This is a genomic window from Cellvibrio mixtus subsp. mixtus J3-8, from assembly GCF_000766945.1.
Lineage (GTDB): Bacteria > Pseudomonadota > Gammaproteobacteria > Pseudomonadales > Cellvibrionaceae > Cellvibrio > Cellvibrio mixtus_A.
Genome location: NZ_KN266213.1, coordinates 107041 through 164711, shown reverse-complemented (window position 1 = coordinate 164711; position 57671 = coordinate 107041). Strand labels below are relative to the sequence as shown.

At 45.3% G+C, this 57671-nt stretch carries 49 protein-coding genes (1 of these 49 running past the window's edge); 29 read left to right on the top strand and 20 right to left on the bottom strand.

Annotation, left to right across the window (positions count from 1 at the left end):
- Positions 1-72 precede the first annotated feature (72 nt).
- The 3 genes from A596_RS19065 to A596_RS19055 all read left to right on the top strand — a co-directional run bounded on the left by A596_RS19065 (position 73) and on the right by A596_RS19055 (position 4516).
- Complete coding sequence (locus A596_RS19065; protein ID WP_039917813.1) at positions 73-1278, top strand: helix-turn-helix transcriptional regulator; 1206 nt, start codon at positions 73-75, stop codon at positions 1276-1278.
- Positions 1279-1333: 55 nt separating this feature from the next.
- Positions 1334-2497: a helix-turn-helix transcriptional regulator gene (locus tag A596_RS19060; protein ID WP_039917811.1), complete on the top strand. Its 1164-nt coding sequence runs from the start codon at positions 1334-1336 to the stop codon at positions 2495-2497.
- 285 nt (positions 2498-2782) lie between these two features.
- The gene (locus A596_RS19055; RefSeq protein WP_039917809.1) at positions 2783-4516 is read left to right on the top strand and encodes a pentapeptide repeat-containing protein; all 1734 of its coding nucleotides are present in this window, start codon (positions 2783-2785) and stop codon (positions 4514-4516) included.
- A gap of 88 nt (positions 4517-4604) precedes the next feature.
- On the opposite strand, the gene corA is transcribed toward A596_RS19055, so the two are convergent.
- On the bottom strand, positions 4605-5570 hold the full coding sequence (gene corA, locus A596_RS19050) for a magnesium/cobalt transporter CorA (RefSeq protein ID WP_039917808.1): 966 nt from the start codon (positions 5568-5570) through the stop codon (positions 4605-4607).
- 154 nt (positions 5571-5724) lie between these two features.
- Here corA and A596_RS19045 point away from each other — a divergent pair, with 154 nt between their 5' ends.
- Positions 5725-5994 carry a helix-turn-helix domain-containing protein gene (locus A596_RS19045; RefSeq protein WP_039917805.1) on the top strand — a complete coding sequence of 90 codons (270 nt, stop codon included), beginning with the start codon at positions 5725-5727 and terminating at the stop codon, positions 5992-5994.
- Between the two features lie 201 nt (positions 5995-6195).
- Entirely contained in the window at positions 6196-7032 is an 837-nt protein-coding gene (locus A596_RS19040) for a substrate-binding periplasmic protein (protein ID WP_052417685.1), read from the top strand.
- Between the two features lie 20 nt (positions 7033-7052).
- On the opposite strand, the gene A596_RS19035 is transcribed toward A596_RS19040, so the two are convergent.
- Both A596_RS19035 and A596_RS19030 read right to left on the bottom strand, forming a co-directional pair.
- A complete protein-coding gene (locus A596_RS19035) occupies positions 7053-9239 on the bottom strand; it encodes a putative bifunctional diguanylate cyclase/phosphodiesterase (RefSeq protein WP_039917802.1) in 2187 nt (728 codons plus the stop codon).
- Between the two features lie 257 nt (positions 9240-9496).
- The gene (locus A596_RS19030) at positions 9497-10435 is read right to left on the bottom strand and encodes an alpha/beta hydrolase (protein WP_052417684.1); all 939 of its coding nucleotides are present in this window, start codon (positions 10433-10435) and stop codon (positions 9497-9499) included.
- 211 nt (positions 10436-10646) lie between these two features.
- Between A596_RS19030 and A596_RS19025 the strand changes: the two genes are divergently transcribed.
- The 4 genes from A596_RS19025 (at position 10647) to A596_RS19010 (ending at position 18583) form a co-directional block, all read left to right on the top strand.
- Positions 10647-12224, top strand: coding sequence for a winged helix-turn-helix domain-containing protein (locus tag A596_RS19025; protein ID WP_039917799.1), 1578 nt, complete (start codon positions 10647-10649; stop codon positions 12222-12224).
- Positions 12225-12381: 157 nt separating this feature from the next.
- A complete protein-coding gene (locus A596_RS19020) occupies positions 12382-13665 on the top strand; it encodes an outer membrane protein assembly factor BamB family protein (RefSeq protein ID WP_039917796.1) in 1284 nt (427 codons plus the stop codon).
- Positions 13666-13805: 140 nt separating this feature from the next.
- Entirely contained in the window at positions 13806-16967 is a 3162-nt protein-coding gene (locus A596_RS19015) for a TonB-dependent receptor (protein WP_039917794.1), read from the top strand.
- Between the two features lie 98 nt (positions 16968-17065).
- The gene (locus A596_RS19010) at positions 17066-18583 is read left to right on the top strand and encodes a tryptophan halogenase family protein (RefSeq protein ID WP_039917791.1); all 1518 of its coding nucleotides are present in this window, start codon (positions 17066-17068) and stop codon (positions 18581-18583) included.
- 6 nt (positions 18584-18589) lie between these two features.
- Here the strand turns inward: A596_RS19010 and A596_RS19005 are convergent, their stop codons facing one another.
- From A596_RS19005 to A596_RS18980, 6 genes are all read right to left on the bottom strand, one after another.
- Positions 18590-19540, bottom strand: coding sequence for a DNA-3-methyladenine glycosylase family protein (locus A596_RS19005; protein WP_039917789.1), 951 nt, complete (start codon positions 19538-19540; stop codon positions 18590-18592).
- A gap of 53 nt (positions 19541-19593) precedes the next feature.
- On the bottom strand, positions 19594-21144 hold the full coding sequence (gene lnt / locus A596_RS19000) for an apolipoprotein N-acyltransferase (RefSeq protein WP_039917787.1): 1551 nt from the start codon (positions 21142-21144) through the stop codon (positions 19594-19596).
- Positions 21145-21291: 147 nt separating this feature from the next.
- A complete protein-coding gene (locus tag A596_RS18995) occupies positions 21292-22149 on the bottom strand; it encodes an HlyC/CorC family transporter (protein ID WP_200882971.1) in 858 nt (285 codons plus the stop codon).
- Positions 22150-22169: 20 nt separating this feature from the next.
- A complete protein-coding gene (ybeY, locus tag A596_RS18990; RefSeq protein ID WP_235425785.1) occupies positions 22170-22679 on the bottom strand; it encodes an rRNA maturation RNase YbeY in 510 nt (169 codons plus the stop codon).
- Positions 22642-23703 (bottom strand): PhoH family protein, encoded by a 1062-nt coding sequence (locus A596_RS18985; RefSeq protein ID WP_039917786.1) that lies wholly within the window; start codon positions 23701-23703, stop codon positions 22642-22644. The genes ybeY and A596_RS18985 overlap by 38 nt, the downstream gene beginning before the upstream one ends.
- 210 nt (positions 23704-23913) lie before the next feature.
- The gene (locus A596_RS18980; protein ID WP_039917784.1) at positions 23914-24591 is read right to left on the bottom strand and encodes a BON domain-containing protein; all 678 of its coding nucleotides are present in this window, start codon (positions 24589-24591) and stop codon (positions 23914-23916) included.
- A 288-nt stretch (positions 24592-24879) separates the two neighbouring features.
- On the opposite strand from A596_RS18980, the gene A596_RS18970 reads away from it, so the two are divergent.
- The 9 genes from A596_RS18970 to A596_RS18930 all read left to right on the top strand — a co-directional run bounded on the left by A596_RS18970 (position 24880) and on the right by A596_RS18930 (position 33069).
- Positions 24880-25962, top strand: a complete 1083-nt coding sequence (locus A596_RS18970) for an AI-2E family transporter (protein ID WP_039917781.1) — start codon at positions 24880-24882, stop codon at positions 25960-25962.
- A 244-nt stretch (positions 25963-26206) separates the two neighbouring features.
- The gene (locus A596_RS22775; RefSeq protein ID WP_039917778.1) at positions 26207-26368 is read left to right on the top strand and encodes a DUF1328 family protein; all 162 of its coding nucleotides are present in this window, start codon (positions 26207-26209) and stop codon (positions 26366-26368) included.
- Positions 26369-26412: 44 nt separating this feature from the next.
- Positions 26413-26700: a hypothetical protein gene (locus A596_RS18960; RefSeq protein ID WP_052417683.1), complete on the top strand. Its 288-nt coding sequence runs from the start codon at positions 26413-26415 to the stop codon at positions 26698-26700.
- A 16-nt stretch (positions 26701-26716) separates the two neighbouring features.
- Complete coding sequence (locus tag A596_RS18955) at positions 26717-27175, top strand: hypothetical protein (RefSeq protein WP_039917775.1); 459 nt, start codon at positions 26717-26719, stop codon at positions 27173-27175.
- A gap of 393 nt (positions 27176-27568) precedes the next feature.
- Entirely contained in the window at positions 27569-28888 is a 1320-nt protein-coding gene (locus A596_RS18950; protein ID WP_039917772.1) for a sigma-54-dependent transcriptional regulator, read from the top strand.
- A 15-nt stretch (positions 28889-28903) separates the two neighbouring features.
- Entirely contained in the window at positions 28904-29119 is a 216-nt protein-coding gene (locus tag A596_RS18945) for a histidine kinase dimerization/phospho-acceptor domain-containing protein (protein WP_039917769.1), read from the top strand.
- A gap of 5 nt (positions 29120-29124) precedes the next feature.
- Entirely contained in the window at positions 29125-30621 is a 1497-nt protein-coding gene (locus tag A596_RS18940) for a sensor histidine kinase (protein WP_039917765.1), read from the top strand.
- Between the two features lie 47 nt (positions 30622-30668).
- On the top strand, positions 30669-31112 hold the full coding sequence (locus tag A596_RS18935) for a response regulator (protein ID WP_039917762.1): 444 nt from the start codon (positions 30669-30671) through the stop codon (positions 31110-31112).
- 22 nt (positions 31113-31134) lie between these two features.
- A complete protein-coding gene (locus tag A596_RS18930) occupies positions 31135-33069 on the top strand; it encodes a response regulator (protein WP_039917759.1) in 1935 nt (644 codons plus the stop codon).
- A gap of 85 nt (positions 33070-33154) precedes the next feature.
- Here the strand turns inward: A596_RS18930 and miaB are convergent, their stop codons facing one another.
- Positions 33155-34531, bottom strand: coding sequence for a tRNA (N6-isopentenyl adenosine(37)-C2)-methylthiotransferase MiaB (gene miaB / locus A596_RS18925; RefSeq protein WP_039917756.1), 1377 nt, complete (start codon positions 34529-34531; stop codon positions 33155-33157).
- 203 nt (positions 34532-34734) lie between these two features.
- Here miaB and A596_RS18920 point away from each other — a divergent pair, with 203 nt between their 5' ends.
- Both A596_RS18920 and A596_RS18915 read left to right on the top strand, forming a co-directional pair.
- Complete coding sequence (locus A596_RS18920; protein WP_039917753.1) at positions 34735-35160, top strand: hypothetical protein; 426 nt, start codon at positions 34735-34737, stop codon at positions 35158-35160.
- A 47-nt stretch (positions 35161-35207) separates the two neighbouring features.
- Entirely contained in the window at positions 35208-35534 is a 327-nt protein-coding gene (locus tag A596_RS18915) for a DUF6172 family protein (RefSeq protein ID WP_039917750.1), read from the top strand.
- A gap of 78 nt (positions 35535-35612) precedes the next feature.
- Here A596_RS18915 and A596_RS18910 read toward each other — a convergent pair whose 3' ends face one another.
- On the bottom strand, positions 35613-36965 hold the full coding sequence (locus A596_RS18910; protein ID WP_039917748.1) for a DEAD/DEAH box helicase: 1353 nt from the start codon (positions 36963-36965) through the stop codon (positions 35613-35615).
- Between the two features lie 192 nt (positions 36966-37157).
- On the opposite strand from A596_RS18910, the gene A596_RS18905 reads away from it, so the two are divergent.
- The 5 genes from A596_RS18905 to A596_RS18885 all read left to right on the top strand — a co-directional run bounded on the left by A596_RS18905 (position 37158) and on the right by A596_RS18885 (position 42477).
- A complete protein-coding gene (locus A596_RS18905; RefSeq protein ID WP_200882970.1) occupies positions 37158-37667 on the top strand; it encodes a MarR family winged helix-turn-helix transcriptional regulator in 510 nt (169 codons plus the stop codon).
- Positions 37664-38695, top strand: a complete 1032-nt coding sequence (locus tag A596_RS18900) for an HlyD family secretion protein (RefSeq protein ID WP_039917746.1) — start codon at positions 37664-37666, stop codon at positions 38693-38695. Before A596_RS18905 ends, A596_RS18900 begins: the two co-directional genes overlap by 4 nt.
- Before the next feature lie 36 nt (positions 38696-38731).
- Complete coding sequence (locus tag A596_RS18895; protein WP_235425784.1) at positions 38732-40294, top strand: DHA2 family efflux MFS transporter permease subunit; 1563 nt, start codon at positions 38732-38734, stop codon at positions 40292-40294.
- A 165-nt stretch (positions 40295-40459) separates the two neighbouring features.
- Complete coding sequence (locus A596_RS18890) at positions 40460-40801, top strand: DUF1820 family protein (RefSeq protein WP_039917744.1); 342 nt, start codon at positions 40460-40462, stop codon at positions 40799-40801.
- Positions 40802-40980: 179 nt separating this feature from the next.
- Positions 40981-42477: an FGGY family carbohydrate kinase gene (locus A596_RS18885; protein WP_039917742.1), complete on the top strand. Its 1497-nt coding sequence runs from the start codon at positions 40981-40983 to the stop codon at positions 42475-42477.
- Positions 42478-42578: 101 nt separating this feature from the next.
- On the opposite strand, the gene A596_RS18880 is transcribed toward A596_RS18885, so the two are convergent.
- Together A596_RS18880 and A596_RS18875 are read right to left on the bottom strand one after the other, a co-directional pair.
- Entirely contained in the window at positions 42579-43430 is an 852-nt protein-coding gene (locus A596_RS18880; RefSeq protein WP_039917741.1) for a pirin family protein, read from the bottom strand.
- Positions 43431-43499: 69 nt separating this feature from the next.
- Positions 43500-44099, bottom strand: a complete 600-nt coding sequence (locus tag A596_RS18875; protein ID WP_039917740.1) for an FMN-dependent NADH-azoreductase — start codon at positions 44097-44099, stop codon at positions 43500-43502.
- A 155-nt stretch (positions 44100-44254) separates the two neighbouring features.
- On the opposite strand from A596_RS18875, the gene A596_RS18870 reads away from it, so the two are divergent.
- Positions 44255-45193, top strand: coding sequence for a LysR family transcriptional regulator (locus A596_RS18870; RefSeq protein WP_052417682.1), 939 nt, complete (start codon positions 44255-44257; stop codon positions 45191-45193).
- Positions 45194-45238: 45 nt separating this feature from the next.
- Here A596_RS18870 and xthA read toward each other — a convergent pair whose 3' ends face one another.
- The 5 genes from xthA to A596_RS18845 form a co-directional block, all read right to left on the bottom strand.
- Positions 45239-46051 carry an exodeoxyribonuclease III gene (gene xthA, locus A596_RS18865; protein WP_039917738.1) on the bottom strand — a complete coding sequence of 271 codons (813 nt, stop codon included), beginning with the start codon at positions 46049-46051 and terminating at the stop codon, positions 45239-45241.
- A 76-nt stretch (positions 46052-46127) separates the two neighbouring features.
- A complete protein-coding gene (locus A596_RS18860) occupies positions 46128-48239 on the bottom strand; it encodes a carboxy terminal-processing peptidase (protein WP_052417681.1) in 2112 nt (703 codons plus the stop codon).
- A gap of 205 nt (positions 48240-48444) precedes the next feature.
- Positions 48445-49356 carry a type 2 periplasmic-binding domain-containing protein gene (locus A596_RS18855; RefSeq protein ID WP_052417680.1) on the bottom strand — a complete coding sequence of 304 codons (912 nt, stop codon included), beginning with the start codon at positions 49354-49356 and terminating at the stop codon, positions 48445-48447.
- A gap of 138 nt (positions 49357-49494) precedes the next feature.
- Complete coding sequence (locus A596_RS18850; protein ID WP_039917736.1) at positions 49495-49911, bottom strand: hypothetical protein; 417 nt, start codon at positions 49909-49911, stop codon at positions 49495-49497.
- A gap of 250 nt (positions 49912-50161) precedes the next feature.
- Entirely contained in the window at positions 50162-51238 is a 1077-nt protein-coding gene (locus A596_RS18845) for a 3-deoxy-7-phosphoheptulonate synthase (protein ID WP_039917734.1), read from the bottom strand.
- 373 nt (positions 51239-51611) lie between these two features.
- On the opposite strand from A596_RS18845, the gene A596_RS18840 reads away from it, so the two are divergent.
- Positions 51612-53801: a patatin-like phospholipase family protein gene (locus A596_RS18840; protein WP_039917732.1), complete on the top strand. Its 2190-nt coding sequence runs from the start codon at positions 51612-51614 to the stop codon at positions 53799-53801.
- Between the two features lie 41 nt (positions 53802-53842).
- Here A596_RS18840 and A596_RS18835 read toward each other — a convergent pair whose 3' ends face one another.
- Both A596_RS18835 and A596_RS18830 read right to left on the bottom strand, forming a co-directional pair.
- The gene (locus A596_RS18835) at positions 53843-54595 is read right to left on the bottom strand and encodes a TIGR04219 family outer membrane beta-barrel protein (protein ID WP_039917729.1); all 753 of its coding nucleotides are present in this window, start codon (positions 54593-54595) and stop codon (positions 53843-53845) included.
- Positions 54596-54649: 54 nt separating this feature from the next.
- Entirely contained in the window at positions 54650-55564 is a 915-nt protein-coding gene (locus A596_RS18830) for a LysR family transcriptional regulator (RefSeq protein WP_039917726.1), read from the bottom strand.
- A 155-nt stretch (positions 55565-55719) separates the two neighbouring features.
- On the opposite strand from A596_RS18830, the gene leuC reads away from it, so the two are divergent.
- Complete coding sequence (leuC, locus tag A596_RS18825) at positions 55720-57138, top strand: 3-isopropylmalate dehydratase large subunit (RefSeq protein WP_039917722.1); 1419 nt, start codon at positions 55720-55722, stop codon at positions 57136-57138.
- 12 nt (positions 57139-57150) lie between these two features.
- A protein-coding gene (gene leuD, locus A596_RS18820) for a 3-isopropylmalate dehydratase small subunit (protein WP_039917719.1) crosses the window boundary here: on the top strand, positions 57151-57671 show its 5' portion. It continues 127 nt past the right edge of the window; 521 of the gene's 648 nt are visible here — the first part of the coding sequence; the start codon lies at positions 57151-57153; its stop codon lies beyond the right edge, outside the window.

The following is a 57671-nucleotide window of genomic DNA, read 5'->3' as shown; positions in this document are numbered from 1 at the left end:
GTGGCATTGGCATATTATTTGGATTAATCTCCAGTAGCTTGCTTCTTCAACAGGGCACGGACGGTTTGCTTGATGACTGAATTTCAATTGGGCGAAAAAGAAAACCAGTTGCTGCATAATATCTATGCTGCGGCGTTGGCTCCGGAAAAGTGGCGAGCAGTTATCGAAGCCATAGTGGTTCACATAGGTGCAGATAGCGGGCAACTTATTTTTTTTGATCCCAGCTACCCTGAACGCAATTTAATGGAAATTGCCAGCAGTGGTGAGTGCACCGCAAACGGTGCCGGGGTAACACTTTTCAACCCCGCTCATTTGGACGTGAATGAAATCAAAGAGTTATTTAACGGTTGGCAAGAAGGTGCCGTTATTCTTTCGCAACATTTCCCCTCAACCGCGTACTCCTTAACTTCCTCTGTTAATAAAGACCGAATCACCTTTGAAAAGATGAGTGCTGTTATTCCTCTTATCAATAGCAACAATATTGCTTCTTCCCTTGGCTTCTATTCTGCAGATGCTCAATATTTTTTGCCGGCCGGGGCGTTGTTATTTTTACAGCGTTTGGCCCCACACATTGCGCGTGCGTTGCATATTTATAATCAATCCAGTGCAGTTAAAAGTACAAATATTTCACTGATTGAATCACTTAAATGCTCCAACCTTGGGGTATTGCTGCTGGATGGCCATTTGCAAGTGGTTTATTCCACCGCAGAGGCCGGACATATTCTCGCTAAGAATCCTGCGTTACAAATCAATCGTTACCATCAATTGGAAATAAACGACAGCAGGCAACAAATTCATGAGCGCTTGCATCAATTGCTAAAGGGAAATTGCGCTGGTGAGGGTCTTTGTGCAAGTGAATTTACCATGCCGTTACGGATACCCGAGAAGGCTCACCCGCTAAAACTAACCGCCGTGGTTTTGGATAAGCAGGCAGTTATAGGTACAAATAAAGTGCGAATTGCTATTTTTTTAAATGATCCCGAGCGACAACGATTAGTGCCTTTGGATTATTTGCAGCAGGCTTTCGGGCTTACCCGTACGGAAGGGGCCATCGTCCAATTGCTACTGGGTGGGTATAGCATTGGCGATGTTGCACGAAAAAGAAAAACAACATTGGAAACTGCCCGTTGGCAACTTAAATCGATTCTGCATAAAACCAACACTGCTAATCAGGCTGAATTGACTCGTTTGTTAATGTTGTTGAGCCATGATGTTGCAAATACATCGTTGATAATTGACCGGCCGGCTGTCCATGCCACCCATTTGGTGGATGATTGAGGTCCGGCGCTTTCTTACCATGTATTCATCGCTAGCCTGCCGGAAGGATCGGATGATGTCTCACTATGAACCGGGTGATTACGAAAGCCAACTCATTAGCCGAATTTATGAAGCCGCACTGGACCCTGGCTTATGGAGTGATGTTCTCCAGTCAATTACCGATGCTTGTGGAGCCCATCAAAGCACATTGTTTTTTTACAATGCGCAATGCCGGGCGCGGAATTTTGCGGTAGCAGCAAAAACATGTGGTGGAATTATTGAAAAGTATTTGCGTGAATTTATCGATGTGGAAGCAGCGCGGATGCATATACAACTATCCCGGTTAAAAGAAGGGGAATTGGCTACACCGACAGGTTTATTCCGCGTTACAGGCGGCACTTATGAAGATCTGGTGGGTGCTGAATACATGGAAACCTTCATGCCTGAATTGCAATTCTGCGCCGGAATTATTTTGCTGCATGACAACATGACTTGCTCGGGATTGGGTATTAGAAAACATACCGGCTCATCTGGCCTGGATAGCAGTGCCGAGGAATTCTTGCGGCGTATTACGCCCCATATGGTACAGGCAATAAAAATCCATGATCACTTGAGTAGCATCAAGCAGGTGAACCAGGCGATTAAAGAAGTATTGAAACGGATTAACCAGGGCGTTTTTTTATTAGACCGTAATTTGCGGGTTATTTTTTCTAACGCAGAAGCTGCGCGCGTGCTGGAGTCACATGCTGTACTTGAAATCGGCAGGCAGGGAAAACTCTACCTGACGGGCGATAAAGAGAATCAGCAGCTGCAATCTGTATTTCAACGTTTGATCCGGCCACCGCAAGGCACATTACGTAAGTCCAGGAAAGCAGTTTCCCTGGCTGCCGGGACCGATTTTCAATCGAAACCACTGAGGTTGACCATCACACCGGTAGATACCCGGGCAGAGAATGAATTAAGCAAAGAAGGGATTGCGATAGCCGTATTTGTTAGTGATCCTGATCGCCCTGGCAATTTTTCGGATGCTTATATGCAGCAGGCCTACGCGCTGACACCCACTGAATGCAATATTATGAAAGCCCTGTTAAAAAACAAAAATATTGGCGATATTGCCGAAATGCGCGGTACAACCCTGGAAACGGCGCGCAGCCAACTCAAGATAATCCTGCAAAAAACCGGTACCCACTCCCAGGTGGAATTATCCAGGTTGCTGGTAGCGCTGGATAATGACGTTTAGCCCCCGCAATATCCACACAGGAATCGGTAATTACCGCTGCCAGCTACAATTGTCAAAAATTGTAATATCCCGTTAAATGGCGTGCTAAATCGCCAAAAAACCCATTAACTGCTCGAAAAGCGCCACCCTGTGGCGTTATATTAGCGCCCTCAATAAATGCCCTTCCCGGCGATCACGCATAACAATTCAATTGGGCAATCCAGGTCAAACTATCCGGCAATTGGAGTCACCTGCCTGGCAGGTGCGAGAGAATTTTTACCACGAATTTTAGAGAGCAGTACCAGCATGGATAAAGAGCGTATTCTTCAAGAACTCGACAGGGGGGCGAAGTCCTGGAACCTGTGGCGCAAGCGCCGGGCGGTGGGTGAAATTGATCTGGATGGTATAGAGCTGGTTGGTGTTAACCTGGATGAGTATGACTTGTCCAAAGTGTCCCTGCGTAATTCCCACATTACCCAATGCAGTTTTAAAGGCGCCGATCTGATTCAAACCAATTTGCAATATTCATTTTTGCAGAACAATGATTTCAGCCATGCAAAATTAATCGCAGCCAACCTCGGCAACACTGATATGAGTGGCTCGATTTTATTTATGACTAATATGCTGACGGCGAATACCCGCAATGCGCGCCTGGAGAATATTGATTTTCGTGGCCATGATATCAGCGGTTTAATGCTGCGCGAGGTATCCTTGGCGGGAAGTAACCTGGAAGGCCAACAATTGGCGCGGGTGGATTTATCCAACTCCAATCTTGAGGGCGTCAATTTACAAGGTGCGGATTTATCGAACACTTTATTTAATAACGCTAACCTCACCAACGCAGACGTGCGCGGTGCAAACCTCAATGGTGCATTATTTAAAGCAGCCAATCTCAGTGGTGTGGATTTAAGTAATCTCGATTTAACTAAAACCGATTTCAGTGGAGCCAATCTTTCCCATTGCGATTTGCGCGCTGCCAACCTCAGTAAATCAAAATTAATTGGGGCCAATATTACCGGAGCAAAATTGTGGAAGCTGGTGACTACCGGTTGGAGTATCGCCAGCGTCGAATGCAGTTATGCCTATTGGGATAAATCCGGAAAGGAAAAAACACTTTATCGCGCCCATGAATTTGAACGCATTTTTGCGGAAGCTATCACTATTGAGTTGCGTTATCCCTATCGCCTTGTTGATCATGAGTTGGCAACACTGCCAATTTTTATTGAGCATCTGACGGCAGTGCATTGGGGGACAATTATTCGCTTGAAATCCATTAGTGATGTAGCGGGCGGTGCCCTGGTTAAATTTGTGGTTGAAGAAGTGGGTGTGCACAATCCCACGGAATTAAAAAGCCAATTGCAAGCTGAGGCCGAGCGGATTCAACTAGCGCAATTAATGTTGCGTACCAATACCCAATTGCATACCCAGCTTAAGGAAAAAATTGGCGCGATTCGCGAAGAGTTCTGGCCACGCTTATTGGAATTGGCGGTTGACCATGAAAAAGACCAGGTACGCAACCTCACCATTTTATTTATGGATTTGAAAGGTTTCTCCAAATGGTCGGAAGGCGAGCTTTCAGAAAAGTTGTCATTGTTCCGTGGTTTGGTAAAACCTATCCTGAAAAAGTTCGCGGCCGGGCATCCCAATATGGAAGGGGATTCATTGCGCGTTACTTTTAAAAATGCATCTGCCGGTGTTTCCTGCGCATGCATGATTCGCAATGTACTGCGTGCTGCGGGTTTTGAATTGCGCATCGGGATGGAATTGGGTGAAGTAGCGGTGGTGCATAACGAAGTGACGGACATTCTGGATTTGGAAGGCGTTGCAGTAAGTATGGCAGCACGGATGGAGGCGGCGGCAGAACCGGGTGAGGTATTGGTTAGCCATAAAGTTCGACACTATGCCCAGCGCAGTGATTTATTCCACTTTACCCCGCGTCGTGTTCCACTGAAAAAAGCGATAGGTTCAATCGAGCAGGGCGATTACATTGAATGTTTTGCGGTAGAAGCTGCTAAAAATCTACAGGATGCATTTGCCTGATAATAATTAATTATTAGCCTTGTTGTTATGCGCAATAACAACAAGGTTTTATCTCCAGGCATCCTCAATAATGCAATGTTAAATAGTTTTACAACCAGCCCGATTTTTTAAAGCGATAATACAAATAACTGCAGATAATGCCGACCACTACCAGTGATACCGGATAACCGTATTTCCATTTCAGCTCCGGCATGTGTTCAAAGTTCATTCCCCACACACCGACAAATGCAGTCGCAACCGCAAAAATAGCTGCCCAGGCAGCGAGGCGTTTATTCACTTCGCTTTCATCAATACTCACCATGGATAAATTCACTTGAATCGCGGTGCTAATGGTATCGCGAATAGAATCGATGGAAGTATTAATGCGATAGAGATGGTCGTGCACATCGCGAAAGTAATCTTTGGTGTTGGAAACAATTGGCGGAACACGGCCACCATCAAGTTTACTGACCGCTTCCATTAATGGTGCAACGGCATGTTTTAATGTGGTGACTTTGCGTTTCAGTTCGTAAAGACGTTCGATATTGGCGCGTTGCGAACCTTTGGTAAAAATCTGCTCTTCGATAATTTCCAATTCCGTTTCCAGCGCGACCACGACGGGAAAGTAACGATCCACTACTGCATCCATCAATGCGTAAAACACAAATGCAGGGCCTTGTTTTAAATGGTGTGGCTCGCGTTCGCAACGTGCGCGGACACCTAAAAATCCTTGCTGGGTGCGATTGCGTGTGGAGAGCACATAATTTTCACCGACAAATACATCAACTTCCCCGATATTGATTTCACCATCCACCATTTCGATGGTGTGCATTACCGCAAATAATGAATCGCCATACTCTTCAATTTTGGGGCGCTGATGGCCTACCTGGGCATCTTCTACTGCCAGCTCATGCAAACCAAATTCATGTTGCATCTGGGCGAGTTCTTCCAGGTTTGAATCCTTTAACGCAACCCATACAAAGCAGTCGCTAATTTTCAGGTATTCGCTGATGTCTTCGGCGGGAATACTGCAGAGCTTTTTCCCTTCCTGATAAGCAACGCAATTGATCAGCATGTAAATTCTCCGCGCGGTATGGGTATTGGCTAACGAGGTGAGGCCCGGCTCGTTATATAATCAATGGATGTCTTAACGGAGCCAGGCGTTGTGTGTAGCTTAGCCTGTGGTGGATTATCCGTCTGTAACTATATATCAAGGGTGAATGAACATAATGAGTCATAGTAAAACCAAAACCAGTTTTTATCGCCGCATTTATGTTGCCTGGTTGATTGCCCGGGGGATAAATACCGTGCCCAAAATTATCAGCGCTACCGGCATGCCCCGGCGCACTGCGCAGGATACTCTGGCGGCAATCCACGAGTTGGCAATTGAGCTGGCAAATGATAATGGCAATTACGCGCTTATTAAGTGGGGCGCGGTGGATGCACATTGGGTCGAGACGAATATTGATCACTTGAAAGACGTATTGGAATACCCTTAAGGCGTGAGGCTTGGCTATACTCATGGGCATTACAACAAAAACAGGTGAGGGTATTTGATGTTGCGATGGGGGCGATACTCAGGGCCTTGCCTGCGGCAAACCTTAATTTCTATTTTTAGGCCTTTCTGCATTTTCAGATCTTTAGTGTTGGGATCGCTATTCTTGCTGGTACCCCCGGTTGCTCTAGCCGGGGAACACCAGGTGCTCTTGTATTCCCAGAAAGAATTCCGTTACCAATATTACCTTGCATTGCTGCGTCAGGCGCTCGATGTGACCGAAGGTGATTACGGCAAAACCGATGTTCAAATTTACCAGCCCCATACCACAGAAATTACCGAGGCGCGGGGTATGGTGTTGTTACAGCAACGACGCATTCATATAGCCTTTGTGCCAACCAGCCGCGAGCGGGAAGAATCGTTTCGGGCTGTGCCTATTCCATTGGATCAAGGATTGTTGGGGTTGCGCTTGTTGCTGATTAAAGAATCCTCGCAGCCCCGCTTTGATCGCATCCAAAACGCTAAAGAACTGCGCGAAAAAATGCTTGGTGGATTCAATACCAATTGGTTTGATTACGACATTTATAAAAGTAATGGCTTTCGAGTGCTCCCGGCAACCAAATACGAAACCTTGTTTAAAATGCTGGAAAGCGGCCGTTTTGATTATTTTTCGCGAGGTTTAATTGAAGTCTGGCCCGAACTGGATAATTTTAAAAACCAGTATCCGGATTTGCGCGTGGAAAACCGTTTTGCGTTTTACTACAACATTCCGGTGTATTTTTTTGTCCATAAAGATAATGAACAACTTGCGCAACGAATTGAAGAGGGGCTTAAACGCATACAGGCCAGTGGTGCATTTTCCAAATTATTCCAGGCTTATTATGGCGAGGACATCGCACGTGCCCAACTCGATAAGCGCCACATTATTATTCTGGATAACCCGCAAGCCCGCCAGGGAATCCCGGTAATAAAACCTTTCTGGTGGCCTGCGAAAACAGCATTTCCCACGGATGCAACCATCCCTGGTGATCAACCCCAATGAAGCTGGCCGCACAATTAATATTAGCTCGCCACTGCACGCGTGCGGGTTATACCTAACAGTTTTTCAAATTGCAGGGCAGGCATGGGTTTGCCATATAAATAACCTTGGCCTTCATCGCATTTATCATTCAGTAATGCAATGTGCAATTCATTAGTTTCAATACCTTCGGCAATCGTTTCCAGGTTGAAGCTGTGCGCCATGTCAAGAATAGCGCCTACTACGGCTGCATCCCGTTTTGATGTCAGCATGTTTTGTACAAAAGACCGATCTATTTTAATGCGTGTTAGCGGATAGGTTTTTAATAAACTGAGCGAGGCGTAACCCGTACCAAAATCATCGAAGGCAATTGCCAATCCGTAATTTCTTAAGCGTTCCAGTATCGTAAAAATAATTTCGTCATTATCCAATACAATATTTTCAGTAACTTCCAGCTCCAATGCTTGTGGCGGCAAGCCATGTCGATCCAATGCTTCAATGATTTCTGCAAACAAATCACCGGTGCGAAATTGTGCGCTAAATAAATTAATGCCCATGCGAAAATCAGCAGCACCATTGCGGCGCCAATAGGCTGTTTGTGCGCAGGCTTCATTAATCACCCAGGAGCCAACCGTTGCAGCTAAGGGTCCGGCTTCCAGCGCCGGTAAAAACGCCGCGGGGGCAAGCAAGCCGCGCTTGGGGTGATTCCAGCGGATCAATGCTTCGGCGCCGGTAACTTTTCCTGTTGCCAGGTTAATTTGCGGTTGATAGAACAATAGGAATTCACCTTCATCAACAGCGCGATGCAGTTCCAGCCCATAGCGACGCCGTGCTACCGCTTCTGCACGTAAATCGGCGGTGAATAAAAAATATTGTCCGCGTCCTGCTCTTTTGGCTTTGAATAATGCAAGGTCTGCATCGCCCACTAACTCCATTGCTTCTTGTGCTTGTGCGGGTGCAGAAGCAATGCCGCAACTTGCAGTGATTCGCAGTAACTGGCCATATACATTTAACGGCTGGGCGACCTGGCGCAATATGTCCGCTGTTAATTGGATTATTTTTTGTGCATCACTAAGGTTGGGAATTAGCATGGCAAATTCATCGCCACCCATACGCGCGAGTGTGGAATTTTCATCAACCAATGCATTTAATCGTCGTGCAATTTCGCGGAGGATTTCATCGCCCACCCTATGGCCCAGCGTATCATTGATGTCTTTGAATCCATCGAGGTCAATAATAAAAACGGTGGCGGGTAGCGGGGCAATCACAGTATCTTCCACTGCGCGATAAAAACGCGCACGATTAGCAAGGCCGGTTAGCGCATCCTGATTGGCCTGTTGTTGCAACAATTCTTTTTCGCGTTGATGTTCAGTCAAATCTTTCAGGATGGCTTCAAATTTTATTTGTCCTGCTTGTTTCCAGCAAAATAATGAAAAACCAAAATGCAATTCATGGGCATCCTGGCGCCGGCCATTAATTTCCGTAGGAATCTGCAATCCATTTAATGAGCCAATAGCAATAGCCTGGTTAATGAGTTGATTAAGGGCAGGGCGATCTGCCGGTGCGATTAATTTATCAAACAGTAAAATATTCTTATCGTAACGCTCGTAGCCGAAACTTTTAATGGCCGCTTCATTCCATTCGATGATGCGCCGTTTTTCATCGAACCAGATCACCGGGGTTGAAGAGCTTGCCGCATAGTTTTCAAAATCGGGACGCTCGCGTTCGCTATTGAATTTAATTCGTTGCAGCTCCAAACGGTCCGATACCATTTTGGATAATTCTTTCAATCGCGTGCGATCTTCATCAGAAAAATCATAGTGGGGTTTATCATCAATAATGCACAGTGCGCCTAACGCTAATCCTTCCGGGGAATGCAGCGGAACGCCAGCGTAAAAACGCAAATTGGTTGCCCCTGTCACTAATGGATTATCGTGAAAACGGTCATCAATCCGCGCATCGGGAACCACCATCACATCATTTTGATTGATGGCGTGAGCACAGAACGAAACATCGCGGTCCATATCCACTTCACCAACACCGGTGCTGGCTGCAAAAAAAACATGGTCATTACCAATCATGTTGACAGCGGAAACTGGCATATCAAACATTCGTGAAGCAATTTTTACGACAGGTTCGAGGCTTTGCAATCCCTGTTTTTCGTCCAGGCCGTAATTGGCAAGTGCTGCCAAGCGCGCAGGCTCATTAGGGAAAATTGCCGGACATTTCATCGACGCTTCCTCATATACGGGTGCCACATTTAATGGAGTATAGAGAAGGAAAATAATTTCAGCGCTGATATAAGGTTAGATGCGCCAAATTTTATGCACGCATCTTTTTGTTATTCTATTTTTTATAATTTTACTATTACATGGAATTACAACCGTTTAACCTGGGAGATAATGTCCTGATTTACTAATTGATAAAAATTTTAATGTATATTTCCTTCCTCTATATAAGTTCATATAAATCAATTTTTAGTCCATAACTAATAAAACCTAAAATAATTCTCAGTATTTTCATTCCAGTAAACCGCGCTGTGTGCACCGGCATTATTGTGCCATTGCACACGGATGCCCTGTTTTAGCAGATGTTGATAGAAACGCTGGTTTACCCCGAGTAATGGATCCCTGGTACCTACATCCAGATAAATATCGATATTGCGTAAATCCTGTGATTGCGCCAGCAAAAAGGGATCGCGCCGGGCGCGCAACTCGGCATTGCTATAAAGCCAATCGCGCTGCCCAATAAACATATCGCTGCTGCTGTAATCCCACAGTGCGGAACTGTGAGCGCCAATTTTGCTGAAGAGTTCAGGGTAATTGAATCCCAGGTAAAGTGTAGCAAATCCCCCCATGGAATAACCTTCAATAAAGCGGGCCGTGCGGTCATTGTCTGTGCTGAAATTCCGGTCAACGTAAGGAATTATTTCTTTGATTAAATAATCTTCATACAGGCCAATAGTGCCACCGTCGCTGTCAGGATTTTGTGCGGCGGTGGAATTCACCGCGAAACTGTTATCGTAATCCGGTACTACCAGAATAGTGGGCTGCATACTACCTTTTGCAATCATCCGGTCAGCAGTGCGGTTAACGCTCATAAAATTATTGAACATTGAATATTCGCTACCACCGTAACCGTACATGATATAGAGCACAGGATAACGATGAACCGGGTTGTAACCAGGAGGTAAATAAATCGCCAACCCCATGTTTTTTCCAAGTACCTTGCTTGCCACACGGTGGTAGCGAATATCGGAGCTCGCCAAATCACGGGAGGAAGAGCTGAGCGAAGTTGACATGGCACTGCTGGAGGAATGGGTAGTGGTCATAACCCTTGAGCCACCAGCACCATTGCCACCACAACCGGTAAGCACCAGTAGCAGTAATAAAATATGAACAGGATAAAACAGGGTTTCGTTCGACATGACTATTACCTTTACCAATTACTTTCTCGCCAGTGCGCCTTCAGGTTGTGTTGGGTATTTATATAAAAATATTAATTGCATCAGGCAATTAAGGCTCTTAAAGAATTCTTAATAAAGATTAATTTCATGTTTGGGGTTGTGCATGCAAGGATGCTGGACAAGATCGGCAAGAGATATTAAGGTCGCTGCGTTTTATGAATGAGTGTTGGTTATGACCGAGCGAGTGCCTGTGACTGAACGTTTGTATCGTCCCCAATCCGGTGAGCGTGAATACCTGTTAGGTGATTGGCGCCTGTGTGTGAACACCAATAGCCTGCAACGTGGTGACACGAAAGTGGAATTGGAACATCGCCTGGTTTTGCTATTGGTGTACCTGATTGAAAATCAAGGTGAGGTATTAGGCAAAGAGCAAATCCTGAAAACTATCTGGCAGGGTAAAGTGGTCAATGAAGATAGCCTTGCTGTTGCCATTAGTCATCTACGTAAAGCCCTCGGTGATAATTCGCGCGCGCCGCACTATATAAAAACGATTCCTGGTGTTGGCTATCAATTTATTGCGGACGCAAAACCCGTTGGTAAAATTACGCCGGCCATTGGTGGTGGTGCATGGGTAGCTGAGGATGAGCAACAGCCCGTGACACCGGCCTTATCGCCCGGGCAAAAAGATGCGCTACGGGAATTGGTTGCGCCATCTCCAATTGTTAAAAAATCTGCACGGCATTTAACCTTGATCGTGGTGGTAGCACTCTCTGTATTGCTATGCATGGTTGTGTATTTAAGGTTATTGCCTGGAGAGCCCCGAGTGGTCGCCCCTGCGAATAATTCTGCATCCTTGCTTCAGGAAGCGAATAACCATTTTGCCCGGATAAGTCCACAACTTGCGAGTTGGCAGCCGGCGGAGTTGAAAGAAGCCATCCAGTCATTGCGTGAATTTCTACAACAATATCCCGATTTCGCACCCGCCTATGCGGGAATTGCGGAGGCAAAGGTAAAGTTATTGCAGGAGCAGTTATCAATACGTGATAACTGCGCAGAAGTCCTGGGGTTGCTTAATAAGTCAATTGATCTTGATCCACAACAGGCGGGTACGCTAGTGACTCGCGGAAATGTTTTATTTTGGTGTGTACGTGATTATGTGGCGGCGGAGCAGGATTATTTGCAATCAATACAGTTGGACCCGATGAATGACCTCGCGCCAATGCAGTATGCACAGCTATTACTGGCACAAGGAAAATTTACCGAATCGCTACAGCAGGTCGAAAAGTCCCGTCAATTAAATCCACTTAATTATTCGGTACCTACAGTGGTGTGGATTTACCAGATGCAGAAACGCGATGATCTTGCATTACAGGAATTGGAACGTATTAATAAAGCAGAACCTGGTGACCGTGAGTTCCATATTTCAGCACAGCGTGTGTATGCCCGCATAGGGCGTAATGCCGAGTCCTTGCAGCATTGGTTGTGGTTAATGCGCGATTCTGGCTATAGCGAAGCAGATATTCAAACGGTGCAAAATGAATTTGCGCGCGGGGGATTGATCGCGGTCCATCGTTGGTTATTGGCCCGTAAAGATAATGTTGACCTTGGTCAATATGTTCCACCTTTATCGTGGGCGCGCTATGCATTAGCGGCAGGTGAAATTGATATAGCCCTGGATTATCTGGAGCAAGCATTTAACGCGCGGCAATCGCCGCTGTTGTGGGGTAATGTCGACCCGGCATATGATCCGGTGCGCACACACCCGCGCTTTCAAAGCATCATGCAACAATTGCAACAACCCGAGTTTTAATATTCTTTATAAATTAAGGAGCTGCTGCAGAATATGCGCAAGCTCCTTAAACCTTCTTCATATTCCTTCATTATCGATTTATACAATCTGTTTTTAAGCTCTCTCGTGGTAATGCTTGTAAGGATTACTGACATTAATAATCACAGAGGCTCTAGTCATGAAGCATTTATTACTACTTGGATCACTCTTTCTATTTGGCTGCGGTGTTTCTGCCCCTCATGAAGCTGTCGCATCCCACGCTAATGATCACAAACTGAAAACACTACAACTGGATTGGCAGTATTCGCTGTATGCGCCGGTTGTTTCCACACCGGTGGTGTCTGGTAACCAGCTATTGGTGGCGGCGGAGAATGGCAATCTTTATTCATTTGATTTGGCATCGCGTAAATTTTCCTGGTTGTACCACACCGAAGCAGGCATTGCTTCAACGCCTGTTGTTGCACGAGGAAAGGTTTATTTCCTGAGTCGCGATGGCTTTTTCTATGCACTGGAGCAAGCGACTGGTAAACGCCTGTGGCGTTTTGCTACCGGTGGAGAAGGGCGGTTTGCAGCCGTAGGTGGTTATGGATTGCCAACAGAAATGGGACCGGTGCCGGACCCTTGGGATTTCTATTTATCATCCCCCGTTGTGCATGATGGCAAGGTTTATTTTGGCAGTACCGATAAAAATTTATATGCATTGGATGCCGAAACCGGCGAGCAGGTATGGTCATTTACGGCTGACGAAGCAATCCATTCGTCCCCGGTTATTAAAAATGGAAAGATATTTTTTGGAACCTGGGGCACCAAATTATTCGCGCTGAATGTCAACACCGGTAGTGAACTCTGGCATTTTCAGGGCGGTACTGATCCGCAACACTTTGCAATGCAAGGCATTACAGCGGCTCCTGTTGTCGATAACAATAATGTTTATGTTGGTGCGCGCGACGGTTTTATGTATGCCATTCGCCAGGGTGATGGTGCGTTGCTATGGCGTTACGATGCGGCCAATAGCTGGGTTTTGGCGAGTGCGGCACTTGACGATAAGAATATTTATATAGCCACCTCGGATACCGGATTATTCCTGGCGTTGGATAAAAAAACCGGCCTGGAAAAATATCGCGCAGATACTCGTTTGTGGACTTACGCCACGCCGCTATTAGTACAGGATCGTTATGCGTTTGTAGGAACAATGGCGGGTGAACTATACGGGTTTGATAAAAACACCGGTAAAAAAATATGGTATTACCAAACAGCGGAAGGCCGCGCAGATATTAATGATATTGTCGATGGTAAAACTGGAAAATTACGCGGTGAAAAATTATTTGCGCCGGAAATGCAAACCCAGGCGGGTGTTGAATTGGTGAAATCATTAGGCGCATTTATCGCATCTCCGATTTGGGGCAATAACCAATTAATTGCTGTCACTGCCACCGGGGAAATATTGCTTTTTGACTACTGATTAAAGCGTTTTACTCATTCCACTAACTTTTAAACAGCGCTAACCATAATTCTATGGTTAGCCGGGGAGGTTTTTGCCTAAAAAAACGGTTTACCCATAAATCCAACACAAGTGAGAGATAAAAAAATAAAGGTCTAACTATGACAAACACCAAAAAATTCCTGATCGCATCCCGCAAGGACTTTAAAAAATCCTTACTGGCTTTATCTATTATTTCCTTAAGTGCACCCTTAATGGCGCAAGTTGAGGTTGCCGAAGATCCTGCACTGGATGAAATTATTGTCACCGGTATGAAAAGCAGTATCGACTCTGCACAAAACATCAAACGCAATGCCGATACTGTCAAAGATGTAATTACCGCATCAGATATAGGCGCATTACCGGACAAAAGTGTTACCGAAGCGCTGCAACGTGTTGCAGGGGTAACTGTAGAACGTTTTGCAGATACCTCTGACCCTAACCATTTTGCTGATGAAGGTTCCGGTGTGTTGATTCGTGGCCTGGATCGCGTACGCAGTGAAATCAATGGCCGTGATTCTTTTAGCGCTAATCCCAATGGCGGTTTGAATTTTGAAGATATTTCCCCGGAATTATTGGGTTCTGTTGAAGTGGTAAAAAACCAGACGGCAGATTTAATTGCGGGTGGTATCGCTGGCACGGTGAATTTGGTTACTCGCAAACCGTTTGATGCAACTGATCGAATTATTATGTTATCGACGAAGGCCAGCTATGGTGATTTCCGTGAAGAAATTTCTCCTTCATATTCCGGTTTATTTAGCGACCGCTGGGAAACTGGTGTAGGTGAATTTGGTGTGTTGCTCAGTGCATCGTTTACTGAATTTAAATCGCGCGGTGACGGTATCGGCGTTGCTAATTATTATTCGCGTGGTGATGCATATATTCCCAGTGCCGGTGATGGCGATATCGCAGCTCCAAACTCTCCATTGGAGGGAAGGGCTCTGCAAGGGCAAGCACCGGGTACAATCGTTTATATGCCTGGACAATTTTCTTTGCGTACAGCAAATAATGATCGTGAACGCACTGGTATTGCCGGTTCATTGCAATGGCAAAATGTTGATGAAAGTATTATCACTACCCTGGAATATATTAAATCAGATGCAAGTTTGACATGGCGCGAACGTGTTATTGGTGCACAGGTGCAGGGGTTTGATGGCCCTTTGCCTAATTATCTTGATCTTGTTGATAATTCCCCTCGAACGCTCAATAGCGGTTTTTTTACCAGCGGTAGAGTAAAAGGAACAAATAACCACACCAATATCTCATCCCGTTACAATGACGCCAATGACGTTGTTGAAGATGTATCGTTTAATGTTTCATTGCTACCCACTGATGTACTAAAAATAAATATCGACTATCAGCACATTGAGTCTACCCAACAGGTAAAGAATTACGGTGTAAACGGCCATGCTCGTAATACCATTAGTGATGCTGATGTAGACCTGCGTGGAAGCAAACCAAAAATTACTTATATTGATCCACGTTTTACCCAGGCTAATGCTACCTATAACAGTACCAACAAAGCGCTTTATCTTGCTTCTGCCCTTGATCAGAACATTGATTCAGATGGAACTGCAGATGCTATAGCGTTGGATATTGAATACGGCCTTGATAGCGATTGGTTCAAAAATATTAAATCCGGTATTTATTATACGGATAAAGACTTAACCATTCGTGATACTGAATATTCTAACTGGGGCGCGCTCAATAGAGCCTGGATTGGGGGCGAGGGAGATGCCAGCTCTCCTGATGTGGTACCTGATGAATGGGAGCAAGTTGATTTTGGTGATTTTTATAAAAATGGCGGTTTAGTGGGCGGAAATACTAATTTTTATTTTCCGAAAATGAGCAATGCTGAAAACTTTACGGAGTTTACCCGCCGTGGCTGCGGTACTTTTTCGCGTGCCCCTTATGGCGGTGGCGATGAAAATAGTTATCCTCAAACAAATTCAAAATGCTACATGTCGCAAATGGATTTGCCTAATCGTATAGCGGGTACTCCCTTCGCTCCTTTCCATGTAACTTCAACAAATGAAGAGCGCACTGAAGCTTATGTCAGAGTAGATTTTGGCAACGATGAATTGGCTATGCCAATGCGCGGTAACCTGGGGTTGCGCTATGTGAATTATCAGTTGGAGTCTACAGGTTTTACGTTGTTACCTACCTCTCGTCCGACTTTCAGCAGTGTTGCAGGTGAAACCTTCTTTAATCAGAAATATCCCGGTTTGCTACAAATGGTTAATCCGAATGGTGGTATTTCTTCTACTATCAAGGGGACAAATTATTCTACCCTGCTACCAAGTTTTAACCTGGCAGTGGATGTTGCTGATGACGTGATTGCGCGCGTTGGGGTATCCAAAGGATTATTTTTCCCTGCCTTAAATTTAACGCGCAACTCCAGGGTTGCAAGTGTTTCGGTTACGGAAAGTCGTCAAATTTCAAATAAGCCATTGCAAGAAAACCCAAATTTACCTAACTACAATCCGGTAATTGGTGTCACTGCAGAATTAAGTGGTAATCAGCGCAATCCTTTCCTTGAGCCTGAAGAGGCCGTCAATTTTGATGTATCGGCTGAATGGTATTTTGCAGAGGCGGGTTCTTTGACTGCGTCTTTATTCCGGAAAGACGTTGATAATTTATTCCGTGATCGAACTGTGCCGGTTGAAGTTGTTAATCCGCGCAATGGAGCTAAAGAGAAATTTTCATTAACAGGACCAGTTAATGATGGTTCCGGATCGATTCAGGGATTTGAAATGGCCTATAGCCAATTTTATGACTTCCTGCCGGGTGCATTCAGCGGTTTGGGGTTGCAGCTGAACTATACCTATGTCGACCAAAAAGATATGAATGATGATGCAGCTACTGGCACAGGTGGTGTACGTTTCAACGCGGATGGTACGGAGTTAAGCGATGCCCGTGCCACTTTCCGTCAATTCACTAATTTACCTTTACCGGGTTATTCAGATCAAAACTACAACATCGTAGGTATGTATGAGTACAACGATATTTCCGCGCGCCTTGCCTATACATGGCGTTCGGAGTATTTAATTACCCGTCGTGATTCCAATGAATTTGCACCGGTTTATTCCAAAGATGTAGGGTCTCTCGATTTTACTTTCTTCTATAACATTAATGACAATTTTAAAATTGGTTTTGAGGCAACCAATTTATTGGATACAGAAACTGAAACCCAGGTACAACTAAACCAATCCGGAGACAGAACAGATTCGCTTAACTTTATCACTGATAAACGTTATGCCATCAGTTTGAGAGCCAATTTTTAATCTAACCCCTCTGGTTCTCATTTGCCCATGCCATGTAAATGGCATGGGCGTTTTTGCCAGTAGATTCGAACGCTTTTTCACGGAGCTATTGCAGCCTTATGAATTCTGATGCGCATATTTCACAACGAATTAACACGATTATTATTGTTGGTGGCGGCACGGCCGGATGGATGACTGCAGCCACACTCGCCAAAGTATTGGGCAATGATAAATATTCTATCCAGCTAATTGAATCAGATGCTATTGGTACTATTGGTGTGGGTGAGGCCACTATTCCACATATTGGTGTTTTCAATAAAATCCTCGGAATTGATGAACAGGATTTTATGCGTAGCACCCAGGCAACCTTTAAATTAGGTATTGAATTCATTAACTGGGGAAATGTGGGTGAGTCTTATATCCATCCTTTTGGCAGCTATGGTGTCAATATAGATTCGTTGCATTTTTATAATTATTTTTTAAAAATGAGCAAGCAGGGAGGTAATTACAATCCGGAAGATTATTCTGTTGGGGCGTTGGCCGCGCGCAATAATAAATTTATGCATCCACTGAATATCACCCGGTCACCTCTGGGTAATATCAAGTATGCGTATCATTTTGATGCGGGTTTATATGCTAAATATTTGCGCAATTATGCTGAAAATAAAGGCGTTGGGCGAATTGAAGGAAAAATAACCCGGGTAAAATTACAGGAGGACAACGGGTTTATTGATTCTGTTTTGTTGGAAGACGGAAGGGTTTATTCGGGAGACTTGTTTATTGACTGTAGCGGATTTCGCGGCATTTTAATAGAAGAGGCTTTGGGCACAGGTTATGAAGACTGGAGTAATTTATTGCCTTGCGATAGTGCTATCGCTGTACCAACCGCGAATATACATCCTCCCAAGCCTTACACGCGCTCTGTTGCCCAAAAAGCCGGATGGCAATGGCATATCCCATTACAACATCGTACTGGCAATGGCCACGTTTATTCCAGCCGATTTATGTGCGATGAACAGGCCCGCCAGATTTTATTAAATAACGTTGAAGGAGGCCTATTGGCAGAGCCTCGCGTTGTGAGGTTTAAAACCGGAATGCGCCGTAAATTCTGGAATAAAAATTGTGTGGCTGTAGGGTTATCCAGCGGATTCATTGAGCCCCTTGAATCAACCAGTATCCATTTAATCCAAACCAGTATCAAAAAGTTATTGGAGTTTTTTCCTGGCAAATATTTTAACCAAGGCAATATAGATGCATATAATGAGATTTTGCAGCGGAATTTATTGTTTATCAGAGATTTTATCGTGCTCCACTATAAAGCAACCCATCGGCAAGATTCTGCTTTTTGGAATTACTGCCGTACCATGCCAATTCCAGATAGCCTGGAAAAGAGAATAGATTTATATCGGCAAGAGGGGAAGATATATCACGATAGCAATGAACTTTTTTCCGAGGACAGTTGGTTTGCAGTTATGCAAGGCCAAGGGCTGGAATCTAATAATCATCATCCGTTAGTGGATGTTTTATCTGAGCAACAACTGAGAAATTTTTTTTCTGAAATAAAATCAGTAGTTGCCAATTCTGTTAATGCTATGCCAACACATGCAGACTATATCGCTAACTATTGCGCACAATAATGTGCGCTAATAACCATCTGTTTTTTGCATTGCCCATAAATGTGCCGCGACCAATGCTCGCCAGGGTGAGAATTCGACGAGCCATTCTTTCGTTGCGGCTTCGCTGATTTTTTCCTCTTTATTTATCAACTTGTCAGACGCTAATAACCATTGCAAATTTCGCCGTACAGCAACGTCACCATGGAGTGATCCATCGAGCCAGCCAAATCCACGCAGGAGCGCATAATTGATTGTCCAGGGGCCAACTCCCTTAACCTGTATCAGCCGATCATAAATATCCTGCGCAGGAAGCCGGTTGTTGTTCCAATAATCGCGCAACCATTGCTCAAGCGGCAATTGGCCTGAATAAATCATCCTGGCCAATTCAAGTATTGTTTGCGCTTTGGTTTGTGAGAAACCTTGCGAGCGTAATTCATCTACCGTAAACCTGATCAGTTGTGCGGCGCCTGGATAACAATAAATACCGGAAGAATGTTGCACCCCGGCGTAACGAATTAAATTGCGTCGTAGTGATACTGCAGCATTAACACTGATTTGTTGGCCGGTAATTGCCCAGCTCAACGCTTCAAAGGCGGATGCACTCTGTGGAACACGCAGCCCGGATTGTTTGGCGATAAGAGGCCCAAGATGAGGGTGGTATTGAATGAAAGATTCAAATTCATCGACGGCCTGGTTAAGGCCCAGCATATGTTTTACGAGGTGTCGCAACTCTTTCTCTATTGATACAGCGTCGAGTTTTTTACGCCCTGAATCTATGTGTAACTCAGCTGTGAGTTGCTGCTTTTTTAATGTCACTGTGAGTTGTGCTGGCAGGTCATACCAGCAGATACCTTTTATGAGCTGATTATCTTTTACAATCTCCGATAGCATTTGCGTATCGCGTTGATGAAAAGTAAAAAAGTTATCCCGTTGATAATTACCCGGCAACGTGAAGCGTGTGCTAATTGTTATTGGCATAAATATTATTCGTAGATGGTATTAGAACAATCTTGCTGTGACATTTGAAATAATTAGCCGGTGCTGGCTTCAGGTTTACGCAACATTTGTGGCGTGGCCAGCGCCAGTAAAATCAATGTGGCAAGCAATACTATTGGGCCGCTGGTAACGATCATAAAGGGTGTCCAGTCTTTAACGGCATAAATAGTGCCAGTGAATGTTTGGGCTTTGAAGGAATCACTCTTGCTCAGGATCTTGCCCTTATTATCGATGATGGCACTGGGGCCATTATTTGTTGAGTACACCAGGTAGCGGCCAGTTTCCAATGCGCGCATTTGAGCCATTTGCATAAATTGCTTGGATTGAATCGAATCCAGAAACCAGCCGAGGTTATTTACGCTCAACAATACTTGAGTCTCTTTAGCGGCAGTAGCAATTAAATCGGGATAAACAATCTCATAACAAATTGCTGGTGTAATACGTACACCATTGGCAATCAAACCATGTTGGTCTTGTGGGCCAACGTGAATAAATGATGTAGGTAAATTGAAGAATTCAATTAATCCGCGCAATTGATCTTCTAATGGAACATATTCACCAAAAGGCACGAGGCGGCGCTTGTGGTAAAAACCATAACCATTACCCAAACCGGCAACCGAGTTGTAATATTTTTGTTGTTCGCGGTCTTCATAAATGACACCGGTAAATAAAGCTGATTCATTGAGGGATGCCTGTTTATTTATTTCTTCCAGGAAAGGCAGGGCATCGTGATAAGTCAGCGAAGTCGGGATGGCTGCTTCGGGCCAAATTACCCAATTATTTTTCCATAAATCATTGCTTAATTCGCGTAATTGATTCAATGCAGCAATAGTGGACGCTTGATTAAAACTCAGTTTAATACTTTGATCGATATTAGGTTGCACCATCCCGACAGTGATGGGTTTGGTATCTGGTTCGGCCCAGGTGATAGTTTTTAAGCCTGCACCCATCACCCAAAACAATATTGCGCAGCTACTGAGAATAACGAGGGAAATATTCTTAATCGAGTCGCTTCTATAGCGCCACAACCATTCTGCAATTACACCGGCGCCGAACACCAGAATAAAGCTGATACTGATTACGCCAGCGACGGGTGCCCAGCCGGCAAGCCAGGTATTTAAGTGGGCGTAACCCAGATATAACCACGGGAAACCGGTCAGTAACCAGGTGCGAATCCACTCACCCATCATCCAGCAGGCGGGCAGGGCAAGTGTTATTGCAAAGCGGTTGTAACTAAACCATTTTCCGAAAATATAAAATGGAATGCAAAATATCACAGCCATAAAGCAGGCGAAAATAAATACCAGGAAGGCTGCAAATAACGGAGATGCGCCACCAAAATGATGAATGCTGGTGTAAATCCAGTGAATGCCTGCGCAGTAAAATCCAACGCCGAACGCAAAGCTTCGCCACAATACATTTTTTAATGGCTGCTCTTTCAGAAGTAGCGCAAATGCAATAAGGCTCACCAGGGTAATTGGCCAGACATTGAACGGTGCAAAACTCAATGTAATGAATGCACCACTTATCAGTGCGATTAACAGTACATATTTATCGGGTAAATTTAAAACATTTCTGGCAATCATAATTATTTTCGATAGTTTAAAAAAATCCCGCCAGAAGGCGGGATTTTATTGGATTTAAATGGTTAGACTTAACCAGGGATCGGGTACTACAGCAGGGTAACAATCCCTCCGCTAGGTAGCCTTTTCCTATTTCATAAAATGATTAGGTCAGTCGTTTAAAATCGTCAACCTCAGCAAATGAATCTGACGGTTATCAGCATAGAGTACACGGAATTGCATGTTGTCCAATTGGACAACTTCATTCCGCTTGGGCAAATGGCCAAACTCCTGCATTAATATGCCGCCGAGAGTATCGAAATCTTCATCGCTGAAAATGGTACCGAAAAATTCGTTAAAACTTTCGATAGGAGTAAGCGCTTTGATGATGTAATCATTTTCGCTTACACGCTTGATGTAATCAGATGTTTCTTCTTCCTCATCGGTTTCATCTTCAATTTCGCCAACGATTTCTTCAAGAATATCTTCAATAGTCAACAGGCCGGTGATCCCGCCGTATTCATCCATCACCAATGCCATGTGGTAACGGTTTTCACGGAATTCACGCAACAAAATATTTACCCGTTTACTCTCGGGAATGATATTCGCCGGGCGCAAGATGGTTTCGATGTTGAAGTTATCAGTGCCTTTGAGGGCGAGTGGTAATAAATCTTTCGCCAGCAAAATGCCCCGCACATCGTCGATGTTTTCACCAATGACCGGAAAACGGGAATGGCCGGATTCGATAATTTTTGGCAGGTACTCCTGCGGGGAATCTTCAATGCGAATGGCCACGATATGGGAGCGCGGCACCATAATTTCGCGGGCTTGCAAGGACGAAACATCCATCGCACCCTCAATGATGCTCAGGGCTTCCTGATCCAGTAATTGGTTATCGGCGGCGTCTTTAATGATTTCCATCAATTCATCGCGGGATTTCGGTTCCGCGCTGAAGGCGTGGAGGAGCTTATCCAGCCAGGATCGTTCGTGTTTTTCGGTGGTGGTGCTACTCGGATGTTCGTCCGACATGATGATAGTTCCCAAGGTCTTTATTCTTCAGCAGTGAGACAGTCTTGATAGGGGGCTGGGAATCCCAGCCCGGTGATGATTTCGGTTTCCAGTGCTTCCATAGTTTCGGCTTCGTCATCGTCAATATGATCAAACCCCAGTAAATGCAGGCTGCCGTGAACCAACATGTGAGCCCAATGGGCCTCCAGTGTTTTGCCTTGCTCTTGCGCTTCCCGTTCTACTACCGGTGCGCATACAACGAGATCACCCAAAAGTGGAATGCCTACTTCTTCGGGGATGTCCGCAGGGAAGGAAAGCACATTGGTTGGCTTGTCCTTACCCCGGTATTGCGAATTCAATTCCTGGCTTTCAGCCTCATCTACTATATAAAGACTGACTTCGGCCTCGTCCAGTTCCTGACTTTTAAGCGCAGCAGCAATCCAGGTTTCCAGCGCAGCAACAGCCGGTAAATGCTGGCTATTGGTATTGGTTTCAATATCAATCTGGTACATATCAGTCGGCTTTTGGCTGCTTTTGTTCAAAAGCGTCATAGGCTTCCACAATGCGTTGCACGATCGGGTGGCGAACGACGTCCTTCGAGGTGAAATGGGTAAAGCTAATCCCGTTGACGTTATCCAGTACCTCAATCGCGTGGCGCAAGCCGGATGCCATACCGCGCGGCAAATCGATCTGGGTAGGGTCCCCAGTAATGACTGCGGTAGTACCAAAACCAATACGGGTCAGGAACATTTTCATTTGTTCGCGAGTGGTATTCTGGCTTTCGTCGAGGATTACAAACGAGTTGTTCAGCGTGCGACCGCGCATAAAGGCGAGCGGGGCGACCTCAATAACACCGCGTTCCATCAATTTGCCCACAGTATCAAACCCTAACATTTCAAATAATGCGTCGTAGAGCGGGCGCAGGTAAGGGTCTACCTTTTGCGCCAGGTCTCCTGGCAAAAAGCCCAGTTTTTCGCCCGCTTCCACTGCCGGACGCACCAGCAGGATTCGTTCGATTTCATTCTTGAGCAGTGCTTCTACTGCACAGGCAACCGCCAGGTAGGTTTTGCCGGTACCGGCCGGGCCAATGCCAAAGTTGATATCGTGCTTTTGAACTGCCCGCACATAACGTTGCTGGTTTAAGCCGCGTGGTTTAATGGTGCATTTTTTTGTGCGAATAAGGGTAATGCCTTCATCGCCATTGCTATCCTTCGCCGGAGCCTCGTTATCAGTGGCGGGGAATGCCTGTGCGTCGGCTTGATCAAGTTGTTGCATAAGCTGTTCTATACCTGAGGTTTGCAAAGCCAGATGAACTTCGTCGGGAGTGAGCTCGGCGTGTTCAGTTAATTGATAGAGGTTGCGTAAGAGCTCGGCAGCGGCGCGAATAGTATCCGCAGGACCAATTAGCTCGAAATCAGTGCCGCGGTGGCGGATTTCTATATCAAGGCGTTCTTCAATCTGACGCAGGTGCTGACCTAGCAGACCGTTGAGATTCGCAAGTCGGCGACTGTCACCCGGTTCCAGGCTTAGCTGGTGGGTAACGGTTTCCGGGGCGGAGGTGACGTGACTATTCAAAGCAGGTATTGATCTCTTTCAGCTTAAGTTAAGGTAAGACTAAACCATTCAGCAGGGAGGTTAAAGTACAAATTAGTCGCTGCAATGCTAATTAACGTTACTATTCTTATTGTTATGCTTTAGGTATTAATCATAACCTTATGTATTTAAAGTATATATTTATATTTAATATGTGGAGATGCCGTGCATCTCCACTCCCGCTATGAATGGTTACGATTTGACATCCAATTTGTTTACCACATTTTTAACATCATTTTGCTTTGCTGCAATAGCCTGGGCGAGGTCCTTTTGCGCCCCGCTGTTTACTTTGCCTGACAAGGTTACAACGTTGTTGTAGGTGTCTACATTAATTTCCAGGCCTTCAACATTTTTAGAGGCCAATAATTCGGTTTTAATTGCAGCGGTTGTCGATACATCATTGACATACTGCGAAAAACTGCGACGAGGAGGTTTCCCCGATGTGCTTTGCGTATTGGCGGTTGCGGCGGGTTTTGCTACGACTTTGAGATTATTTTTGACTGAGTCGATACCTTCAATACCTAAAGCAATATTTTCTGCGAGTTCTTTTTGAATATCTGAGTGCACTTCACCGCTTAAGGTGGCGATGTTGTTATCCACATTAATATCAATATCCGACGTGTTGAGGTATTTATTTAAAACAAGTGCCGTTTCCAACTTGCTTTCAATCCACCCATCTTTAAATGCCTCTTTACTGTCTTTCCAGGTTTGCTTGCTGTCCTGTTTGAACTCTGCCCAATATTCCTGGGCTGATTGTTTATCTACGTGCGGATCATGTGTTCCATCAGCGGCATTTGCTGTAGATATCGTCACCATTGTTATTGCAAAAATAAATGCACTTGAAAGTGGTTGGAATTGTAGTGATTTCATGATTTTTCTCCTTTTCGCCAAAAACGGTGTTCATTGGATAATTGCGCCTTACCTGCAGTACAAAAATTTAATCACTGTGGTGTGCGCAGTTCGTGGGGCAGCGGAATTTATGCCAGGTTCATCAGGCGGGTATAAGTGTTTGTATATTCTTTATTTTTCCAAATTCAGGCGGGTATAAACGGTATTTGATTTTTTGCAAAAAATTCAAAAAATGTAACTTTTAGATGATGTTTATATGTGGTATGGAAATGGCAAAGGAAAGTGAACATACCATGCAGGGGACAGGCAATGAACACGCGGATCATTATTCATGAGGTAGAAAAGCTGCAGCAGAAGACGGTCATTCTTGCCTTAAAATTTTTAGGTGTTATCGCATTACTATATACATTATATTTTTGCCGCACCTTACTGCTGCCGGTGCTCGTTGCCGGGTTTATTGCCCTTTTTTCCAGTCCCCTTGTGCGTTTTCTTGCCGGGCATAAAATCCCCCATGCGTTGGCCTCTTTAATCGTTGTCATTATTTTGTTTTTTAGCCTTATTTTCGCATTTGGATTTTTAATTGAACCTGCCAGCCAGTGGTTAAATAATCTGCCTGCACTTGGCGATAAACTTGCCGTACAAATGGATGGTTTATCGGAATCCTTTAATGCACTCAAGACAACTTTTTTAGCTAATAAGGCCTCCGATAATACAGTTGCAAATATGATTGAAGGCGTAATGTTGTCTGCGTTCCCTATTGTTGCGGAAACTACAGCATTATTGGTGATGCAAATTTTTTCGGTGTTTGTGATTACGTATTTTTTCCTGGAATATGGCGATGATCTTATGCGTAATTTGGTAAAGGCGCAGTCGTCATTTGGTGAAAAAAAGAAAACAGTTATCATTTTTCAAACGGTACGCGATGATATTTCCCGTTATGTATTGGTAATTTCGGTGATTAACATTGGTTTGGGGGTTGCTACGGGCATAGCGATGGCGCTCCTGGGAGTAGACGACCCGTTATTATGGGGCGCGTTGGCGGCTATTCTTAATTTTGCTCCTTATGTAGGTGCCCTGTTATTGACGGTAATTCTTACCGGGGTAGGGTTTATAGAATTTAATTCTGTGGCTGCGGCACTCATGGTTCCCGGTGCTTTTACTGTACTCAATTTTATTGAATCGCAAATGGTTACGCCGACTGTACTTGGCCAGCGTTTTAATATGAACCCATTGCTTGTGGTGTTGTGGATGTTTGCCTGGGGCTGGGTTTGGGGCGTTATAGGCTTGTTAATTGCCATCCCGTTGTTGGTCTGCTTTAAGATTCTCGCCTCTCATTTGAATCTCATTGGTGGTTGGATAAATATCCTGGATTCAGAGATCGCCAGGAAATAACCTGCCTGTAATAATTTCTATTTTTGCAATATTTTCAAGTTTTCAAGCCATAAACGCCCGGGTTTTAGAAGGAAAATTTATTTAGCAGCATATTGGTAGCCTCATTATTAACCTATTTGGCTGTAATCAAACGTTTTTTCGGGAAAAAAATAATAATAGCGATGAGTTATCAAATTTGGCATGCAGATTGAAAAGTAATTGATTGAAATGTGTAATTGCGCAAATGTGCAAAAAGGAGAACTCTATGCTGTACTACTCAATAGTGTTTTTTATTGTCGCTATCATTGCAGCTATTTTAGGATTTGGTGGTGTTGCGGGAGCAGCAGCGGGAATCGCGAAAATACTGTTTTATATATTTTTGGTGTTGTTAGTGTTGTCGTTAGTATTTGGCCGGCGTCGATTTTGACCGGATAAATAAACTGTTCTTATTATTAAATAAGAGGTGAAATTATGGCTACTCAACCATCGTTAAAAAATATCGAAAATGGACGGCTCAATGATATTACTGTTGCTGAGGCCATTGCCCAGTTCAAGGATGCGACAGCGCAAATTTATGACGCTGTAAGCCTGATTGGCAATGCTTCTGCTGCTTCTGCTAAAGCCCAGCTGCAGGAGGGTAAAGTAAAGGCGCTGGAGCTTGAAGAAAAGGCTGAAGAGGTTGTAAAAGCACGCCCCCTCGTTGCTGTCGGCGTGGCCTTTGCGGCTGGCTGGTTGGTATCCCGATTATTACAGCGCTAGCTAAGGGGTATTGATCATGAGTATTCATGATCCAGGGCAGAAATCCTCTGGAGCAAATATTTCTTCAGAGGATATCCCCGACAAGCCGGGTGATCTTGAGAAGACATTATTGCTCGGTGAGCAGATTCTCGGGCTTGTGAATGATGTTGTCGATTTGGCACGCATGGAGGCTTTATTGGCGATAAAATCTGCGCCCAAGGTGTTAATGCTATGGTTTTTAATGATGCCCATCATTTTGTTGACCTGGTGTTCTTTCTCGGCATGGGTGGCGTGGATGCTGTATTCGATCAATGAGCAGCCAGGTGTGGGGCTATTTGCGTTTTTCCTTCAACAGCTTTTATTGTTGATTGTGTGTCGATGGTTCTATGCCAAAAATCGGTTGCGTATGACGTTGCCTTATACCCGGGCACATATAGATAAATTCATGAAGGGGTTTGCTGATGGATCTGGTAGATCGAGTGAAGCTAAAAAATAGTCAGTTGGTAAGCCGAGAAATCGCCTTGCAAGCTTGTTTGCAAAATAATAGTGGATACGAGTCCAAACATGCATCTTTCCTAATCTTCGTTCTGGCGCCATTTGGCATCGGGTTTATCGCACAGCGCTTCGCTAGCGTTAATCTCTCGCCTGGTGCACAATTCATTCGCATTCTTTTTCCTTTAATTTCGGCATTTTCGAAATTATGATCCGGCAACATTTATTTTTTAAAGTAGGCATCACAGTTGGAATGTGTATGTTATTTTAAGTGCCGAATAAAATGCTGAAAAAGTGATGTAGATCGCTAACTTGTTGATTTAATCTAATTTCTCTTATCCGTGTGGTGCTAGAATCAGCCCCCGCGTGCCGCTAGCCAATAGTGAGGGTCGGAATCGTGGCTGACGTTTTATTAGTTGACGATGATAAACATTTTTTAGAAGCAACTGCCGAGCTGTTAGGCCTTTTGGGCCATAGCGTGAAAGCGGTAGACTCTGTTGCGGAAGCGCGCGAGTTGATAGGTCGGTATCAATTTACACATATGATATTGGACCTGATTTTACCGGATGGCAGTGGTTTGCATTTGCTGGAGGCCCTGCCTGCGAAAAGCGAAACCAAGGTTACGCTGATAACCGGCCATCCTTCCGTTAAATCTATAGTTAAAAATTTATACGGATCTAATGTCAGCTACCTGATTAAACCTATCGATTTGAGTCAGCTCCAATCATTGTTTGTAGATCACCAACCGATAGTTGGTGTTAACAATTCTGATATCCCGCTGCATTTTAATTTTCTTGTGGGTGAATCCGAGCCCATGCAACACCTCTATGAAATGATTGAGCGAGTTGCGTTGACCAAGGCGAACGTCCTTCTATTGGGCGAAAGCGGTGTTGGTAAGGAAATGGTTGCTGCAGCTATCCATTATGCAAGCAAAGTGGATGGCGAATTTATTGCCACTAACTGCGGGGCATTTTCACGTGAATTAATTAATAGTGAATTGTTCGGGCATGAAAAGGGCGCGTTCACTGGCGCTACACATCGCAAAATAGGAGTTTTTGAACAGGCGAACAAGGGAACTCTGTTCCTTGATGAAATCACTGAAATGCCGCTGGATCTTCAACCTAATTTGCTGCGTGTATTGGAAACCAAAAAGGTTACTCGTTTGGGGGGGATTACCCCTATTGATGTAGAAGGACGTATCGTCTCGGCAACAAATCGAACAGAGTTGGACATTGCCGAGCAGAATCGTTTACGTGAGGATTTGTATTTCCGCCTGGCGGTTTTCCCCATCCATATTCCTCCTCTGCGTACCCGTAAAAGTGATATTCCATTGCTTGTAAGATATTTCCTGGCCATTTTTAACCAGCAATACGACAGCAACATTGGTATCAGCGAGCAATCGCTGCAAAAGTTGATAGATTATGATTGGCCGGGTAATGTGCGCGAGTTGCGCCATGCAGTTCATCGTGCGTTTATCATGGCAGATCCCCATCAAAAGCTGATTGTTCTTCCTGATGATCTAACATCACCATTCTCCAAAATAAACCAGCAACATGCTGCAGGTATTGCGGTAGGAAAAACTGTTGAAGAAGTTGAAAAAGAGTTGATTGAGATTACTCTGCAACATTTTGACGGCGATAAAAAACAAACAGCAGATATGTTGGGGATTAGTTTGAAAACCCTGTATAACCGCTTAAATAGCTATGCAGATGCCTGATGGAGGGGATGTGAAATGTCAGATACAGAAACACATCGCTTGCTCCATGATTTACGCAATCCGCTGAATAGTATTTCAATTAATGCAGAGTTGGGAAAGTTAACGCTTGAACGCACGGGGGATATTCAACGTGCGATCCGCATTTTTGAGATTATCCTCAATGAGTGTCGCAATTGCAGTAATAAACTGGATGAGGTGAAAACTTCTTCAAGCAAGTTTGGCAATGAGTAAACAGGATGAACGATGCCTTACCTACCCGCGATGTTAGTTTTGGCGGCTTACCGGGATATGTCTGGCATCTGGTTCTGGCGACAGTCATCAGTTTTTTTGTTATTAGTGCGGTCCTTTCCTATCGCTCAGTCAATATTATTGCTGAAAACAATCGCAGCATTAATAACACCCTGCAGACCATCAATCTTATCAAGGATTTAAAAACTGAATTGCTTGCTGCGGAAAACAGCCAGCGTGGGTTTTTATTGACGTCCGATGAACAATATCTTGAGCCTTACCATCAAACCCTGCACGTCATTGATGATTTATTAAATCAGTTAAATGACGCTACTGAAGGAAGTCCTTCGCAACGTAGAAGGTTTGAAGAATTATATTCACACGTGCTGGATAAAATTAACGAATTGCAAATGATTGTGGGCTTGACGGGAGAGGATAGGTACAGGGAAGCAATTAATAAAGTCAGGACTGATGAAGGGATTCGCTTAATGCAGTTGATTACCGGTTTAATTGCGGAGATGGAAACAGATGAAGCAGAACGGCTTAAGAAAAATAAAAGCCATGCATTCAATAATCGCCAGTTCATTGTGGCTTCGTTGTTGTTAACCAACTCTATCGGTCTGGTTTTATCATTAGGGATATTTTTCATTTTATATCGCAATTCTGCGAAGGTGGCAGATTTATATAAGGCGCTTGAGAGAGCTAACAGCGAACTTGAAATGAAAGTTGACGCCCGGACGCAAACATTAATGCAATATTCAGAAGAGTTACAGCGCAGTAATAAAGAGCTTGAAGCATTTGCATTTGTTGCGTCCCACGACTTGCAGGAACCGTTGCGAAAAATTCGTGCATTTGGTGATCGTTTACAGCAGAAGTTTGCCTCGGAGTTAGGTGAGCGCGGTGCAGATTATGTGCAGCGTATGCAGGCAGCATCGGAACGCATGTCTGTTCTGATTGATGATTTATTGAGTTTTTCAAGGGTAACTACCAAGCAAAAACCCTTTGTACAGGTTGATCTTAACCAGGTCATGGCGCGCGTTCTGGATGACCTCGATTATGCTATTGAAGAAACCAGTTCCACACTGTTTATCGACCCATTACCAGTAATAGATGCAGATGCATCACAAATGGGGCAGGTCTTCATGAATTTAATAGCAAATAGCCTTAAATTTAGACAGGCAGGTGCACCGGCCATCATCAAAGTGACTTGTGAAGAAAAATTACCTTCCCCATTAGTTGAAGATTCACGGGAATGGTGTTGTATAGAATTTTCTGATCAAGGCATTGGATTTGATCCTCATTACGCGGATCGGGTATTTAATTTATTCCAACGCCTGCATGGGCGTGATGAATATTCAGGAACCGGTATTGGTTTAGCGTTGTGCCGCAAAATTGTTGAACGCCATGGCGGTAGTATTGAAGCAGAAAGTGAATTAGGCGAAGGAGCCACGTTTATTATTCGCTTGCCAATGACGCAGCCCGTGATTGAGCCATTGGATGTTTAACGTTGTCTTTTGTAATGTGCGAACTCTCTGGAGATAACGGTGAGCTTATGAATTTACCCAAAAAGACCTTGGTAATTTTAATGGCAGAAGACGATAAGGATGACCGTCTTCTCGCACATGAAGCTATGCATGAAAGCAGGGTATTGAATGAATTGCATTTTGTTGAAAATGGTGTGGAATTATTAAATTACCTTCACGGTAACGGTATTTATGCCGATCGTTCTATTTATCCTATGCCGGGATTAATTTTACTGGATTTAAATATGCCTAAGATGGATGGGCGCGAAGCGTTGGCAAAAATGAAAGCTGACAAAAACCTGCGTCGTATTCCGGTGGTAATTCTTACTACATCCAAAGCAGAAGAAGATATGGTTAAGGGCTATGATCTGGGCGCAGCTTCTTACATTACCAAACCAGTGACGTTTGATGCACTGGTTGAGTTAATGCGAGCTCTCGGCAAGTATTGGGTGGAGTTTGTTGAGTTGCCCTGATATGGGCGCTCGGAGAAGCACTATGCAAACCGTAAAACTATTAATTGTTGATGATGATGAAGATGATTTTTTGCTCACTAAAGAATTGCTGAGCGAGATTAATCAAAATTATCAATTGGAATGGGCGCCCACCTTTGAAAAGGGCTTATCACTGCTCGGTGAAAATTCGCACGACCTATGTTTGATGGATTACAAGCTGGGTGCACAGGATGGTATTGCGTTATTGCGACAAGCCCATGATGCCGGTTTTTCCGGCCCAATTATTTTGCTGACGGGAATTCACAGGGCTGAGGTCGATATCCAGGCATTGGAGGCGGGCGCCGTTGATTATTTAGTAAAGTCCGGCTTAAGTGCAGAACAACTTGCCCGCTCCATTCGTTACGCATTGGCTCGTAATGAAGTAGAAAAGGAACGGGTAGAGCGGTTAAAGGCCGAAGCCGAAAACAGGGCCAAGAGTGAATTCCTCGCGCATTTGAGCCATGAGTTACGCACCCCCTTATCGGCTATTCTCGGTTTTACCGAATTGCTGATTAATAAAAAAACGGATCTTGAAAGTCTCGCCCATTTGCATATTGTTCATCGCAATGGCAAACATTTATTGGGTTTATTAAATGATGTTTTGGATTTATCCAAAATCGAAGCCGGTAAATTGGAACTGGAAAAACAAACGGTTCATTTATCTTCTTTTCTTTGTGATATTTATTTCCTGATGCGCGGTGCAGCTATCGATAAAAATTTACGCCTGCGTGTTGAAGCTCCGGAACCGCTCCCGGCAGTTATTTATACCGATCCGATGCGGTTGCGCCAAATTTTATTAAATTTGATTGGTAATGCTATCAAATTTACCAATGATGGTGAGGTGGTTTTACATATCCAACGCTTGCAAGAACAAAACCAGGAAAAAATTGCCTTTACTGTTAGCGATACCGGAATAGGTATTAGTGCAAACGTGCTGGAGTTAATCTTTGAGCCTTTTGTGCAATCTACAGATACTTATGCACATCCGCGTGCAGGCACAGGTTTAGGGTTAACCATTAGTAAAATGCTGGTGGCGCGCCTTGGTGGAGAAATCCATGTGACCAGCGAAGTGGGCAAAGGCAGTAAGTTTGAATTTACGATTGACCCGGGCGATCTCGCGCATGCTGAATCTGAATTGTTACGGCTTGATTTTGATTTGGCCAACGAAAAAAGTACGGTAGTTCCACGATTTAACGGGCGTGTATTGGTTGTCGATGATCTGCGTGATATTCGTTTGCTGATTGGCCATTTTGTTGCATTGACTGGCCTTGAAGTGATGTATGCCAACAATGGAGAAGAGGTATTGCAATTAATTGATGCCGAAATGGCACAAGGGCGTACTTTTGATCTGGTGTTGATGGATATTCACATGCCGGTTATGAACGGCCATGAAGCGGCAAAAAAACTGCGCGCAAAAGGTTTTAATCCACCATTGGTTGCTTTGACTGCTGCGCACATGAAAGGTGATATGGATCGATGTTATGAATCCGGCTTTTCATCTTACCTGGGCAAGCCCGTAGATCAGGCTCGCCTTTATGAATGCATGGCAAATTTTCTTCCCTCTGCGCCTTCCGGGTTGCAGGATGAAAAGAAAAGTAATGGCCAATATATTTTAGTGGTTGAAGATAATCTGGATGCACTGCACGCAATGGCGGCACTGCTGGGATTATTGGGATGGCAAACGATTACTGCGCGTGATGCAGCCACCGCTCTAGTTAAAGTAAAAGAATATTCCCCTGCTTTTTTGCTATTGGATATTAATTTGCCGGATATGAACGGTTATGTATTAGCCGCGCAAATTCGCTCAACCTTACCGGATGCACGAATTATCCTTGCCAGTGGTGAAGAGCTGGATAAAGTTCGCGCCGGAGAAGCGGGTGTTAATGACTTTATATTAAAACCGGTTTCGCTTGAGCAATTACAAGACGTGTTGCAGTGAATAACCAAGTGTGGCGGATTGCCAATAAAAAAGCCTGCGTAGTTGCGACGCAGGCTTTTTTATTGGCAGGTAATGTCCTGGAGAACTAGAGCGTAATCCAATCGTCATCCAGCTCTGAACTTATCAAGCTGCCACGCAGCGAGTTTGGCAATGCTTCTTCGATTAATACATCCGCAAATTTTCCAATGAGATCGGCGTTGTCGCTACGGAAATTCACCACGCGGTTATTCTCGGTTCGGCCACACAATTGCCCCGGATCTTTTTTCGAATAACCCGACACCAGAATACGTTCGGTGTTGCCCACCATGCGGCGGCTAATGGCCATGGCTTGCTGGATCAAACGGTCTTGCAAAATTGCCAGGCGATGCTTTTTGACTTCTTCCGGTGTGTCATCAGGTAAATCTGCTGCCGGAGTTCCCGGGCGTGGACTGTAGATAAAACTGAATGATGTATCAAAATCCATATCGTGGATCAATTTCATTGTCGCCTCAAAATCGGCTTCGGTTTCACCGGGGAAGCCGATAATAAAATCCGATGAGAAACTGATATTCGGGCGAATTTTCTTGATGCGACGCAATTTGGATTTGTATTCAAGTGCGGTGTGGCCGCGTTTCATTGCCATCAAAATTCGATCTGATCCGCTTTGCACCGGCAAATGTAAATGGCTAACTAACTCTGGTACGTGGTTGTAAACATCAATCAGCGAGTCAGTAAATTCCACCGGATGGGATGTGGTAAAACGGATACGATCAATGCCATCAATAGCAGCGATATAAGTGATTAATTCAGCCAGGTCAACGATGGTGCTGTCGGTCGCGTCACCGCGATATGCATTCACATTTTGGCCCAGCAGGTTTACTTCGCGCACACCTTGTTTGGCGAGGTGGATGATTTCGGCCATCACATCAGCCACCGGGCGGCTGACCTCTTCACCGCGAGTGTAGGGCACTACGCAGAACGTGCAGTATTTAGAACAACCTTCCATGATAGAAACGAATGCGCTAACACCGTCGGCATCAGGTTGTGGCAAACGGTCAAATTTTTCGATTTCAGGGAAACTGACATCTACCACTACTACGCCGTTGCTTTTTTTGGTTTCCATCATTTCCGGCAAGCGGTGCAAGGTTTGCGGGCCAAAAATCAGATCGACATAAGGTGCACGTTTGGCTATGGCCGCACCTTCCTGGCTGGCGACACAACCGCCAACACCAATCACCAGATCCGGATTCTTTTGCTTGAGTTTTTTCCAGCGGCCCAGTTCATGGAACAAACGTTCTTGTGCCTTCTCCCGAATAGAACAGGTGTTAATCAGGATGACATCGGCATCTTCGGGGTCTTCAGTCGGCACCATATTGTGCGATTCGCCCAACAAATCCTTCATGCGCGACGAATCGTACTCATTCATCTGGCAGCCATGGGTTTTGATATAGAGCTTTTTAATGGGCGCTTCTGTGGTGGACATTGAACTACTACCTGCTTGAAAAGACGCTAATTAATGCATGTTTCTGATTAATCTATTGATCAAAAAGCACGCAGAAAAGAAGGCGCGCATTATAGCCATCTTACGGGGCAAAGCCTATAGAAAAGCCCTTGGCTTTCGATGAACGATGCATTAGCCTGCGGCGCCTAAGGTTTGAATTCGATAGTTATTGGAATCTGAAATGTATGAATGAGCTTTTGTCGATAGTTGCTGATGGTTATCTTCCTTTCTTGCTATTGGTTACTCTCGGAGTGGGTACGTTGGAAATAATGCGAGGTTACCGCTCGTTTTGGATCAAATTGTTTGCATCCGCGGTGCTGCTGCTGGCGGTAACCTTACTTGATTTGTACGTACATGTATGGGCAGATTTGGGGTTGGTTTATTCCATCCATACGGCGGTAGCGCTGGTATTGGTGGTGTTTATTGGGGCGGGATTACAATCGCGGATTGGCTGGGTGTTCTTATTGACCAGTTTACTGGCTTATCTGGAGCTGTTGTTTTATCTCGGTTATCGCACCTGGGGTGATATGGGATTGACGCTGGTAGTGATTGGTATCGGGCTCGGATTAATTTACCGCTTTTTACCTGGCCGCACGGCTGCGCGCACGTGATAAGATGCGCGCCCCGTTCGGACCCGTTGTATAACACAAGGTAAACCATGAAAAAGACGTTCAAACTCCACATTGAAGGCAAGCATCCTGATCGCCTGCTGGAAGCTATCAAGCATGAAGTGCGCAAATATGTGAAGCGTGAGCGCCGCAAAACATTGCCTGCAGGTGCCAATTATTGGGCTTTTGATTGCCGTTTTGGTGCCACAGAGGCGGCAGCACAAGAAGTGCGTTTGGCTGAGATCATTGCGTTGATGGATGGCGTAAAAGCCGCTAATGGCGACGCTTTCTATGTAGAGATCCTGGCGCGCGCGGCCCAGCGCAAGCCGCGGGTACATGCTGATGACCCGGATAGTGACGACGATCTGGAAGGTTAATTCTTTTTTCGAATCGCATAAAAAAGCCGCCTGTCACCTAACTAACAGGCGGTTTTTTTATTGGTGGGCTTTTAATTATTAGCGTTTTTTCGGCGTGGAAGGCTTCGCGCTGCGCGTAGTTTTAGCACTTGTCCGTGCGGGTTTACTGGCAGCTTGGCGAGTGCCGGTCGTGCTGCTTTTCGCCGGTTTGGCAAAGGCCGACTTTTTAGGATTGCCGGCTTTGGATTTATTGGACGGTTTTGCCGCCAATTTCAATAAGCCGCTTTTGGGTTTGGTGACAGATTTGATTACTTGCTCTGTCACTTCGAAGCCTTTGATTTTTTCGCGTTTGATTTTTGTACCGATCACATCCTCAATCAACGAAATTTTGTGCTCCTCAGCCGGAGTCACCAGCGAAATGGCCGTACCCTTTTTCCCGGCGCGACCCGTGCGGCCTACACGATGGACATAGTCTTCGGTGAAGAACGGCAAATCCAGGTTCACCACGAAATCCAGCCCCTGGATATCCAGGCCGCGCGCAGCTACTTCAGTGGCCACCAGCACCTGCAGTTTACCTTCCTTAAATTCTTGCAATGCACGGCGACGTGATCCTTGCGTTTTTTCGCTGTGAATGACGGCGGCATCGACTTTGTCATTCTTCAGGGCCTGGATCAGTTGTTCCGCGGCTTCGCGCGTACTGCTAAACACCATTACCTGATACCAGTTTTGGCTGTGTAATAGATGAATGAACAATTCGTACTTGCGTGCGCTATCCACCGGGTAGAGCACGTGATCCACCGTTTCTGCGACTGAGTTGCGCTTGCTGACTGTGATCAGGGTAGGGCGATTCATCGCCTGTTTGGACAAGTTGGTGACTAGTGGAGAGCCCGTTGCGGAGAAAAACAGGGTTTGGTGTTTGCGCGTAATACTGGTGAGGATTGCGTGCATATCAACTACAAAACCCATATCCAGCATACGGTCAGCTTCATCCAGAACAGCAAATTCCACTTTAGCCAGATTCACATTTTCCAGCTCGATGTGTTCCTTAAGGCGACCGGGAGTCGCGACCAGAATATCCACACCTGCACGCAGTTTCGCGCCCTGGCTGGTTACCTTTACGCCGCCATAGACGGCGGCAATTTTGAAGGGTGTGAATTGCGCAAACTCTTGCAGTGCTTTAGCGATTTGTTCAACCAGTTCGCGCGTCGGAGCAAGGATCAGGGTACGAACAAAACCTGCCTCGGTACCTTTGGGTTTTTCCAGCATTTGTTGCAGCACTGGCAGGCCATATGCGGCTGTTTTACCAGTACCGGTTTGGGCAGTAGCCAGTAGATCCAATCCGCGCCTGGCTGCCGGAATCGCTTGTTCCTGGATTGGAGTAAGGGTTTTGAAGCCAATGACTTTAAGGGCGCGCAGTAATTCAGGCGCAAGTCCAAGGGAAGTAAAGTTCATAGGCGTCTCCACCAGTCCGGCTAAAAAGGGCGCGCAGTATACCGGCTAAAACTCTTTTGGGGTTAACGCTGGTGATGTTTTGATCATCTTATAACCCAAAAATGATTTTTACGTCTTGCTCATGCGAAAGCCGTCTTTAGTAAAATAGTAAGCTATGTATATTATATATTTAACTTGTTATGAGGATGGTTTATGAATCTGCCCGAACACGATGATATGGGGCCACTGGTGCCTGAGCAGGAAAGCCTGGGTTTTCTGCTGGCAGACAACCTGCGCCTTACCCGTCGCATTGCTTCCCAATATTTTGAGCAATATCAACTGACATTGTCCCAGGCAAAAGCTTTGCTGGGTGTTCGCCGCTGGCAGGGCATCCGGCAGGTGGATTTGGCGGACTTTATGGATATTCAACCTATTAGCCTGGCCCGATTGTTAGACCAGCTTGCTGAAAACGGTTGGATTGAACGTCGTCCAGATCCCAAGGATCGTCGCGCATTCCAGCTTTATCTAACACCTGCCGCTGCACCCATTGTGAAAATGATTACGGCGGCATCGACAGAGTTCCAGCAAAAGGCGCTAGCCGGTTTAACGGTTGCACAACAACAAGCCCTATTTGCCGGATTAAACCAGGTGCGCGAAAACCTGGCGGCATTGGGAAAAAACGTTTCTGAATCCGAAGTGGTATCCGAGGTAAGTGAAAAATGACTGAAGCATTGAAGTCGCGCCGCTTTTTGTTACTGGTAGTTGTACCGGTTGTATTGGCTGTTATTGGGTTGGTGATTTATTTATCGGGTGGCCGTTACGCGACAACCGAAAATGCTTACACCAAAGCCGATGTAATCAGCATTCGCCCACGTGTTGCCGGTGCTGTAGAAAAGCGCCTGGTCGCCGAAAATGATCACGTGAAAGCGGGTCAGTTGCTGATAGTACTGGATCGCAAACCCTACGAAGTCGCGTTGGCAAAGGCGAACGCAAAGCTGGGTGAAGTGCGCACTAATCTGGCTGCGTTGCATGCGAGTTACAGCGAAAAACAATCCGAGTTGCAATTGGCAATCGCCAATCGTGATTACGCTGTGAAAGAGCAGCAGCGCCAGGCTAATCTGGCCGAGCGTAAATTGGTTGCCAAGGCAACTTATGATGAAGTGAGCCACACTCGTCGTATTAACGACCAGCAAGTTATTACCATTGAACAGGATTTAAAGCGTATCGCTGAATCCCTCGGGGGCGATGCCGGGTTACCAATTGAGCAGCATCCCAGTTATTTGGCCGCGAAAGCGGAAGTAGAGCAGGCCCAGCTGAACCTTGAATACACCGAAATAACCGCACCTAAAGATGGCATCGTGACCAAACCGCCAGAGGCGGGTGAATTCCTCGCAGTCGGTAGTTCGGTGATGTCGTTAGTGGCGAGCGATAACCTGTGGGTGGAAGCGAATTTTATCGAGACTGATTTGACTCATGTGCGTGTAGGCCAGACGGTCAGTGTAAAAGTGGATACTTATCCCGGTGTCGAATGGAAAGGTGAAGTACAGAGCATTAGCCCGGCAACAGGTGCTGAGTTCTCGGTGATTCCTGCGCAAAATGCTACCGGTAACTGGGTGAAGATCGCCCAACGTGTGCCGGTGCGTATCAGTATTAAGCCGAACAAAAACGCTCCCCCGTTACAGGCGGGTTTGAGTACCGGTATTGAAATCGATACCGGCTACAAACGTTCATTGTTGGGAATCTCGATCTAACCTTTTGCTCTGACTTTTTCGTGCGGGAGAGCTGTTGTGGCCCAGGTAGCGACTGAAACATTACCCGATACGCCGGCACCTGCTGTGTCGGCTGGTAAACGCGGGTTAATTACCGCCTCAGTGATGCTGGCAACCATTATCCAGGCGTTGGATACCACTATTGCCAACGTTGCCTTGCCCCATATGCAGGGCAGTATGTCGGCAACCCAGGACCAGATTTCCTGGGTTCTAACTTCTTATATCGTTGCTGCGGCAATCTTTTTGCCATTGACCGGTTTCCTGTCGGATCGCTTTGGTCGCAAACGGCTGATGCTATGGTCGATTGCGGGTTTTACGATCACTTCAATGCTTTGCGGTGCTGCGCAAAACCTTCCCCAAGTAGTGATTTTCCGTTTATTGCAGGGGATTTTCGGAGCGGCGCTGGTACCACTATCCCAATCAATTTTGCTGGATACATACCCCAAAGAAAAACACAGCCAGGCGATGGCAGTGTGGGGAATGGGGGTAGTTTTAGGGCCAATCCTCGGGCCAACCCTGGGTGGTTTGTTGACGGAGCATTACAGCTGGCGCTGGGTGTTTTATATCAATGTTCCCTTGGGAATTCTGGCGCTGCTTGGCGTGATGGCCGCCGTTAAAGAAACAACTATTAATAAAGCTCGCCATTTCGACCTGCTGGGGTTTGCTTTCCTAAGCCTGGGAATCGGGGCTTTGCAGATGATGCTAGACCGGGGTGAAAGCCAGAACTGGTTTAATAGCCCGGAGATCATCATTGAATGTATTTTGATGGGAATGGGGTTCTACTGGTTTATCACTCATATCTTCACTTACAAACAACCGTTTATCGAACCGGCTATTTTTAGGGATCGCAACTTTTCCATCGGCCTGATCTTTATGTTTGTGGTAGGGATTATCCTGCTCGCCACCATGGCCCTGTTGCCACCGTTTTTGCAAAACCTGCTGGGGTATCCAGTAGTCGATGTTGGTTTGGTAATGGCACCGCGCGGTATGGGGGTGATGTTCTCCATGATGATCGTTGGCAAGATTGCTGGCAAAGTCGACCCGCGCGTGCAAGTAGGATTCGGGTTGATACTGACGATTATCTCGTTATGGGAAATGACTTTGTTCAATACCAATATCACCAGTTGGGATATTGTGCGGACCAGCGTAGTTCAGGGTATCGGTTTGGGCTTTATCTTTGTGCCATTGTCAGCCATCGCTTTTGCCAGCCTTGAAGGCCGTTTCCGTAATGAGGGTACGGCGTTGTTTAGCCTTACCCGCAATATTGGGAGCAGTATTGGTATTTCGGTGGTGATGGCGGAGTTGCAGCAGAACATCCAGCGCAACCATGCAGCCTTTGCGGATTACATTACGCCTTACAACCAGGCATTGGCGAAAGTAGGTGAATCCGGTCATTGGGATATCGCAACTACCACGGGGTTGGTTGCGATTAACAATGAAGTCCAGCGCCAGGCAGCGACGCTGGCCTACTTGCAAGACTTCCAATTGATGATGTGGGTAACCATCGCTGCTTTGCCGTTATTACTGTTGCTGCGTAAACCGCAACCGGGTGGCGCTCCGGTAAATATTGCTGCCGATTAAGGCGCTAATAACACAATCGACTAACGCCGGTGTATGCAATTTAGCCAGACGGGGCGAGAATAGGAAAAACTTGTGGTATCCTGCGCGCCCTTTGTCGGGGCTTTTTGTCGGGGGATTCCAGATACTTCGTCCCGCTGTTATTTGAGTGATTTCCAAGAGAGAGTTATGGCTGCGAAACCCGTTTATAAAGTGATATTCCTGAACCAGGGCCAGGTTTACGAAGTATTTTGTTCCGCGATTTACCAAAGCGAGATGTATGGTTTTATTGAAATTGAAGAGTTCGTGTTTGGTGAGCGCACCCAGCTTCTAATTGATCCTGCTGAGGAAAAACTCAAAAACGAATTTGCAGGTGTTAAGCGCTCTTATATCCCCATGCATTCCATTGTGCGTATCGACGAAGTGGAAAAAGAAGGCCCGGTGAAAATTACCGAGATCAAAGGCGGCGGCGATAAAATTGCGCAATTTCCTTATGGGACTTTTATTCCTAATCCGAAGCCGGTTGAATAATTGACGTTTGCATATCCCGCAGGTGGAGAATCGTATTCGATTTAAAATCCTATGAGGCTGGATACTGATTCTAACCTGCATGTCGGTATTCACGGTGTTTTAATTGAATACTCTTTTTCGCCTTACTTCCCCTGCATTTCCTTACTAAACTTGCTGCATCGTTTCAATGAGCAAGTGCCATGAAAGAAAATCTATACCTCGCCATAGACCAGGGGGGACAAAGTTCCCGTGTCGGTATCTACTCCGAAACAGGTCAGTTAATCTGTCAGTTCTCCGCCCCTTGTGCTACACAACATCATCAGCCTGATGATTCTATTTATCCTCACATCGAACAGGATGGCAATGAAATCCTGCATGGTATTCGCCAGTGCCTTGATAAAGTTTGCGAGCAATTGGGTGAAACGATAAACAATATTAAAGCTGCAAGTTTTGCAGGGCAGGGTTCATCTTTTGTATGTTGGGATTCAAAAACCGGTGAGCCGTTGACACCGGTGTTAAGCTGGCAGGATATTCGCGGTGAACCATATTTGCGGCAAATTTCGCTAACACACCAACAAGCACAACACATTACCGGTTTGCGAGTATCACCGCATTACGGTGCGAGTAAAATTCGCTGGTGTCTTGATAATTCCAATGCAGTGAAAAAAGCACTGGGTGAAAACTCCCTGTCTATTGGCCCTATAGTAAGTTTTATTTTCTGGCATTTGCTCGATGGAAAAAATCTGGTTGATCCCGGCCATGCGCAACGTACATTGTTATGGAACCTGCACCGCAATGAATGGGATGAGCGTCTGCTTGAATTATTTAAAGTTCCCAAACCGGTTTTACCTGAATGCCGCTTTCACAATAGCAATTTCGGCAGTTTAAAATTAGGATCTCATTCGATTCCATTTTTCGCCAGCGCTCGCGACCAGGGTGCCTCTTTATTTGCAGCAGGCATGCCGGATTCAGCAGCGTGTTACGTAAATATTGGTACCGGTGCATTTATACAGAGGCTGAGTAATATTTTGCACGCGCCTGATGGTCTATTGGTTAGCCCGCTTTGGATCCCGCAAGATAAATGCAGTGAAAATGCAAATGCGTCACCCACGTGTTATGCAAATGAATTGGCTGATAAACCGTGGTATGCATGGGAGGCAACTGTTAACGGTGCAGCTTCTGCAATTTCCTATCTTCAGGAAAAAACACGTCTGGATGTAACGCCAAACGAAATTGAGTTGGCCCTTCAGCGTAATCCTGGGCATGAGGTTTATTTTCTAAATGCAGTCGGTGGTTTGAGTGCGCCGTATTGGCGAACAGATTTACAGGCTGCATTTGCAGCAGACCTGTCTCCACAGGAAAAAATTCTTGCCTGGATTGAATCGGTAATTTTCCAGATAGTCATCAATATAGAACTGATGAAAAAAGCAGGTGAGATTCGGTATGTCCGCATTAGTGGGGGTTTTAGCAAATCAAATCAGGTATGCCAACGATTGGCGGATATCAGCGGATTGGATGTTTATCGTAGTGATAATGCTGATGCAACGTTGCAAGGCGCTGCTTGTATGGCTACCGGAATATCATCCAGGTGGCAGCCGGATTTTCAGCAAGAAATTTTCTTGCCTGTAGAAAATGCAGAGTTAAGAAAACGTTTCCTGATTTGGCAAAACGCTATGAAAAAATGGTTAAACCCATAGGGGCACAATTTATAGCACTTAAAAATTTTTCCGAAAATGTTGATTTAATAAAAACGAGGTCCAAAAAAGGGCACAATAAATTGCGCCCCCCGGGGTAAAAATTATTCGGCTAATGTGCCATCCCGATAATCCTGAATTGCCTGCTCAATTTCTTCAGTGCTATTCATCACGAAAGGACCATACTGCACAATTGGCTCTTTAATCGGTTTGCCCGAGATCACTAAAAAGCGTGCCTCTGCTTCCAATGCTTGCACACTCAACTGATCACCTTTACTGAGTAAACCGGTATTGCCTTGGGTAAGTTTGCGTTTGTCTTCACCGATGGCAATATCACCTTCATACACATACAAAAACGCATTGTGATGTTCCGGCATGGCGTGATGGAACTCTTTCCCCGCAGGCACATGCACATCCCAATAAATGGTCTCGGTTGTTAAACCTTGTATCGGGCCGCTAATCACTTTTCCGCCGATGAAGGCTGTATTGGCAATGACTTTGATACGGCCACCATTGGGTAAATCAGCAACAGGAATTTCTGCTGACGGAATATCGCGATAATGTGCAGGTTTCATTTTTTCTGCGGCTGGCAAATTTAACCACAGTTGGAAACCGCGCATTAATCCGTGTTCCTGTTGCGGCATTTCCGAATGGATAATTCCGCGGCCCGCTGTCATCCACTGCACATCACCATCGCGCAAATGGCCTTTGTTGCCCATATGGTCTTCATGCAGCATGTGACCTTGCAACATATAAGTTACGGTTTCAAAGCCGCGATGGGGGTGAGCAGGAAAACCGGCGATGTAATCATCAGCACTGCTGCTTCCAAATTCGTCGAGCATTAAAAATGGATCAAAACGCGCATAGGGATTTTGGCCAAGGGTGCGTTTTATGCGAACACCAGCACCGTCGCTGGTCTCGCGGCCTTGTACGATTTGCTGTAATTGGCGTTGCATAATTTTCTCCAAATAATATTGCGTTGGGTTTTAACTCTGCGTTAATACTGCGTCAGAAAGCGCGGCTGGTTATGCCGCAACTTCCTGTTCGATTTCAGTTTTTGCCGCTGCAAAAGCTTCATCTTTTTGGCCCATATTCAGGCCTTCAGCATAAATAAAATGCACATCTTTCAAGCCAACAAAAGTTAAAAAACTTTTCAGGAACTGGCTTTGGCTATCGGCTGCCTGGCCTTTGTAAATGCCACCGCGAGTTGCGATGATATATACCGGTTTATCATTTAATAATCCTACCGGACCGGTTTCGGTGTATTTAAATGTGACACCGGCGCGAGCGATATGGTCGAAGTAAGCTTTAAGTGCAGAAGGCACACCAAAGTTGTACATCGGAACCCCGATCACAATTGCATCCGCACTCTGGATTTCAGCAATGATGTTGTCCGAATAATCCAGCACCGCTTGCTGTTCTGCAGTACGGCCTTCGGCCGGGCTAAACAATGCCTGTACACGCGTTGCATCCAGGTGTGGAACTTCTTCTTTGGCGAAATCGCGCACTACTACTTCGCCTGCCGGATTAACGGCTTTCCAGCGTTGTACAAATTCATTTGCCAGGGTACTTGAGTTGCCGTTGTCGCCAAACAAACTGCTGTTTATCTGTAAGAGCTTAGCCATTTTCGTTTCCTCATCCTATTCACAAAATGTGATTGCTAGTTGTGTGGCGTTATTGCCATGTGTCCATTAAATGATTTGACGAATGAATGATAAATACGGATATTTAGCGGTATATGATCGAATTATTTAATTGATCACTGAAAGTGAGGAAGAAAATGACAGATTCCGGACCTGTGGCGGTTACAGCCATCAGTGAAAATAAGGTGACGCTTGAACAATGGCGTGCATTACTGGCCGTTATTGATGCCGGGGGCTATGCCAAAGCAGCAGAACTGCTTAATAAGAGCCAATCGGCAGTTTCCTATTCCATTTCCCAATTGGAGTCTGCGCTAGGTGTAAAGGTGTTTCAGTTACAAGGCCGCAAGGCGGTGCCTTCGCCCGCCGGGGATTTGTTGTATCGCCGCGCGCGCCAGTTGCTGGAACAGGCGGAGCGGTTGGAAAAGTCAGCCGGGTGCTTATCGATAAAGGTGGAACCGCTGATAAAAATCGCGGCAGATTTAATTATTCCCCCTATTCGCGTGCTGCAGTGCCTGGAAATCTTTGCCAAAGATTTTCCGGATACCCGCGTGGAAATTTTTGAATCAGTATTGAGTGGAACGGAAGACGCGTTGTTGCAGCGTCATGTGGACCTGGCGATTGGCGGTCGCGTTCCTACCGGATTTATGGGCGAAAAACTGGTGACTGTGACTATGCACGGTGTATCCAGCCCGGATCATCCTTTACAAAAACTTGGGCGACCTATTAATTTTGAAGATATGCGCCAGCATCGTCAGATCATTGTGCGCGATTCAGGGCAATACCGTCGTCGTACAGAAGGTTGGCAAGAAGCTGATCAACGGTGGACCGTTAGCCATATTAAAACGTCATTGGATGCGATTCGGATGGGGCTGGGCTACGCGTGGTTACCCGATGCGTATACCCATGAAGATATTCTGGCCGGGCGATTACAATACTTGCCAGTAGAGGTGGGGGCGGTGCGTGAAGTGCCGACTTATCTCACCTTTGCTGATAGCGAATTTGCGGGGCCTGCGACGCGCAAGTTGGCGGAAGTATTAAAAGACAATCTACCGAAAATGTGCGGCTATTCAGCGTGAAAGTAATCGGCCTGCACGGCCGATTACTTCATTCGACGTGCTTATTTACGCTTTTAATTCAACCCAGATGGGGCAATGATCTGACGGTTTGTCCATCCCGCGAATTTCATAATCAATGCCAGTATCGACACATTTATCCAGCAAACGTTGTGTCATTAAAATCAAATCGATACGCAGGCCACGTTTGGGATTGTCTTCAAAGCCACCGCTGCGATAATCAAACCAGCTGAATAAATCACACACTTCCGGATTTTTTTCACGGAAGCTGTCTTTTAATCCCCAGGCTAATAATTCATTTAGCCATTCACGTTCCTCCGGTAAAAAACTGCATTTTCCAGTGCGCAACCAGCGCTTGCGATTTTCTTCACCGATGCCTATATCGATATCCTGATGGGAAATATTCATATCTCCCATCACAATGATTTGCTTGTCCGGAGTTTCTTCACCGGCAAGATAACTAATCAGATCGGAATAAAATTTTCGTTTCGCGGGGAATTTAACGGCGTGATCGCGACTTTCGCCTTGAGGAAAATAACCATTCAACACGGTAATTTCTCCGAGCGGCGTATCAAAAACACCACCGATAAAACGGCGTTGTGAATCTTCCATATCTCCGGGAAAGCCCTTGATCACTTTTTTAAAGGGGTAGCGTGATAACAACGCAACACCGTAATGGGTTTTTTGCCCGAAATACTCTACGTCATAACCGAGTGCTTTAATGGTTTCCAGCGGAAAATCCGGATCATTGACTTTGGTTTCCTGCAGGCCAATAAAGTCTGGACGATGTTTGGTAATGACTTCTTCGAGTTGGTGCAGGCGAGTACGGATACTATTAACGTTGAAGGACACGGCTATCATAATTTGACCTTGCTGTTGTAAAAAAACACCCGGGCATTACTGCCCGGGTGTTTGCGATGAGCGTAAAGGGTAAATTTTACTGTCTGGCGACTTTGGACTCGGGCTCTTTTAATTGCTTGATAAAATCTGCCAGTACATGACCTGCTTCCATTAAGTAAGGGTCTTCTTTCGGTTTAATTTCTTTGTCAGTTTCTTTGGGGGCTGCATCTTCATCCTCATCGCCGCCATTGGCTGCTTTCAAGGCTGCATAATTCGCATAGGGTTTTTCACCTTTTGCTATGCGGCGCTGATTTTCGTTATCCAATGCGCGTTGTTCCATTTTCTTTTGTTCTTCCTGACGAGTTGCCAACCGCAATGAGACTTCTTTTTTAGCGGAGGCTTCTTTAAACATCGCACTTTGTTTATTTAGGAAAATAAATTCCGGGTCTTTTGCCATACGCTCCTGGTGCAGGGTTTCGATCTTTGGCAAATATTTGCTGATATTGTAATAGTTCTGATGTGGGGCAGGGTGGATTCGGTCCCATGGCAACACATTATCATAACTGCTTTCACCAATCTCAGTCGGGTCTAGCAATGTTGGTAATTGCACATCGGGGATAACACCACGATGCTGGGTGCTATCACCGGAAATTCGATAGAATTTTGCTTCAGTAATTTTCAAACGGCCATGTTTAAGGTCAACCAGATTTTGCACAGAACCTTTACCGAACGTAGTAGAGCCAATAATAATTCCGCGACCATAATCCTGGATTGCACCGGCAAAAATTTCCGACGCAGACGCGCTTAAACGGTTAATCAATACTGCAATCGGTGCGCGATATGCAGCCGGTTGATAAGCGCGATAGTTGCGCGAAATCGTGTCATCACTCTGACGGATTTGTACAACAGGGCCTGGATCAACAAATAAATTGGTTAACATGGCTGCTTCAGGTAAAGAGCCACCGCCGTTATCGCGCAAATCAATAATAACGCCATCCACTTTTTCTTTATTCAATTCATTCAGCAAATTCAGTACATCGCGCGTGGTGCTTTTGTAGTTGGGATCACCTTTTGAGTAAGCTTCAAAGTTCATATAAAAGGTGGGGATATCAATAACGCCCAACTTGAAAGTTTTATCGCCATCTTTGACTTCAAATACCGCTTTTTTCGCTGCCTGGTCTTCCAGTTTTACTGTTTCACGTTTGATAGTAATCGTTTTATTGGCAGTAGCTGTTGGATCTGAAGGAATAACTTCCAGACGCACTTGCGTACCTTTGGGACCGCGAATTAATTTAACAACTTCGTCTAAACGCCAGCCAACAACATCAACAAATTCGCCATCTGCACCCTGGGCAATTGAAACAATTTTGTCGTTAGGTTTTAGTTGACCTTGTTTCTGGGCTGGGCCGCCAGCGACCAGGCTGCTTACTTTGGTGTAATCCTCATCACTTTGCAGTACTGCACCTATGCCTTGTAGCTCCAGAGACATACTGATATCAAAATTTTCGGCGTTTTCGGGTGACAGGTAATTAGTGTGTGGATCGTAAAGCATAGTCAGTGAATTCATCATCACACTGAATGCCTCTTCGGATGTTTGCTGTTTCAATCGACGGAGTTGATTCGCGTAACGTTTACGCAACGTCGTTTTACTTTCTTCCAGTTTTTTACCGGAAAGCAAGGAGTTCAGTAAATTGGATTTGAGATATTGATGCCAGAGTTTATCTGCTTCAGTCGCATTAGCTGGCCATTTTGCTTTTTCGCGATCGAGCAGGACAGATTCTTCTACATCAAAATTAAATTCGGTTTTCGGGTCGTCTAATTCTTTTACAACTTTTTCAAGGCGCTGGATCATACGCTCATTGAAGCGATTGAAAATTAAAAAACTGTTGGTGAGATTACCTTTTTTATAATCGTCATCAAATGTTTTGCGGAATTTTTCAAATTCGGCAATATCCGTCGCCAGGAAAAAATTGCGTGAGCTGTCCAATGCCTTCAAGTATTCATCCAGATAGCGGGAAGAAAGTGCATCATTGAAATCCTGATCCCGATAATGTTCGGCATCCAGTTTTAATACCAGCTCAATAGCTGCTTTACTTTGTTCTTCGGTGGGTTTCAGAACTTCTACTTTGTCGGCAAAGCTGAGTGACGACAAGCTGAGTAAAAGGCTGAACAGTGTGATTTTGAACGGTCTTACAACAACAGTTTGCATAAGGGAGCTTCTCGATAAAGTCGGGCGCATCCAGTCAGTAGTTGCTGGAACAGGGCAGTGCTTACTATAGCGGAATTCCTTATTAAAGGCAGGCGCCAATTGTACGTTTATGGTGCCGATTGGCATCAGGAGTCCAGATTAAGATTCACATTTGATGGAAAAGTTGCATCCGTCACTATCCAGCGGACCACAGGGCTGGTTGTGCTTATTGAACTAATGCGGGCTGCTGGCTTCCCATTAAATCAAGCCAGAGCTCTTTTCTATCCAGTGGTGTTGCCTTGGGGAGGTACGGGTTGGCGATACGTATAGCGCGACGATTTTTCAGGTCTGCTTTACCCAGTGCTTCCTTGACTTCAGAACTGTTGTAAAAGTAACGATCAAATGCCCCGTCCTTTATAGCTGATTCCAGTCCGGACTCAATATCCTTCGCCAATGCAGGATCTTTAGGTGATACAAAAAAATAGGTTGGTAATGGATATATCAGAACCAGGTTTTTCTCCACCGTCAATTTCAAATCAGGAAATGCCGCAAGCTCGGTCCAGACTTCATTTGCGCCACGTGGGAATGCATCAAACCGACCACCGTCAAGCATGTAATAGAGACCGGGTTTTTTTGTAGCTTTGATAACGTGCAATCCGGCACCCTCCAAAATAGATGCATCCTGCCAGCTGCGCCCCTGGCCAAATTTAATTTTTTTAAGATCGTCCAGCGTATTTATTTGATCGAAACGCGCCTGGTCACCTTCACGGATAAAAAACAGGCGATGATTCATTAAGCCGCGATAGGCATCAATACGGATTGGAATAAAATCGCGCTCCATCTCTTCCGATGTTCCACCCCACATCACCGAAATGCTGCCGGATTTAACGGACTCCATTACGCGCGGACGAGAATAAACCTCGGAGGTTGTAGAGTAGACGTATTCTTTATTGGAATAGGACAAAGCCAATTTCAACAAACCATTCATATAATCGGTTTGCACATTGGATTTCATATTAGTGACGACTGTTTTTTTCTCTGCCGCGATCACGGGCCCGCTCAGAAAAAATACAAACAGGGCAAGGGTTTTTACTAATAAAGGATACAAGCGGATAAATGGAGTCGTGGTGAAATGCATGGTTCCAGCTCGCAGGTTATGATTATATGGCTAAAAGTAGCATATAAATCTTATAAAGGCGGCTTTTACGGATAACATATTTTCAGCAAATAAAAATGCCGCAAGAATGCGGCATTTTCATAAAAATAATGTGGGAGTCTAGCAACTGGTGCTGCAATCAAAAATCATTTGCATAAAATCGATTTGGTCTTTGTGAATGACCGGCGTTGCGGAGACTTTAGTTACCTGACGGTTTTCCCATGCGTAATCATAACGCGTAAAGTTTAATTTCCCTTCTGTGTTCTCAGTAACACTGACAACCATGCTTTGGTGGGGGGAAGTATCCAGTAAATCCAGAAGCTCACGAATAGTTTTATCGGCGTGTTTAAGCTGCAATAATTCATGCGGGCCTTTATGGTTTACAAAAATATAATCGCATCCCAGCATTGTACTCAGACTCAATACAAACTCACCGCGAGCAACAGCACTGGCAACATCGAAACCTTTCAAACCGTGGCTTGGACATGAGTCTGGCGTTCGATATTCTCCCTGATGGGCGCTTTGGCTGTGAGGCATACGTCTCTCCGCAGGCTAATGGTTTATTGTTATTGCTTCCCGCAATTGGATTTCCGTGTTTACAGACGCTATCAAAGTAAAATCTATCAGTCACTCGCCTAAAAAACCATAGATGAAAACAAAAAAATGTCGATAAATTTAACAGTTTTTACGCGATGAACTTCTCAAAAAGGAATAAAAAAAGCGGCTGGTTAGCCGCTTTTCTTTTTTGTATCAAGTAATTAGCTGTAATAAATAATGCCAGGTTCTATCAAGCTTTTGCGCGTGTAACCAGCGCTTCTTTGATGGTGTTACGCATATGGCGCAACGCTTTTTCAGTGGTTTCCCAATCAATACAGGCGTCTGTAACCGACACACCATATTTAAGATCGCATAAATTAGCCGGAATGTTCTGATTGCCTGCGCCAATATTGCTTTCTACCATCAGGCCAATAATGGATTTATTGCCTTCAACAATTTGGTTAGCAACATTTTCCAAGACCAGGGTTTGCAACTCGTGGTTTTTATTGGAGTTGGCATGGCTGCAATCGACCATAATGTTGGGGACGACTTTGGCTTTTGCTAACTCTTGCTCGCAAATAGCAACACTGACCGAGTCATAATTAGGTTTGCCATTGCCACCACGCAGTACTACATGACCATAGCTATTGCCGCGTGTATGGATAATAGATACCTGGCCTTCAGTATTAATTCCCAGAAAACGATGTGGTTTGGATACCGATTGCAGGGCGTTAATTGCCACCGTCAAACCACCATCTGTGCCGTTCTTGAAGCCGACAGCAGATGATAAGCCACTGGCCATTTCGCGATGGGTTTGCGATTCGGTGGTACGTGCGCCAATTGCTGACCAGCTAATCAAGTCGTGCAAGTATTGTGGCGATATAGGGTCAAGCGCTTCAGTTGCAGCCGGGAGGCCTATTTCAGCGATATCCAGCAATAATTGACGACCAATATGTAAACCTTCTTCAATTTTGAAGGAGTCATCCAGGTATGGATCATTAATCAGGCCTTTCCAGCCAACGGTTGTGCGTGGCTTCTCAAAGTAAACCCGCATAACGACATAGATTGTATCGCTGACTTCATCCGCCAACTTTTTCAAACGCTGGGCGTAATCTTTGGCTGCGGCTACGTCGTGAATGGAGCAGGGACCAATTACTACAAAAATGCGGTGGTCCTTACGATCCAGTATGTTGCGTACAACTTCACGGCCGTGGGTGATGACTTCACACGCTTTTTCGGTTAACGGAATTTTTTTCTTAAGTTCTGCCGGAGAGATCAGCAGCTCTTGCGACACCACATTAAGGTCATCGACTTGGGTACTGGTCATGATGTTATTTCCTGAAAATATCAAATCGAGGCCATTCTACCGAAAACGAATCAAAAAGTGGGATGGTTTTTTTAATATAAGCCATAAATAAAGATAATTAGTCTGATTTTTGCTGGTTTGTGAGGCTAAATATATAAAAATTATAAGTTAAATTATCCTTTTAATTATTTTGTCCTCTTAAAAGGCTAATAAAAAAGATATTTATCCTTTTTATCTTTATACGGTAGGAAAGAATTGATTAATTAAATCAACTGTTAGGCTGCTTTTTAATCATTTATTGGATTTGGTTAGGGATGGTGAAATGAATGCTTGATTGCTATGGTGCCATCTTTATTTTTATACCCCGATCCTGAGAGTTTGGACATTTACTGCTATGAACATGCGAAAGGAAATACATACCCGTTTTATTCTTGCCCTCCTGGTTTGCTGTGGATTGGCAGTACCTGCCATGGCAGAGCCTGTCAGGACGGCGCTGGTATTGGGTGGGGGCGGTGCTCGTGGTGCGGCGCATATCGGTGTGCTGGAGGTTTTGGAGCGCGAACGGATTCCAATTGATTGTGTCGTTGGAACCAGTATGGGGGCGTTGGTGGCAGGTTCTTATGCGGCGGGTTTGTCACCCAAAAAGATGCGCAAGAAGTTGGCTGAGGCCGATTGGACTGATATTTTTCTGGATGTCGCCGATTTTTCGCAATTGAGCTACCGCAAGAAAAAAGTCAGTCAGCGCTATTTACCGGGCACTGAATTAGGGGTCACCCATAAAGGATTCCAATTGCAATCGGGTGTAGTGGCAGGTGAAAAGATCAAACTCTTTTTCAATCAGTTAGTAGATTCCAACCTGGGTGAGCGCAACATAGAGCAGCTAGCGATTCCTTTGGCGATTGTTGCAACTGATATTGGCACAGGCGAGCGCGTTGTATTTCGCGAAGGTAGCCTCACCCAGGCGATGCGCGCAAGTATGTCGGTCCCTGGTTTGATGGCTCCCGTTGAATATAAGGGGCGCAAGCTGGTTGATGGGGGCCTGGTTGATAACGTACCGGTTGTACTGGGGCGTGAACTTTGTAATGCGGATCGTGTCATCGCTGTGAATGTGGGGTCTCCCTTGCGGGAACCGGAAAATATTGGTTCGATGTTCAGTGTGACTGCACAGATGATTGGTACGCTTACCAAGCAAAACGTGGAGCGTTCACTCTCCAGTTTGACCGGTCAGGATATTTATATTTATCCGGATTTGGGCACTATCAAAGCCTCCGAATTTGCGCGTTATGACGAGGCTGCGGATGCTGGTCGTGCCGGTGCTGAAAAACAATTAATGTTTTTGCGTACGTTATCAGTCGACCAAAATACATACTCTGCGTGGAAAAAGAAAAATAAATACGCCCCCAAAACCGAAATTGTTATCGATGAAGTTCGCATTGCCCCCACCAAACGTATACATCGTGATTATGTGGCACGACAAATTCAGCAGTTGCCGGGAACGCTGTTGGATCGTCCCGAGCTGGAGCAAGATCTTATCCGAATTTATGGTGACGGTTTTTACCAGAATGTGGATTATCGGGTCGTCAATGAGAATGACAAAAACATCCTAGAAGTGGTTGCGCGGGAAAAGGACGCGAGCCTCGACTATTTGATTTTTGGTTTTTCCATTGATAATGAATATCGACAAGAATCCAATTTTAATTTTCGCGCGGCGTATCGCAATACCTGGTTGAATTCCTATGGCGGAGAGTTTTTTGCGAGCGCTGATGTTGGAGGAAAGCCGCGCGTTGAGTTGGATTTTTATCAGCCGTTAGATACCCGGCATCACTTTTTTATTGAGCCGAATTATCTGCGCAAGCGCGAAGAAATTAGCATCTTCATCGATGATGAGCGTATTGCCGAATATCAATTGGATACATCATATACCGAGGTTGTTTTAGGTTCAAACCTTGGAGGTTATGGTCAATCCCGTTTGGGTTGGCGTGACTACCATGTCAACGGTTCAGCAGATTTAAGCAGTATTACGTTGCCTGATGTTAACGAGCGCTTCGGTGGCTTTTTGTATGAATTAAATCTGGATCGGCGCAATCGTTTGTATTTCCCATCCCACGGTTGGCGTGCGGATATCAGTTACTTTGATTCACATCATGAGGATTACAGTAAATTAGCTGCTGACCTGGGCGGTGCTTATAAATTGGGCGATTATGTTTTGAGTATTCGCACTGCGTACATCACTTCAGTAAAAGGCCAATTGCCAATATATGACGCGGTTATGTTAGGAGGCTTTTTGAAAATGTCCGGTTATGCCAGTAATCAGATTCTTGGCGATGAAGCATTCTACGGTCATTTGCGAACTGAAAAAATTATTGGACGTATGCCACTGGGGTTAAACGGGGATTTGCGTTTGGGGTTTGGTTTGGAAGCTGCGAAGCTGGAAAAAAATTACACTATGTCGGTAGGCGATGACTGGCTTGATTCGGGCGTTATTTACCTTGGCGGTGAAACACCGTTTGGACCTCTTTATATGGGATATGGATTCACATCTCGCGGGGATTACAATCTATATCTACAGCTCGGCGCTTTGTGATTTTTTGATAAAACGGGCCACAGGGTGGCCCGTTTTTTATGTTAGAAATGAAATACCGCTGCAGCGTAAGGACCTTTCAGCTCCAGATTTGTTGTTACATCATCTTCATTGATATCAATTTTCATTGTGCGATAACCAACCTCAAGTCCGAGATCCAGTGCTGAATCAAACATGTAGCTGATTTTTGCATTGTAATCATGCAAGTTGTTGCCATCGTAACTAATAAAATTTCCCTCAATGCCCGCAGAGAAACCAGTGAGTGGCAAATCAAATTGAAATTTTCCATAAATCAGTGGCACAGTTGCGTCCACATCAATTTCATCACGCAGTGTGAGCGCTTCGGCTTTTAAGTGCCCCGAATATTTTCTTAATGTTATGCCGAGATCAAGGTTTAGCCAGTTGTCGAGAAACTCGTAATAAAGTGATGCATCTGTGGAACTCAAATCAAAATCAGTCTTTACGCTGGTGCCTGCCGGGAAAACAACATTATCAATGCTGAAATTGTTATTGATAGTGCCGGTTTGATCGCTGGTGATATTGTTTTGTTGTACTTTGAGGTTGGGTAAAAAGGGAACTGGATGTTCAATGGCAATATAATAAAAATTATTGTTGTTATCTTTCATTCCCAAATCATCTGCGCTGACTTTTGGGTCACCTGCTGAGCCTGAATATTCGCTTTGCCAGCTGCCGGCACCAGCATAAATTCCAAATACGGTATCTGCACTTGCGTGTTGGCAGAAAGCCAACGTCAAGGCGACAAAAGAAATTTTTCCTGTTTGCGTTATGTGTCGCATAAAGTTTTCCTGTGACATTAAGTGGGTTTTGTAATGACAAGTGTGCCGAAATTTTTATAGATTGCCCACTAAATGTTTCGCAGAAATGTCATCGCCCTGAAGCAAGGTTAAAAAAACACGTGCTGCATTATTTAATGTGCGCTGATTATGATGAATGCAACCCAATGGGCGCATGATTGGCGGGTGATCTACATTTAATATTTGCAATTGTTCGTCAATGATTTTGCGCGGCAATACCCCCCAACCAAGATTAATGCTAAGCAGCATTTTAATTGTATCGAGATGGTTGGAAATCATGCCGATATCCAGCGGTAAGCGTTCATCGTCAAACAAATTTTTTATGAGTTGGGTTGTGTAAGTGTTGGTGTCCGGCATTATTGCCTGGAATTGGCTTAAATCGGCCAGGTGAAGATGCGATTGCGTTGTATTGCCATGGGTTGCGAGGGGGTGAGAGGGCGCGACGACGAAGTGGAGTTGGTCGTGCCAGAGGGTGTGGCTTTGGAGTCGTGCGTCTTGCGAAAGCGCGAGCGTAATAATGGCGAGGTCGAATCTGCCTTGTAAGATTTCATGGTATGCCTGCTCCGAATCTAAAAAATGTAAGTCCAGCTTCACTTGGGGGTAGCGCGTTGAAAATTCACGCAAATAGGGTGGTAAATAGTGCAGCCCTACATGGTGGCTAGTAGCAATGCTCAGCTTGCCTTGAATATCTCCCTGTAAGTCTGCAATGGCCCGTTGTGCCGCTATTACCTCCCCCAAGATTAGTTTTGCTTTGCTTAATAAGACCTGACCAGCCTGGGTTAGTGCGACTTGCCGGCCTATCCGGTCAAATAAAGGTACCTTGAGTTGCTCCTCCAACAAGGCAATACGTTTGCTAATCGCCGGTTGTGTCAGGTGCAGCCGCTCCGCAGCAGCAGAGAAAGACCCGTTTTCAGCGATGGCGACAAATGCCTGTAAGTGTTGTGTATCCATTCGTTGAATATTTAGACTATTCCTGAATGGAATGCAATATATAAAAAAGATAAATTTGTTTTATGGATTTGCCGGGCGTAGCATGGCGCTATTCTTATTATTAGTTTCATCGCAACCTTGTGAGTCGGGCCCTAGCTGCCTTATTGGAGATCACCATGGCTAAAACGCTTTATGACAAATTGTGGGATGCCCACCTCGTCCACCAAAGTGACGATGGCTCTGCACTTATCTATATAGATCGCCACATCGTTCACGAAGTGACGTCGCCCCAGGCGTTTGATGGTCTGCGTATGGCAGGACGCAAGCCCTGGCGTGTGGACTCGATCCTCGCCACCCCGGATCACAACGTACCTACTACCCGGAAAGAACGTGCCCATGGGGTAAGTGGTATTCAGGACCCGGTGTCATTAATCCAGGTAAAAACGCTGGATGATAACTGTGATGAATTCGGTATCCTCGAATTCAAAATCAATGATGAGCGCCAGGGTATTGTGCATGTAGTGGGACCGGAAACCGGGGCCTGTTTGCCCGGTATGACGGTGGTGTGCGGTGACTCCCATACAGCCACTAACGGCGCATTGGGATCATTAGCGCACGGTATTGGTACCAGCGAAGTAGAGCATGTAATGGCTACCCAATGCCTGGTCGCAAAAAAAATGAAGAATATGTTGATTAAGGTTGATGGAAAGCTTGGCCTTGGCGTAACGCCAAAAGATGTGGTGCTCGCTATCATCGCCAAAATCGGTACCGCTGGCGGTACCGGTTATGCAATGGAGTTTGGTGGCCAGGTATTTCGCGAGATGAGCATGGAAGGTCGCATGACCGTGTGCAATATGGCGATTGAAGCCGGCGCACGCGCGGGTATGGTCGCTGTTGATCAAACCACTATCGATTATGTAAAAGGCAGAACTTTCGCTCCCAAAGGTGATTTATGGGAGAAGGCGGTTGCGGAATGGAAAAACTTTGTCAGTGATGACGGTGCCCATTTTGATTCGGTCGTTGAAATAAATGGTGCCGATATCAAGCCGCAGGTTAGCTGGGGCACTTCACCGGAAATGGTGGTTTCGGTCGAGGACAAGGTGCCTGATCCCGCGAGTGAAATCGATCCGGTAAAACGCAACGATATGATTCGTGCGTTGCAATATATGGGGTTGGAGGCGAACCAACCGATTACTTCTATTCATGTGGATCGCGTGTTTATTGGTTCTTGCACCAATTCCCGTATTGAAGATATTCGCGCTGCGGCAGAAGTTGTTAGGGGGCGCCAAAAGGCCGGTTCTGTTAAAGAGGCAATTGTTGTTCCCGGCTCCGGTGCAGTAAAAGCGCAAGCTGAAGCGGAAGGTTTGGATAAGATTTTTATCGCGGCAGGATTGGAATGGCGCGAGCCCGGTTGCTCTATGTGCCTTGCCATGAATGCTGACAAGCTCGGGGCAGGTGAGCACTGTGCTTCAACGTCTAACCGCAACTTTGAAGGTCGCCAGGGGTACGGTGGTCGCACTCACCTGGTGAGCCCTGCGATGGCAGCTGCTGCAGCAATTGCAGGCCATTTTGTCGATGTTCGCACTTTCAATTAAGAGGAGACGCCCATGAAAAGTTTTACTGTTATACAAGGCATTGCGGCTCCTATGGATCGTGCAAATGTCGACACTGATATGATCATCCCGAAACAGTTTTTGAAGTCCATCAAGCGCACGGGTTTTGGTAAAAATTTATTTGATGAATTGCGTTATCTCGACGAAGGCAAGCCGGACCAAAGCTGCGAAGGTCGCCCGATTAATACCGGGTTTCCACTGAACTTTCCGCGTTATAAAGATGCCAGCATTTTACTGGCGCGTGAAAATTTTGGTTGTGGTTCAAGTCGTGAGCATGCTCCATGGGCATTGGATGATTACGGTTTTCGCAGTGTAATTGCGCCGAGCTTTGCCGACATTTTCTTTAACAACTGTTTCAAAAATGGTTTGTTACCTATCATTTTGAGCGAAGAGATTGTTGATAGGTTATTTAAAGAAATGTACGCAACGGAAGGTTATCAATTAACGGTTGACCTTGCTGCGCAAACGGTAACTACACCATCTGGTGACAGTTTTGGATTTGAAATCGATGCATT

What these genes read in the sequence shown, in the direction of transcription:
- A596_RS19005 (WP_039917789.1), bottom strand. Translation starts at nt 19,540, where the DNA reads ATGCCAATAACAATTAGCACACGCTTCACGTTGCCGGGTAATTATCAA.
- A596_RS19010 (WP_039917791.1), top strand. Translation starts at nt 17,066, where the DNA reads ATGAATTCTGATGCGCATATTTCACAACGAATTAACACGATTATTATT.
- A596_RS18885 (WP_039917742.1), top strand. Translation starts at nt 40,981, where the DNA reads ATGAAAGAAAATCTATACCTCGCCATAGACCAGGGGGGACAAAGTTCC.
- A596_RS19015 (WP_039917794.1), top strand. Translation starts at nt 13,806, where the DNA reads ATGACAAACACCAAAAAATTCCTGATCGCATCCCGCAAGGACTTTAAA.
- leuC (WP_039917722.1), top strand. Translation starts at nt 55,720, where the DNA reads ATGGCTAAAACGCTTTATGACAAATTGTGGGATGCCCACCTCGTCCAC.
- A596_RS18940 (WP_039917765.1), top strand. Translation starts at nt 29,125, where the DNA reads ATGAACGATGCCTTACCTACCCGCGATGTTAGTTTTGGCGGCTTACCG.
- A596_RS19035 (WP_039917802.1), bottom strand. Translation starts at nt 9,239, where the DNA reads ATGAAATGTCCGGCAATTTTCCCTAATGAGCCTGCGCGCTTGGCAGCA.
- lnt (WP_039917787.1), bottom strand. Translation starts at nt 21,144, where the DNA reads ATGATTGCCAGAAATGTTTTAAATTTACCCGATAAATATGTACTGTTA.
- A596_RS19055 (WP_039917809.1), top strand. Translation starts at nt 2,783, where the DNA reads ATGGATAAAGAGCGTATTCTTCAAGAACTCGACAGGGGGGCGAAGTCC.
- A596_RS18960 (WP_052417683.1), top strand. Translation starts at nt 26,413, where the DNA reads ATGGCTACTCAACCATCGTTAAAAAATATCGAAAATGGACGGCTCAAT.
- A596_RS18905 (WP_200882970.1), top strand. Translation starts at nt 37,158, where the DNA reads ATGAATCTGCCCGAACACGATGATATGGGGCCACTGGTGCCTGAGCAG.
- A596_RS18930 (WP_039917759.1), top strand. Translation starts at nt 31,135, where the DNA reads ATGCAAACCGTAAAACTATTAATTGTTGATGATGATGAAGATGATTTT.
- A596_RS19060 (WP_039917811.1), top strand. Translation starts at nt 1,334, where the DNA reads ATGTCTCACTATGAACCGGGTGATTACGAAAGCCAACTCATTAGCCGA.
- A596_RS19020 (WP_039917796.1), top strand. Translation starts at nt 12,382, where the DNA reads ATGAAGCATTTATTACTACTTGGATCACTCTTTCTATTTGGCTGCGGT.
- A596_RS18860 (WP_052417681.1), bottom strand. Translation starts at nt 48,239, where the DNA reads ATGCAAACTGTTGTTGTAAGACCGTTCAAAATCACACTGTTCAGCCTT.
- A596_RS19045 (WP_039917805.1), top strand. Translation starts at nt 5,725, where the DNA reads ATGAGTCATAGTAAAACCAAAACCAGTTTTTATCGCCGCATTTATGTT.
- A596_RS18915 (WP_039917750.1), top strand. Translation starts at nt 35,208, where the DNA reads ATGAAAAAGACGTTCAAACTCCACATTGAAGGCAAGCATCCTGATCGC.
- A596_RS18850 (WP_039917736.1), bottom strand. Translation starts at nt 49,911, where the DNA reads ATGCCTCACAGCCAAAGCGCCCATCAGGGAGAATATCGAACGCCAGAC.
- A596_RS18920 (WP_039917753.1), top strand. Translation starts at nt 34,735, where the DNA reads ATGAATGAGCTTTTGTCGATAGTTGCTGATGGTTATCTTCCTTTCTTG.
- corA (WP_039917808.1), bottom strand. Translation starts at nt 5,570, where the DNA reads ATGCTGATCAATTGCGTTGCTTATCAGGAAGGGAAAAAGCTCTGCAGT.
- A596_RS19030 (WP_052417684.1), bottom strand. Translation starts at nt 10,435, where the DNA reads ATGTCGAACGAAACCCTGTTTTATCCTGTTCATATTTTATTACTGCTA.
- A596_RS18900 (WP_039917746.1), top strand. Translation starts at nt 37,664, where the DNA reads ATGACTGAAGCATTGAAGTCGCGCCGCTTTTTGTTACTGGTAGTTGTA.
- A596_RS18890 (WP_039917744.1), top strand. Translation starts at nt 40,460, where the DNA reads ATGGCTGCGAAACCCGTTTATAAAGTGATATTCCTGAACCAGGGCCAG.
- A596_RS18880 (WP_039917741.1), bottom strand. Translation starts at nt 43,430, where the DNA reads ATGCAACGCCAATTACAGCAAATCGTACAAGGCCGCGAGACCAGCGAC.
- A596_RS18945 (WP_039917769.1), top strand. Translation starts at nt 28,904, where the DNA reads ATGTCAGATACAGAAACACATCGCTTGCTCCATGATTTACGCAATCCG.
- xthA (WP_039917738.1), bottom strand. Translation starts at nt 46,051, where the DNA reads ATGATAGCCGTGTCCTTCAACGTTAATAGTATCCGTACTCGCCTGCAC.
- A596_RS18845 (WP_039917734.1), bottom strand. Translation starts at nt 51,238, where the DNA reads ATGACCAGTACCCAAGTCGATGACCTTAATGTGGTGTCGCAAGAGCTG.
- A596_RS18870 (WP_052417682.1), top strand. Translation starts at nt 44,255, where the DNA reads ATGACAGATTCCGGACCTGTGGCGGTTACAGCCATCAGTGAAAATAAG.
- A596_RS18875 (WP_039917740.1), bottom strand. Translation starts at nt 44,099, where the DNA reads ATGGCTAAGCTCTTACAGATAAACAGCAGTTTGTTTGGCGACAACGGC.
- miaB (WP_039917756.1), bottom strand. Translation starts at nt 34,531, where the DNA reads ATGTCCACCACAGAAGCGCCCATTAAAAAGCTCTATATCAAAACCCAT.
- A596_RS18995 (WP_200882971.1), bottom strand. Translation starts at nt 22,149, where the DNA reads ATGTCGGACGAACATCCGAGTAGCACCACCACCGAAAAACACGAACGA.
- A596_RS18935 (WP_039917762.1), top strand. Translation starts at nt 30,669, where the DNA reads ATGAATTTACCCAAAAAGACCTTGGTAATTTTAATGGCAGAAGACGAT.
- A596_RS22775 (WP_039917778.1), top strand. Translation starts at nt 26,207, where the DNA reads ATGCTGTACTACTCAATAGTGTTTTTTATTGTCGCTATCATTGCAGCT.
- A596_RS18835 (WP_039917729.1), bottom strand. Translation starts at nt 54,595, where the DNA reads ATGCGACACATAACGCAAACAGGAAAAATTTCTTTTGTCGCCTTGACG.
- A596_RS18910 (WP_039917748.1), bottom strand. Translation starts at nt 36,965, where the DNA reads ATGAACTTTACTTCCCTTGGACTTGCGCCTGAATTACTGCGCGCCCTT.
- A596_RS18980 (WP_039917784.1), bottom strand. Translation starts at nt 24,591, where the DNA reads ATGAAATCACTACAATTCCAACCACTTTCAAGTGCATTTATTTTTGCA.
- A596_RS19025 (WP_039917799.1), top strand. Translation starts at nt 10,647, where the DNA reads ATGACCGAGCGAGTGCCTGTGACTGAACGTTTGTATCGTCCCCAATCC.
- A596_RS18830 (WP_039917726.1), bottom strand. Translation starts at nt 55,564, where the DNA reads ATGGATACACAACACTTACAGGCATTTGTCGCCATCGCTGAAAACGGG.
- ybeY (WP_235425785.1), bottom strand. Translation starts at nt 22,679, where the DNA reads ATGACGCTTTTGAACAAAAGCAGCCAAAAGCCGACTGATATGTACCAG.
- A596_RS18970 (WP_039917781.1), top strand. Translation starts at nt 24,880, where the DNA reads ATGAACACGCGGATCATTATTCATGAGGTAGAAAAGCTGCAGCAGAAG.
- A596_RS18855 (WP_052417680.1), bottom strand. Translation starts at nt 49,356, where the DNA reads ATGCATTTCACCACGACTCCATTTATCCGCTTGTATCCTTTATTAGTA.
- A596_RS18955 (WP_039917775.1), top strand. Translation starts at nt 26,717, where the DNA reads ATGAGTATTCATGATCCAGGGCAGAAATCCTCTGGAGCAAATATTTCT.
- A596_RS19065 (WP_039917813.1), top strand. Translation starts at nt 73, where the DNA reads ATGACTGAATTTCAATTGGGCGAAAAAGAAAACCAGTTGCTGCATAAT.
- A596_RS18840 (WP_039917732.1), top strand. Translation starts at nt 51,612, where the DNA reads ATGAACATGCGAAAGGAAATACATACCCGTTTTATTCTTGCCCTCCTG.